The sequence below is a fragment of the Streptomyces sp. NPDC055103 genome, assembly GCF_053607625.1.
In genome coordinates this window covers 200,185-257,552 of sequence record NZ_JBSGTX010000001.1, presented here as the reverse complement: position 1 = coordinate 257,552, position 57,368 = coordinate 200,185, and the positions used below count along the sequence as shown (strand labels likewise).

General features: G+C 72.9%; 47 protein-coding genes and 1 pseudogene (1 of these 48 running past the window's edge). 24 read left to right on the top strand and 24 right to left on the bottom strand.

The genetic code is table 11. The annotated features are described in order from the left end of the window. The 4 genes from ACWFR1_RS01245 to ACWFR1_RS01230 all read right to left on the bottom strand — a co-directional run. Positions 1–454, bottom strand: the 5' portion of a protein-coding gene (locus ACWFR1_RS01245) for a prolyl oligopeptidase family serine peptidase (protein ID WP_453545160.1). It extends 1,568 nt beyond the left edge of the window; only the first 454 of its 2,022 coding nucleotides appear in the window; its start codon is at positions 452–454; its stop codon lies beyond the left edge, outside the window. Positions 455–476: 22 nt separating this feature from the next. Continuing rightward, positions 477–1,811 (bottom strand): M20/M25/M40 family metallo-hydrolase, encoded by a 1,335-nt coding sequence (locus tag ACWFR1_RS01240; RefSeq protein ID WP_453545158.1) that lies wholly within the window; start codon positions 1,809–1,811, stop codon positions 477–479. Then, a complete protein-coding gene (locus ACWFR1_RS01235) occupies positions 1,804–2,637 on the bottom strand; it encodes a M55 family metallopeptidase (RefSeq protein WP_453545156.1) in 834 nt (277 codons plus the stop codon). Before ACWFR1_RS01235 ends, ACWFR1_RS01240 begins: the two co-directional genes overlap by 8 nt. Before the next feature lie 166 nt (positions 2,638–2,803). Then, complete coding sequence (locus tag ACWFR1_RS01230; protein WP_453545155.1) at positions 2,804–4,330, bottom strand: hypothetical protein; 1,527 nt, start codon at positions 4,328–4,330, stop codon at positions 2,804–2,806. 186 nt (positions 4,331–4,516) lie between these two features. Here ACWFR1_RS01230 and ACWFR1_RS01225 point away from each other — a divergent pair, with 186 nt between their 5' ends. Next, a complete protein-coding gene (locus tag ACWFR1_RS01225) occupies positions 4,517–5,698 on the top strand; it encodes a hypothetical protein (RefSeq protein WP_453545153.1) in 1,182 nt (393 codons plus the stop codon). A 10-nt stretch (positions 5,699–5,708) separates the two neighbouring features. Here the strand turns inward: ACWFR1_RS01225 and ACWFR1_RS01220 are convergent, their stop codons facing one another. Beyond that, on the bottom strand, positions 5,709–8,255 hold the full coding sequence (locus ACWFR1_RS01220; protein WP_453545399.1) for an MFS transporter: 2,547 nt from the start codon (positions 8,253–8,255) through the stop codon (positions 5,709–5,711). A gap of 264 nt (positions 8,256–8,519) precedes the next feature. Beyond that, positions 8,520–8,963, bottom strand: a complete 444-nt coding sequence (locus tag ACWFR1_RS01215; RefSeq protein WP_453545151.1) for an SRPBCC family protein — start codon at positions 8,961–8,963, stop codon at positions 8,520–8,522. A 190-nt stretch (positions 8,964–9,153) separates the two neighbouring features. Between ACWFR1_RS01215 and ACWFR1_RS01210 the strand changes: the two genes are divergently transcribed. The 3 genes from ACWFR1_RS01210 (at position 9,154) to ACWFR1_RS01200 (ending at position 12,616) form a co-directional block, all read left to right on the top strand. Further along, positions 9,154–10,185: an Rv2578c family radical SAM protein gene (locus ACWFR1_RS01210; RefSeq protein WP_453545149.1), complete on the top strand. Its 1,032-nt coding sequence runs from the start codon at positions 9,154–9,156 to the stop codon at positions 10,183–10,185. 186 nt (positions 10,186–10,371) lie between these two features. Next, on the top strand, positions 10,372–12,012 hold the full coding sequence (locus ACWFR1_RS01205) for an alpha/beta fold hydrolase (protein WP_453545147.1): 1,641 nt from the start codon (positions 10,372–10,374) through the stop codon (positions 12,010–12,012). A gap of 145 nt (positions 12,013–12,157) precedes the next feature. Continuing rightward, positions 12,158–12,616, top strand: coding sequence for a RidA family protein (locus tag ACWFR1_RS01200; RefSeq protein ID WP_453545145.1), 459 nt, complete (start codon positions 12,158–12,160; stop codon positions 12,614–12,616). On the opposite strand, the gene ACWFR1_RS01195 is transcribed toward ACWFR1_RS01200, so the two are convergent. Beyond that, positions 12,613–13,215: a HEAT repeat domain-containing protein gene (locus tag ACWFR1_RS01195; RefSeq protein ID WP_453545143.1), complete on the bottom strand. Its 603-nt coding sequence runs from the start codon at positions 13,213–13,215 to the stop codon at positions 12,613–12,615. The two genes, ACWFR1_RS01200 and ACWFR1_RS01195, sit on opposite strands and share 4 nt — an antisense overlap. A gap of 344 nt (positions 13,216–13,559) precedes the next feature. On the opposite strand from ACWFR1_RS01195, the gene ACWFR1_RS01190 reads away from it, so the two are divergent. The 9 genes from ACWFR1_RS01190 to pssA all read left to right on the top strand — a co-directional run bounded on the left by ACWFR1_RS01190 (position 13,560) and on the right by pssA (position 24,523). Next, positions 13,560–15,341: a 3-hydroxyacyl-CoA dehydrogenase family protein gene (locus tag ACWFR1_RS01190; RefSeq protein WP_453545141.1), complete on the top strand. Its 1,782-nt coding sequence runs from the start codon at positions 13,560–13,562 to the stop codon at positions 15,339–15,341. Positions 15,342–15,456: 115 nt separating this feature from the next. Further along, positions 15,457–16,275, top strand: coding sequence for a TetR family transcriptional regulator (locus ACWFR1_RS01185; RefSeq protein ID WP_453545139.1), 819 nt, complete (start codon positions 15,457–15,459; stop codon positions 16,273–16,275). Positions 16,276–16,725: 450 nt separating this feature from the next. Continuing rightward, positions 16,726–18,087: a crotonyl-CoA carboxylase/reductase gene (ccrA, locus tag ACWFR1_RS01180; protein WP_453545137.1), complete on the top strand. Its 1,362-nt coding sequence runs from the start codon at positions 16,726–16,728 to the stop codon at positions 18,085–18,087. A 14-nt stretch (positions 18,088–18,101) separates the two neighbouring features. Further along, positions 18,102–20,138 carry a protein meaA gene (locus ACWFR1_RS01175; protein ID WP_453545135.1) on the top strand — a complete coding sequence of 679 codons (2,037 nt, stop codon included), beginning with the start codon at positions 18,102–18,104 and terminating at the stop codon, positions 20,136–20,138. After that, positions 20,135–21,100 carry an HpcH/HpaI aldolase/citrate lyase family protein gene (locus tag ACWFR1_RS01170; protein WP_453545133.1) on the top strand — a complete coding sequence of 322 codons (966 nt, stop codon included), beginning with the start codon at positions 20,135–20,137 and terminating at the stop codon, positions 21,098–21,100. Before ACWFR1_RS01175 ends, ACWFR1_RS01170 begins: the two co-directional genes overlap by 4 nt. Before the next feature lie 5 nt (positions 21,101–21,105). Beyond that, a complete protein-coding gene (locus tag ACWFR1_RS01165) occupies positions 21,106–21,630 on the top strand; it encodes a MaoC family dehydratase (protein WP_453545131.1) in 525 nt (174 codons plus the stop codon). Between the two features lie 2 nt (positions 21,631–21,632). Then, positions 21,633–22,838, top strand: a complete 1,206-nt coding sequence (locus ACWFR1_RS01160) for an acyl-CoA dehydrogenase family protein (RefSeq protein WP_453545129.1) — start codon at positions 21,633–21,635, stop codon at positions 22,836–22,838. 169 nt (positions 22,839–23,007) lie between these two features. Next, positions 23,008–23,664 carry a phosphatidylserine decarboxylase gene (locus ACWFR1_RS01155; RefSeq protein WP_317600640.1) on the top strand — a complete coding sequence of 219 codons (657 nt, stop codon included), beginning with the start codon at positions 23,008–23,010 and terminating at the stop codon, positions 23,662–23,664. Further along, positions 23,657–24,523 (top strand): CDP-diacylglycerol--serine O-phosphatidyltransferase, encoded by an 867-nt coding sequence (gene pssA / locus ACWFR1_RS01150; protein ID WP_453545397.1) that lies wholly within the window; start codon positions 23,657–23,659, stop codon positions 24,521–24,523. Before ACWFR1_RS01155 ends, pssA begins: the two co-directional genes overlap by 8 nt. A gap of 70 nt (positions 24,524–24,593) precedes the next feature. Here pssA and ACWFR1_RS01145 read toward each other — a convergent pair whose 3' ends face one another. Beyond that, positions 24,594–25,109, bottom strand: a complete 516-nt coding sequence (locus ACWFR1_RS01145) for a GNAT family N-acetyltransferase (protein WP_453545395.1) — start codon at positions 25,107–25,109, stop codon at positions 24,594–24,596. Positions 25,110–25,181: 72 nt separating this feature from the next. Then, positions 25,182–25,604 (bottom strand): annotated as a pseudogene (locus tag ACWFR1_RS01140) (GNAT family N-acetyltransferase); the annotation flags it as partial. Positions 25,605–25,663: 59 nt separating this feature from the next. On the opposite strand from ACWFR1_RS01140, the gene ACWFR1_RS01135 reads away from it, so the two are divergent. Next, on the top strand, positions 25,664–26,506 hold the full coding sequence (locus ACWFR1_RS01135) for an NAD-dependent epimerase/dehydratase family protein (protein WP_453545126.1): 843 nt from the start codon (positions 25,664–25,666) through the stop codon (positions 26,504–26,506). Here the strand turns inward: ACWFR1_RS01135 and ACWFR1_RS01130 are convergent. From ACWFR1_RS01130 to ACWFR1_RS01110, 5 genes are read right to left on the bottom strand one after another with little or no spacing between them, the layout of a single operon-like run. Then, a complete protein-coding gene (locus ACWFR1_RS01130) occupies positions 26,494–27,759 on the bottom strand; it encodes an ABC transporter substrate-binding protein (RefSeq protein WP_453545124.1) in 1,266 nt (421 codons plus the stop codon). The genes ACWFR1_RS01135 and ACWFR1_RS01130 overlap by 13 nt on opposite strands. Further along, on the bottom strand, positions 27,756–28,928 hold the full coding sequence (locus tag ACWFR1_RS01125; RefSeq protein ID WP_453545122.1) for a branched-chain amino acid ABC transporter permease: 1,173 nt from the start codon (positions 28,926–28,928) through the stop codon (positions 27,756–27,758). Before ACWFR1_RS01125 ends, ACWFR1_RS01130 begins: the two co-directional genes overlap by 4 nt. After that, complete coding sequence (locus ACWFR1_RS01120; protein ID WP_453545120.1) at positions 28,921–29,811, bottom strand: branched-chain amino acid ABC transporter permease; 891 nt, start codon at positions 29,809–29,811, stop codon at positions 28,921–28,923. Before ACWFR1_RS01120 ends, ACWFR1_RS01125 begins: the two co-directional genes overlap by 8 nt. Continuing rightward, positions 29,808–30,722, bottom strand: a complete 915-nt coding sequence (locus ACWFR1_RS01115) for an ABC transporter ATP-binding protein (RefSeq protein ID WP_453545118.1) — start codon at positions 30,720–30,722, stop codon at positions 29,808–29,810. Before ACWFR1_RS01115 ends, ACWFR1_RS01120 begins: the two co-directional genes overlap by 4 nt. After that, on the bottom strand, positions 30,719–31,537 hold the full coding sequence (locus ACWFR1_RS01110; protein ID WP_376407792.1) for an ABC transporter ATP-binding protein: 819 nt from the start codon (positions 31,535–31,537) through the stop codon (positions 30,719–30,721). The genes ACWFR1_RS01115 and ACWFR1_RS01110 overlap by 4 nt, the downstream gene beginning before the upstream one ends. 196 nt (positions 31,538–31,733) lie before the next feature. Between ACWFR1_RS01110 and ACWFR1_RS01105 the strand changes: the two genes are divergently transcribed. Next, a complete protein-coding gene (locus tag ACWFR1_RS01105; RefSeq protein ID WP_453545115.1) occupies positions 31,734–32,936 on the top strand; it encodes a PucR family transcriptional regulator in 1,203 nt (400 codons plus the stop codon). Between the two features lie 96 nt (positions 32,937–33,032). On the opposite strand, the gene ACWFR1_RS01100 is transcribed toward ACWFR1_RS01105, so the two are convergent. Next, the gene (locus tag ACWFR1_RS01100) at positions 33,033–34,184 is read right to left on the bottom strand and encodes a glycerate kinase (protein ID WP_453545113.1); all 1,152 of its coding nucleotides are present in this window, start codon (positions 34,182–34,184) and stop codon (positions 33,033–33,035) included. Positions 34,185–34,296: 112 nt separating this feature from the next. Between ACWFR1_RS01100 and ACWFR1_RS01095 the strand changes: the two genes are divergently transcribed. From ACWFR1_RS01095 to ACWFR1_RS01085, 3 genes are read left to right on the top strand one after another with little or no spacing between them, the layout of a single operon-like run. Further along, positions 34,297–35,988, top strand: coding sequence for a BCCT family transporter (locus ACWFR1_RS01095; protein ID WP_453545111.1), 1,692 nt, complete (start codon positions 34,297–34,299; stop codon positions 35,986–35,988). A 6-nt stretch (positions 35,989–35,994) separates the two neighbouring features. Further along, on the top strand, positions 35,995–37,077 hold the full coding sequence (locus tag ACWFR1_RS01090; protein WP_453545109.1) for an ADP-ribosylglycohydrolase family protein: 1,083 nt from the start codon (positions 35,995–35,997) through the stop codon (positions 37,075–37,077). Beyond that, entirely contained in the window at positions 37,074–37,568 is a 495-nt protein-coding gene (locus tag ACWFR1_RS01085) for an NUDIX domain-containing protein (RefSeq protein WP_453545107.1), read from the top strand. Before ACWFR1_RS01090 ends, ACWFR1_RS01085 begins: the two co-directional genes overlap by 4 nt. Before the next feature lie 118 nt (positions 37,569–37,686). On the opposite strand, the gene ACWFR1_RS01080 is transcribed toward ACWFR1_RS01085, so the two are convergent. The 6 genes from ACWFR1_RS01080 to ACWFR1_RS01055 all read right to left on the bottom strand — a co-directional run bounded on the left by ACWFR1_RS01080 (position 37,687) and on the right by ACWFR1_RS01055 (position 43,588). Next, positions 37,687–38,190, bottom strand: a complete 504-nt coding sequence (locus tag ACWFR1_RS01080; RefSeq protein WP_453545105.1) for a methylated-DNA--[protein]-cysteine S-methyltransferase — start codon at positions 38,188–38,190, stop codon at positions 37,687–37,689. A gap of 6 nt (positions 38,191–38,196) precedes the next feature. Further along, the gene (locus ACWFR1_RS01075; RefSeq protein WP_453545103.1) at positions 38,197–39,684 is read right to left on the bottom strand and encodes an AlkA N-terminal domain-containing protein; all 1,488 of its coding nucleotides are present in this window, start codon (positions 39,682–39,684) and stop codon (positions 38,197–38,199) included. Positions 39,685–39,760: 76 nt separating this feature from the next. Then, positions 39,761–40,525, bottom strand: a complete 765-nt coding sequence (locus tag ACWFR1_RS01070; RefSeq protein WP_453545101.1) for a metallophosphoesterase — start codon at positions 40,523–40,525, stop codon at positions 39,761–39,763. A 112-nt stretch (positions 40,526–40,637) separates the two neighbouring features. Then, on the bottom strand, positions 40,638–41,258 hold the full coding sequence (locus tag ACWFR1_RS01065; RefSeq protein WP_453545099.1) for an L-threonylcarbamoyladenylate synthase: 621 nt from the start codon (positions 41,256–41,258) through the stop codon (positions 40,638–40,640). A 9-nt stretch (positions 41,259–41,267) separates the two neighbouring features. Continuing rightward, complete coding sequence (locus tag ACWFR1_RS01060; protein ID WP_453545393.1) at positions 41,268–42,671, bottom strand: phytoene desaturase family protein; 1,404 nt, start codon at positions 42,669–42,671, stop codon at positions 41,268–41,270. 80 nt (positions 42,672–42,751) lie between these two features. After that, positions 42,752–43,588 carry an inositol monophosphatase family protein gene (locus ACWFR1_RS01055; protein ID WP_453545097.1) on the bottom strand — a complete coding sequence of 279 codons (837 nt, stop codon included), beginning with the start codon at positions 43,586–43,588 and terminating at the stop codon, positions 42,752–42,754. Between the two features lie 121 nt (positions 43,589–43,709). Between ACWFR1_RS01055 and ACWFR1_RS01050 the strand changes: the two genes are divergently transcribed. The 6 genes from ACWFR1_RS01050 (at position 43,710) to fxsT (ending at position 54,563) form a co-directional block, all read left to right on the top strand. After that, the gene (locus ACWFR1_RS01050; protein WP_453545095.1) at positions 43,710–44,783 is read left to right on the top strand and encodes a lipoate--protein ligase family protein; all 1,074 of its coding nucleotides are present in this window, start codon (positions 43,710–43,712) and stop codon (positions 44,781–44,783) included. A gap of 212 nt (positions 44,784–44,995) precedes the next feature. Continuing rightward, on the top strand, positions 44,996–45,808 hold the full coding sequence (locus ACWFR1_RS01045) for a serine protease (RefSeq protein WP_453545093.1): 813 nt from the start codon (positions 44,996–44,998) through the stop codon (positions 45,806–45,808). Between the two features lie 274 nt (positions 45,809–46,082). Further along, complete coding sequence (locus tag ACWFR1_RS01040; protein ID WP_453545091.1) at positions 46,083–47,105, top strand: effector-associated domain 2-containing protein; 1,023 nt, start codon at positions 46,083–46,085, stop codon at positions 47,103–47,105. Then, positions 47,102–48,634, top strand: a complete 1,533-nt coding sequence (locus ACWFR1_RS01035; protein ID WP_453545089.1) for a VMAP-C domain-containing protein — start codon at positions 47,102–47,104, stop codon at positions 48,632–48,634. The genes ACWFR1_RS01040 and ACWFR1_RS01035 overlap by 4 nt, the downstream gene beginning before the upstream one ends. Next, entirely contained in the window at positions 48,631–49,758 is a 1,128-nt protein-coding gene (locus tag ACWFR1_RS01030; RefSeq protein WP_453545087.1) for an AAA family ATPase, read from the top strand. Before ACWFR1_RS01035 ends, ACWFR1_RS01030 begins: the two co-directional genes overlap by 4 nt. Continuing rightward, positions 49,755–54,563 (top strand): FxSxx-COOH system tetratricopeptide repeat protein, encoded by a 4,809-nt coding sequence (gene fxsT, locus ACWFR1_RS01025; protein WP_453545085.1) that lies wholly within the window; start codon positions 49,755–49,757, stop codon positions 54,561–54,563. The genes ACWFR1_RS01030 and fxsT overlap by 4 nt, the downstream gene beginning before the upstream one ends. Positions 54,564–54,596: 33 nt before the next feature. Here fxsT and ACWFR1_RS01020 read toward each other — a convergent pair whose 3' ends face one another. The 3 genes from ACWFR1_RS01020 to fxsA form a co-directional block, all read right to left on the bottom strand. Beyond that, entirely contained in the window at positions 54,597–55,850 is a 1,254-nt protein-coding gene (locus ACWFR1_RS01020; RefSeq protein ID WP_453545083.1) for an aKG-HExxH-type peptide beta-hydroxylase, read from the bottom strand. Next, positions 55,847–57,109 (bottom strand): FxsB family cyclophane-forming radical SAM/SPASM peptide maturase, encoded by a 1,263-nt coding sequence (locus ACWFR1_RS01015; RefSeq protein WP_453545081.1) that lies wholly within the window; start codon positions 57,107–57,109, stop codon positions 55,847–55,849. Before ACWFR1_RS01015 ends, ACWFR1_RS01020 begins: the two co-directional genes overlap by 4 nt. Next, positions 57,106–57,368: FxSxx-COOH cyclophane-containing RiPP peptide (gene fxsA / locus ACWFR1_RS01010; RefSeq protein WP_453545079.1), on the bottom strand; the 263-nt coding region annotated here is incomplete at its 5' end. The genes fxsA and ACWFR1_RS01015, both read right to left, overlap by 4 nt.

Genomic DNA, 57,368 nt, shown 5'->3' with positions numbered 1-57,368 from the left:
ACACCTCGCCGCGCTCCGGGTGGATCACCGGGTCCACCCAGCGCGATCCGCCGCCGACGCCGGAGACGGGGGTGAGCGGCCGCGGCCCGGCACCCGTCCCGGACTCCGGTTCGTACGCGTACAGCCGCTGGTCGGGGAAGTGACAGAAGACCACGAGGGGTCCGCCGGCGGGACGTTCGATCGCGGCCCAGGGCTGCCCGCCGTACTCGATGACCCGGCTGCGGACGTTCCACGGCGCGGGGAGCACGCTCTCCTCGGTGCCGTCGGCGCGCCGCCGGACGAGGGCGCGCCTGCCGCTCTCGGCGGGCCGCGGGGCGGTCCACCACAGCTCGTCGCCGACGGTGCCCGCGTAGTCGGGCCGTCCGTCGTGGGCGGCGGCGAGCTCGGCGGCGACGGGCGACGACCAGGTGCCGTAGGCGGCCGTGGTCGTGTGCGTCGTCTCGGTGGTGGACATGTCGACTCCCCCTGTCACGGTCTTACGCGGACTTCAGATAGTGGTCGAGCACCCGGACTCCGAAGTGCAGGGCGCCGACCGGGACGCGTTCGTCGACGCCGTGGAAGAGCGCCCCGTAGTCGAGCTCGGGCGGCAGCCTGAGCGGGGAGAAGCCGTAGCCGGTGATGCCGAGCCGGGAGAACTGCTTGGCGTCGGTGCCGCCGGACATGGTGAACGGCACCACGTGCCCGGCGGGGTCGAAGCGCTCGACGGCGGCCCGGAGTTTCGCGAAGGTCGGCGAGTCGACCGGGGCCTCCAGGGACACCTCCCGGTGGTGGAACTCCCACTCCACGTCGGGTCCGGTGAGCGCGTCCATGGTCGTGGCGAACTCCTCCTCGCAGCCGGGCAGGGTCCGTCCGTCGATGTACGCGACGGCCTGACCCGGGATGACGTTGACCTTGTAACCGGCCTTCAGCATCGTCGGGTTGGCGCTGTTGCGGACGGTCGGCGCGACGAGCGCGGCGGCGGGTCCGAGCTTGTCGAGGAGGAGGTCGACGTCGAGGTCGGGGGCGCTGGTGTCGATGTCGATGCCCTGGAGCGCGGCGAGTTCGGTGAGGCAGGCGCGGACGGTCGTGGTGAGGCGGACCGGCCAGGTGTGCGCGCCGATCCGGGCGACGGCGGAGGCGAGGCGCGTGACGGCGTTGGCCGTGTTCACCTTGGAGCCGTGCCCCGCCCGGCCGTGGGCCGTCAGCTTGAGCCAGGCGGTGCCCCGCTCTCCCGCCGCGATCGGGTAGAGGGTCGTGCCGGGCTGCGGATGGAAGCTGAACGCCCCGGACTCGCTGATGCCTTCCGTGCAGCCCTCGAAGAGCGCGGCGTGGCGGTCGGCCAGGAAGCCGGAGCCGTCGTCGGCGCTGGCCTCCTCGTCGGCGGTGTACGCGAGGACGATGTCGCGGCGCGGCCGGATGCCCTGCCGGGCCCAGGAGCGGACGACGGCCAGGACCATCGCGTCCATGTTCTTCATGTCGACGGCGCCGCGCCCCCACACGACACCGTCGCGGACCTCCCCGGAGAAGGGGTGCACGCTCCATTCGGCGGGGTCCGCGGGGACCACGTCGAGATGGCCGTGGACGAGGAGCGCGTCCGCCGAGGGGTCGGTGCCGGGGATGCGTGCCACGACGTTGGTGCGGCCGGGAGTCCGCTCCAGGAGGGTGGGTTCGACGCCGGCGGCGGCGAGCCGCTCGGCGACGTACTCGGCGGCGGGACGCTCACGGCAGTCGCCGTCGCCCCTGTTGGTGGTGTCGATACGGATGAGCTCGGAGGTGAAGGTGACCACCTCGTCGAGCGCCGTCGTGTCCGGGCCCCGGACCTCCTCAGCCATACTGCTCCTCCACCGCGGCCGAGACGATGGTCGTGACCGCCTTGAACGTGCGAATTGCCTCGTACATCGTCCCCCCCGTGTAGGAGACGCGCCGCTCGCCGCTCCGCGCCACGCCGGGAACCACCGTGGCGGCGGCCCCCAGGTGGTCGGCGTCGAACTCCAGCTCCACCGTGAACGGTCCCCCGCGGACCGGTTCGTACCGGACGGCGAGCGCGGTCGCGTCCTTCGCCGCCGCTCTGATGTCGGCGGCGGTCCTGGCGGGGGTGCGGCAGACCGCCGCGTACCGCGAGACGTGGTCCTTGACGGCGACCTTGCGGGCCTCCGGGGCGTACCCGAGGGCGTCCTCGCAGGTCAGGTCGTCGCCGGTGACGAGGACGACGGGGACGCCGTACTCCGCCACCACATGGGCGTTGAGCAGGCCCTCGCTCGCCCGCTCGCCGTTCAGCCAGACGCCGGTGATCGAGTTGGCGAGGTAGGTGTGCGCGAGGACCCCCTCGGTGCCGGCGCCCGTGTGGTAGCCGACGAAGGCGATGCCGTCGACGTCGCCGTGCTGCACGCCCTCGACCATGGAGAGGGACTTGTGCTTGCCGGTGAGCATCTCGCACCGCTCGTCGAGCCGCTCCAGGAGCAGGTTCCGCATGCTCCAGTGCGCCTCGTTGATGAGGACCTCGTCGGCGCCGCCGTCGAAGAAGCCCAGCACGGCCGCGTTCACGTCGGACGTGAACATCGAGCGGCAGCGCTCCCACTGGGGTGTACCGGGCAGCACGTCGGCGGGCCAGGTCACACCGGTCGCGCCCTCCATGTCGGCGCTGATGAGGATCTTCATGTCTGGCACCGTACGCGCCGCCCGGCGGCCCTACCACCCCTGTGGATAACCGCCGTTGGAGTGGACCAATGGCGGTCACCGGGACGGCGGTACGGGGCATCCGCGTGGTTCCGGATGCCCCGGGGCACAGCCCTCGGCCGGCGGCGCGGGGCGGCGCGTCGGCCCGTCAGGTCCGGCCCCCGCTCCCGCTCCCGCTCCGGTCGTTCTCCGCGCGCGCGACCTCGGCGTCGTACGCGGCGGCGCCGAAGCGGTACGCGGGGAGTTCCGCCAGTCGGCCAGGCATCCCCGGCCGCCGCCAGCCGTCCCAGACGACCTGGGCGTCCTCGCGGCGCACGGTGACGTACAGCGCGCCGCAGCAGCCCTCGGTGCACCAGGCCTCGGCGAGCCGCACCTCGCGGGGCTCGCTCGCGGCCCGCAGCATCCCTCGGTCGAGCAACCGCTCGGGCGGATCCCCGGGGCCCGGATCGAAGGCCTCGGGGACGAGGGGGCGGCCGTCGACCAGGAACCGCGTCTCGAAGACCTCCGGTTCGGCGGGGTCGCCCACGGCGACCTCGATCCTCAGCCGGGGTGTCCGGGAGGGCTCGCCCCCGGGAGCGGTACGGAGCTGCCGCGTCGTCCGCCGGATCCAGTCGGCGCGCCGCCGCCCCACCGGGTCGGCGGGCTTCTCCGCCGTTTCCCCCACCACCGCCAGAAGGGTGTCGAGGACGGCCTCGCGCCGCCCCGGCGGCCAGGCGAGGAGGTGGCCCGCGCCGCTGTGCAGATCGAGGGCGAGAGTGACCAGAGCGGCCCGGTGGTCGAGATCCCGGGGCAGCCGGTGGGCGTGGGCGGCCACCGTCTCGTACACGTCGACGGCCTCTTCGTATCGAAGGATCTCGGCCACGTAGTTCCGGCGACCGCTCATGCGGACCAGCAGGCGGAACGCCTGCGCGACCAGCCCGGGACAGTCGGGGTCCCGCCGGAGGAGCGCCGCGAGGCCGACGGCCTCGGCGACGCTCCGGGCGAGCTCGGGGCCGAGGCCCCCCGGCCCGGCCGGGACGTCCAGGAGCCGGTCGCGTACGGCCTCGCCGTCTCCTGAGGCGAGGGCCTCGACCAGTGCGCGCATCTCGGCCCACCGCGCGCGGTGGATCAACCGCGCGAACGCGGCGGCCCCCGGGTCCAGGGGCGTGAGCGTCGCGACGACCTGTCGGTCGAGCCCCTGGAGGAAGCAGAGGGCGCGGAGATACGGCAGGTCCTCGGCCTCGCCGAGCCGGGCGAGCAGCCCGAGGCCGGCGGACACGGCGACCGCGGTGGTCCCCTCGCGGGTCAGGAGGCGGCCGAGCGTCCTGACCCTGGCTCGATCCTGGGGCTCGTCGGGTGGGGGAAGGGCGGCGGCCACGGCGAAGACGGTCCGGGCGCGGATCCCGGCCGCGGCGAAGCCCCGGTGGGCCTCGGCGGCCACCCGCCCCGCGTCCGGGTCGGCGAACAGCGCGTCGAGGACGTCGGTGACCGCGGTCCGGACCTCACGATGGGTGCGGCCCGCCCGTCGTGTCCGCGCTGGATACGCGGTGCGGGGCAGGGGATGCCCGCCCTCGGGCGGGGGCGCACCGGGTTCGGCGCGCCGCAGGTCCCGTGCGTAGGCGAAGAGGGAGGGGGCGGAGGAGGAAGGGACGGAGAGGGAAGGGGCAAGCGTCGAACAATCGTGCGGGGCGCTCACCGCGCGGGGTGGAGCTCGATTCCGTAGGTCATGGGAGCATGCTGCCCTCCGGGCCGCCCGACCGCCATCGAAATGATCGAAACAACAGGCGCCTCAACGATGGCTCGAATAGGGCGAAATATCGTCAACGTGTGCGTATAGGCTGTCGGCCGCAGTTGTCGTACCCGACCTTCCGGAGAGCTCTCGGTGACCATCGCCATCACCCCGTCCGACACATCCGCCGAAGAGCACGAGGCCGCCCCCGTGGCGATCTCGGAGCCCGAGTTCTGGGTTCCGTCGGCCCCGGAGCCGGAGGCCCCGGAGGAGTACGCCTCCGAGGGCTCCGAAGGCTCCGAGCCCGAGCAGGAGGCCGAGGAGGCCGAGTCGGCCGACGCGCACGACCCCGTCGTCGTCCGTGACGCCCAGGACTTCGGGATCTACGCGCGGACCGGCGGCTGGGCGTTCGCGCTCAAGGTCGCGCGGAGCGTGCGCCCCGGCGGCCAGCCCGCCGAGGGCACGGCCGCCGCGAAGGTCTCGGCGAAGGCCTTCGCCGCGCTCGCGGGATGCTCGCCCGACCGTGTCATGCGCTACTACAAGGCCTGGGACATGGCGGCCGACGACGGCCTGGTCCCGCAGTTCGAGGTCCTGGTGCCCGGCGAGGACGTCGAGCTGCCCGACGCGGACGTCTGGCTCTCGTACTACACCTCCCGCAACAGCGCGTCCTCCGTGCGCGGCCAGGCGATCAGCGCCGCGGCCGAGGCGGAGGGCATCCGGCCGACGAAGGCCCTGGAGGTCGCCGAGAACCCCACGGCGCTGCGCGCGGCGATCCTCGCCGACCCCGGGACGGCGGAGGCCGCGCGCGGCGCGCTGCTCGACCGGATGAAGGAGGACCCGGCCCTCCAGACGGAGATGGCCCGTGCCATCGCCCGCACCGACGACCTGAAGAAGGCGGTGGCGAGCGAGGCGAAGGCCGCCGACCGCATCGGGTACGTGCGCCAGATCGTCGAGAACGGCCAGATCAAGACCCCGGCCGGGCAGACGGTGGAGGCGCCGGCCGAGCTGCGCGCCGAGGCCGAGCGGCACCTGTCGCTCATCGACGAGCTCGACGACTCCGAGGAGGCGGGCGAGTGGGCCGGTGAGGCGTACGACGCGGTGAAGGGTCTGGTCGCCAGGGCGGTCGAGGAGGATCCGGCGCTGCGCGTCCAGGAGCGGCGGACGAAGTTCTACAACAGCCTGCAGAAGGCGACGAAGGTCTTCGAGGAGCTGACGCTGGACGAGGTGATGGAGGAGGACATCTACGAGGCCGACATGCTCCAGCGCCTCGAAGCCCTCCAGGAGGCGATCGGCACCTGCATCAGCGCGCTGCGCAAGGCGTCGACCACCCCCTGAGGGCGGCCGGTCAGTCCTGGTGGCCGAGCTGGAGGTCGCGCTCGGTGCGGCCCCCGCCGGCCATCTGGAGGACGGTCGCGACGGGCGGGTAGCCGGCGGCGATGACCGTGTACTCGCCGGAGGACAGGTCCACGAAGCGGAAGGTGCCGTCGGCCCCGGTGGTGAGGGTGTCCATGACGTTGCCGGCGGCGTCGAGGAGGGTGACGCGGGCGTCCTCGACGGGGCGCCCGCCCCCGGCCCGAACCGTGCCGCGCAGCACCGCGCCGCCGGCCAGCTCGATGTCCTGGCGCGTCTCGCGGGAGGACTGGACGCTCACCGGGAGCGCGGCGGGCCGGAAGGCGGGGGCGCTGGCGGCGAGCGTGTACTCGCCGGCGACCAGTTCGGTGATGACGTACCCGCCCTCGCGTCCGCTGCGGGTCGAGGCGACGACCTCGCCGCGTACGTCGGTGAGGGTGACGGCGGCGTCCCGTACGGGCGTGCCGTCGGCGGTGAGGACGCTGCCCGCGAGCCGCCCGGCGCCGCCGAGGACGACGTCGAGCTCCACGGGCCGGTCGCCGACGGTGACGGAGACGGCCTGGGGCTGGTGTCCGCCGGCCGCCGCGATGAGGACGTAGGCACCCCGGTCGGGCACGCTCAGCGCGTACCGCCCGTCCTCGCCGCTCGCGCCGCGCCCGACCTGGCGGCCCTGGACGTCGATGAGGGTGAGGGCGGCCCGGGGGACGCGGCTGCCGTCGTGGTGCTGGACGGTGCCGCAGACGGGGACGCCGGAGTGGGCAGGCCCCCCAGGAGCAGGAGAAGGGGCGGGGGCGGCGTGCCGGGCGTGCGGGATCGCCTGGGTGCCGCCGAAGTCGGGGGCCTCGGTGGCCTCGGTGAGCGGGCTGTGGTGGGACACCAGCGGTTTCTCCTTGAGGAAGAAGGCGAGGACGAGGCCGAGCACGAGGACCGGCACCAGGTAGAGGAAGATGCGCGGCATCGCGTCCGCGTACGCCTGGATGTAGGCGTCGCGCAGGGCGGGCGGCAGCATGTGCACCGACTGCGGGGTGATCGACTCGGCCGGCGGCAGGGCCGCGCCGGGGCCCGCCTGGGACGTCACTCCGGCAAGCCGGTCGCCGAGGGCGTCGTCGAGCCGTGAGGCGAAGAGGGTGCCGAAGATCGCCGCGCCGACGCTGCCGCCGATCTGGCGGAAGTAGTTGTGGGCACTGGTGGCGGTGCCGAGGTCGGAGGGGCGTACGGAGTTCTGCACGGCGAGCACGAGCACCGGCATGACGAGGCCGATCCCGGTGCCGAGGACGGCCTGCCAGAGGCTGTGCTGGAGGCGCGGGGTCTCGGTGTCCATGCGGGAGAGCAGCCACATGCCGAGGACGGAGACGGCGCCGCCGAGCACCGGGTAGATCTTGTAGTGGCCGGTGCGGCTGATGAGCTGGCCGGAGACGATGGACGCGGCGACGATCCCGCCCATGAGCGGCAGCATCAGGAGGCCGGACTCGGTGGCGGTGGCGCCCTCGACCATCTGCAGGAAGCTGGGGAGGTAGCTGGCGGCGCCGAAGAGCGCGATGCCGACGACGGCTCCGACGAGGGCGGTGACGGTGAAGACGGAGTCGCGGAAGAGCCTGAGCGGGATGAGGGGTTCGGGCGCGACGTGCTCGACGACGAGGAAGAGCAGGGTCGTTCCGGCGGCTCCGCAGGCGAGGGCGAGGACGACCCGGGAGTCCCAGGCGTACTCGGTCCCGCCCCAACTGGTCAGCAGGACCAGGCAGGTGGAGGCCGCGGCGAGGAGCAGCGCGCCGAGGACGTCGAAGCGCCCGCGCGCCGTGGGCTTGGGCAGCTTGAGGACGACGGCGACGACGGCGAGGGTGACGAGCCCGAAGGGCACGTTGAAGTAGAAGCACCAGCGCCAGGAGACGTGGTCGGTGAAGAAGCCGCCGAGGAGGGGTCCGGCGACGGAGGCGAGGCCGAAGGCGGCGCCGATCAGGCCCATGTACCTACCGCGTTCCCGGGCGGGGACGATGTCGGCGATGATCGCCTGGACGCCGATCATCAGGCCTCCGGCGCCGGCGCCCTGGAGCGCGCGGAAGGCGATGAGTTCGTCCATGGAACGGGACCAGCCGGCGAGACCGGAGCCGATGACGAAGACGACGATGGCGAAGAGGAAGACGCTCTTGCGGCCGAGGAGGTCGCCGAGCTTCCCGTAGATCGGCAGGCCGATGGTGGAGGTCAGCAGATAGGCGGTGATGGCCCAGGACATCCGGTCCAGGCCCTGGAGTTCGCCGACGATCTTCGGCAGGGCGGTGGCCACGATCATCTGCTCGAGCGCGGCGAGGAGCAGCGCGAGCATGAGGCCGCAGAAGACGAGCCGGACACGGCGGGGGTCGAGGGAGGCGGCTCCGGGGTCGGGCGGGGGCGCGAGGCCCGGTGGCGGTCCGCCCGCGTCGGGCCGCTCCGCGCCGGCGCCGCCCGCGCGAGCCTCGGCATCCGTGTCGCCCGAGGCACCCGTGGTGCCGTTCGCGCCCCCCGTGTCCGCCGCCGCGCCCTCCGCGTCCTCCGCGGACTTCACCATCGCGATCGCACCCACGTACCTGCTCCCCTCGACACGGCGTCTGCGCCGCGCCATTCTTCGCATTGGGTGCGAAGCGGGAGCAAGTCGGGCGGTATGCACGGCCGGTGGCGGTCAGGGGCGTCCAGGGTGGTGAACGGCCCGGCGGTACGGCGCACTTGGGGCGCTCATCTGCGCGTTTACGAGGAAGCCCGCACCCCCTCGGTGCGCGGGGGCTCCGGTACGGGGGCGCGGGCGAACCACTCGAATCGGTGAACGCCCAGGGCGTTACTTCTCGACCTCGTCGGCCAGCTTGGCGAGGAGGGCGTCGTAGATCCGGCCGAGGCCCTTGGGCGCGAAGGTCCTCTCGAAGAAGCCTCCGATGCCACTGGCGCCGTCCCAGACGGAGGTGACTACGGCGCGCGACTTGCCCTCGCCGGCCGGGGTCACGACCCAGGTGGTGACCATCGAGGAGTTGCGGTCCTTCTCGACGAGCTGGCCGTCGACGGGCTCGGTGACCTCCAGAAGGCAGTCACGGACGCGCTTGCTGGTCGCCTGGAGCTTCCAGTGCACGAGGGTGCCCTCGCCGTCGCCGCCCTCGCGGACCTCGTACTCGCTGAAGTGCTCGGGGAGCACCTTCGCGCGCGTGCCGCTGTAGTCCGCCAGCGCGTCGAACACCGTCTCCGCGTCCGCGGCGATGATCCGTTCCGTCGTGGCCTCGACCTGCGCCATTGACTGCCTCCAGCTTGTGGTTCCTCGGGGGTGTGGGCCAAGCGAACCACGCGGGCTCCGGGGCGCGAAATCCGGGTTGCGGTGATCAAGGGAACAGGTGTTCTATTCTTGGCGCAGGGCCGAGTCAGAGCCACGTCGACGCGGGGGCCTCGCGGAACCTCGTCGACGCCGAGATACCGAGGAGCCGTCCGTGCGCTGGGACAATCTGAGCGACAGACCGACCGCTCCCGCCGACCTCGGCCTGTTCGGCACGGACGCGGTGACGACGCGGACGTTCGACACCCCGGAGTTCCGCGGCATCACCTTCCACGAGGTGCGCGCCCGCTCGATCCTCAACCGGGTGCCCGGGGCCTCGCGGATGCCGTTCGAGTGGACGGTCAACCCCTACCGGGGCTGCACGCACGCGTGCGTGTACTGCTTCGCCCGCAAGACCCACAGCTATCTGGACCTCGACACCGGGCTCGGCTTCGACTCCCAGATCGTCGTCAAGATCAACGCCCCGGAACTGCTGGCGCGCCAGCTCGCCTCCGCCCGCTGGCAGGGCGCCCACATCGCGATGGGCACCAACGTCGACTGCTACCAGCGCGCGGAGGGCCGCTACCGCCTGATGCCGGGCATCCTCACCGCCCTGCGCGACCGGGCGAACCCCTTCTCGATCCTCACCAAGGGCACCCTGATCCTGCGTGACCTGGAGCTCCTCACCCAGGCCGCCCGGGTCACCGAGGTCGGCATCTCCGTCTCCGTCGGATTCACCGACCAGGAGCTGTGGCGGACGATCGAACCCGGCACCCCGTCCCCCGAGCGCCGCCTCGACGTGGTCCGCACCCTCGGCGAGCACGGCATCGACTGCGGGGTCCTGATGGCCCCTGTCGTCCCCTTCCTCGGCGACCGTCCCGAACAGCTGCGCGCGACGGTCCGCGCGATCGCGGAGGCCGGGGCGAGTTCGGTCACCCCGCTCGTCCTGCACCTGCGGCCGGGCGCGCGCGAGTGGTTCATGCAGTGGCTGCGACAGCACCATCCCGGCCTGGTACGGCGGTACGAGCGGATGTACGCGGACGGGGCCTACGCGCCGACCTGGTACCAGCGCCGGATCACCCGTCAGGTCCACGAACTGGCCGCCGAGTTCGGCATCGGCCCCACCGACCGGGGCACGGCGCGCCGGACACCCGTACCGGAGGAGCCCGCACTCGCGGCCGCCCCCGAGCAGCTCACGCTCCTCTGATCAGGCCCCCTCATCACGCGCCTCTGACCACGCTCCCCTGGCCACGCCACCCTGATCGCGCTCCCCTGATCATCTTTCTCCGATCATCGGACCGGTTCACCTGACACGCCGTCGGATCGTCCTCTGTTCGGGTCAACTCTCGGCGAAACAGGTCCTTCCACGGCCCGTTCGGGGCACGGACGCCCCATGACCCCACGCGCAGGAATGCTGATCGCCGCAGGAGCGCTGGTCGCCGGGACGGTCACCGTCCTGCCCGCCACTCCCGCAGGCGCCGGAGAACCGACCCCCCGGCCGTTCCCCCGGCTCGCCTGGACCGGCTGCGCCACCCAGGCGTACCCGAAGCTCCAGTGCGCCACCCTGAAGGTGCCGCTCAACCACGACGACCCGGCCGGTCGGAGCATCACGCTCGCCCTCACCCGGGTCCCGCACACCGCGAAGACCTTCCAGGGGCCACTGCTCGTGAACCCGGGCGGGCCCGGCGGCAGCGGGCGCACCATGGCCGGGTACGTGGCCGCCTCGCTGCCCCCGAAGGTCGCCGCCGAGTACGACGTGATCGGCTTCGACCCGCGCGGGGTCGGCAGGAGCGAACCCGCGCTCGACTGCCGGCCGGGTCACTTCGCGCCGGTCCGCCCCGACTCCGTACCGCGCGGCGCCGACGCGGAGAAGGAGGCGGTCGAGCGCGCCCAGGCCTTCGCCGAGGCCTGCGGCGACAAGTACGCCGACGTGCTGCCGTACATCGACACCGTCAGCACCGCCCGGGACCTCGACGAGATCCGCGACGCGCTCGACGCGCCCAAGATCAACTACCTCGGCTACTCGTACGGCACCTACCTGGGCGCCGTCTACGCGCGCCTGTACCCGGACCGGGTGCGGCGCATGGCGTTCGACTCCGTCGTCAATCCGCACGGGGTCTGGTACGAGGACAACATCGCGCAGGACTACGCCTTCGACACCCGCCACAAGGACTTCATGGCCTGGGTGGCCCGGCAGAACGCGGTGTACGAGCTGGGCACGGACCCGGCGGCGGTCGAGGCCGCCTGGTACCGGATGCGTGACGCGCTGCGCGACGCCCCGGCCGGCGGGAAGGTCGGTCCGGGCGAGCTGGAGGACACCTTCCTGCCCGGCGGGTACTACAACGGCTACTGGCCGCGTCTCGCGAGCGCCTTCTCCTCGTACGTCAACGACGGCGACGCGGCGCCGCTGACGGAGGCGTACGAGAAGTACGGAGAGGCCGACTCCTCCGCCGACAACGGCTACTCGGTCTACACGAGCGTGCAGTGCCGGGACGCGGCCTGGCCCCGGGACTGGAACGTCTGGCGCAAGGACAGCTGGGACGTCCACGCCAAGGCGCCCTTCTCGACCTGGAACAACGCCTGGTACAACGCGCCCTGCGCCTTCTGGCCCGTGCCGGGCCTGACCCCGCCGGACGTCACCAACGACCAGCTGCCGCCGACCCTCATCCTCCAGGCGACGGAGGACGCGGCGACCCCGTACGAGGGCGGCACGGCCCTGCACCGGCTGGTGCGCGGCTCCAGCCTGGTCGTCGAGGAGGGCGGCGGGAACCACGGGGTGACGCTCGGCGGCAACGACTGCCTGGACGACCACCTGGCCGCCTATCTCGCCACCGGCGAGGTGCCGCGCGGCGAGGACGGGTCCGAGGTCGACGCGGTCTGCGAGGCGCTCCCGGAGCCGGAGCCCGAGCCGATGGCCCCGGCCGGGAAGAAGAAGACGCAGAAGAAGGCGGAGAAGTCGGGCAAGCGGGTCGGCGCGCTGCGGCCGGAGGCGACCGGCGTCACCCTGCACGGGCTCCTCGGCCACGTCCGCTGACGACGGCCCCCGCACGCTCCCCCACCCACCCGCCGGCCCACCGGCACCCCACCGGCGACCCGCCGGCCCTCCGGAATCCCGCCCGACAGTGCCCGCGCCCCCAGGGGCGCGGGCACTGTCAGTGGCGTGCGCGAGGATGTGGGGCATGACGAACCACCTGACCCACGTCCCCGCGCCCGACGGCCTCGCGCCCAGCCCCCAGTGCAGCCACGTCGTCTGGGGGACGGGACGGTTCGTCGCGATATCCGGGCAGTGCGCGCTGGACGCCTCCGGCGCGGTGGTCGGGGAGGGTGACGCGGTGGCCCAGGCCCACCAGGTCTTCGCCAACCTGGAGCGCTGTCTCGCCGCCGCCGGCGCGGGTTTCACGGACGTGGTGAAGCTGACCTACTTCGTCACGGACGTGGCCCACCTCCCGGCGGTGCGGGACGCCCGGGACGCGCACTTCGCGGGGGTTCCGCTCCCGGCCAGCTCCGCGGTGCAGGTGTCGGCACTGGTCCGGCCGGAACTCCTCGTGGAGATCGAGGCCTTCGCCCTCGTCCCCGAGAACGAGAACGAGAACGAGAACGAGAACGGCGGGTCCAGGGCGGAGCTCCGCCTGCTCTAACCCTGCGAACGGAGCCGCGTCAGTGAGTCCTCGGCCGCACGGCCGAGCCGGGGGTGCGGGAGCGCGGCCTCCAGGGCCGGGCGGGCCCGGGGGTCGCCGAGGGCACCGAGCCCCTCGACGCAGGCGAGCCCGACCCGCCAGTGGGGGTCGTCGGCCGGAAGGCGTCGGCCGAGGACGGTGATCAGGGCCGGTACGGACTCGGGGGCGCGGAGTTCGGCGAGCAGTCGGACCGGCAGGAGGGCGTAGGCGACGCGGAGTTCGTTGGTGGCGAGGGCGGCGGCCGCGCGGGCGGTCCGCGGGTCGCCGAGCCGGACCAGGGCGTGGGCGGCGGTGACGCAGCGCTCGGGGTCGCGGTGGTTGAGGAGGAGGACCAGCGCCTCGAAGGAGCGCGGGTCGCCCGTGAGTCCGAGCTTGAAGGCGGCGATCTCGCGGGCCCAGAGCGGCTGTCCGGGTGCGGTGAGGACCTGGTGGAGTTCCTCCGGGTCGTCGGTTCCGGCGAGTTCTCCGAATGCCGCAGGGACTTCTCCGGTGTCATTCTCGATCTCGTCCCGCAATCGATCGATCATCGAGCAGAATTCCGGATCCTCGGCGCTTTCCATGAAAGCGAGCCTATCCGCGATCCAGATCACACTTTCTCAACTTGCCGGGACTGGCGCGCTCGTTACCGGCCGGTTAGTCTCAGGTGAGCGGGTCACCCCCCGCACTCCTCACAACAACCTGGTGACGCAGTTGTTGTGAGTGTTTCGTCGGTTCGGCAGTTTCGACGCGGCTCCGGGACAGAGTCCGTCGGCATCTTTTCCAGGGCATCGCCCTGCCAGGGCATCGCCTCCCTTCCAAAGCATCGCCTTCTTTCCAGGGCCTCGCCCTTCGTGCTTTCCCGCGCCCTTTCGCTCTCGCGCGCGCACTGCCCTCAGTCGTCACTCTTCCTCCCTGGAGTCCCCTGATGGACACCCCTCTCTCCACCATCGCCGTCGTCGGTCTCGGCACCATGGGCACCGGCATCGCCGACGTCCTCGCCCGGGCCGGCCGTGAGGTCATCGGCATCGACATCGACGACATCGCCGCCGCCCGGGCCGTCGCCGCCCTGGAGGCCTCCACCGCCCGCGCCGTGGCCCGCGAGCGGATCACGGAGGAGGAGCGGCAGGACGTCCTGGCCCGCTTCCGCACCTTCTCCGACCTCCAGGCGGCCGCCGAGGCCGACCTCGTGATCGAGGTCGTGCCCGAGTCGTACGAGGCGAAGCAGGAGGTCTTCCGGGCGCTCGACGGGATCGTCCGGCCCGACGCGATCCTCGCGACCGGCACCAACGCGCTCTCCGTCACCCGGCTCGCCGCCGACTCGGCCCACCCCGAGCGGGTGCTGGGCCTGCACTTCTTCGCCCCCGTGCAGGCGATGAAGCTGGTCGAGGTGGTCTCCTCGGTGCTGACCGACCCGCGGGCCGTCGACGCCGTCACCCGGCTCGCGCAGGACCTCGGCAAGGAGCCGGTGGCCGTCGGCGACCGGGCCGGTTTCATCGCGGACGGGCTGCTCTTCGGCTATCTGAACCAGGCCGCCGCCATGTACGAGGCCAAGTACGCCTCCCGCGAGGACATCGACGCGGCGATGCAGCTGGGCTGCGGACTGCCGATGGGCCCGCTGGCGCTGCTCGACCTGATCGGCGTCGACACGGCCCGTACGGTCCTCGAGGCGATGTACGCGTCCTCGCACGACCGGCTGCACGCCCCCGCCCCCATCCTCAAGCAGCTGAGCGAGGCGGGTCTGACCGGCCGCAAGTCGGGCCGCGGCTTCTACACCTACGAGGCGCCGGGCTCCGCCGAGGTCGTGCGGGACGCGCTCACCCCGCTGACCTCCGCCGAGGCCGGTACCGGTCGCGAGGTCCGTTCGGTCGGCGTCGCCGGCTCGGGCACCATGGCCTCCGGCATCGCCGAGGTCTTCGCCAAGGCCGGGTACGAGGTCGTCCTGGCGGCCCGCTCCCAGGAGAAGGCGGACACGGCCAAGGCCCGGATCGCCAAGTCCCTGGCCCGCTCCGTCGACAAGGGCCGGATGACCGGCGAGGCGCGGGACACGACGCTCGCCCTGATCACCGCGGCAGGGACGCTCGACGCGTTCGCCGAGGTCGACCTGGCCGTCGAGGCGGTCGCCGAGGACCTGGAGATCAAGCAGGAGCTGTTCGCGCGGCTCGACAAGATCTGCAAGCCGGGCGCGGTGCTCGCGACCACGACCTCCTCGCTTCCCGTCGTGGCCTGCGCCCGGGCCACCTCGCGCCCGCAGGACGTCATCGGGATGCACTTCTTCAACCCGGCGCCGGCGATGAAGCTGGTCGAGATCGTCCGTACGGTCCTGACGGCCGACGACGTCCACGCCACGGTCCGCGAGGTCACCACGAAGATCCGCAAGCACCCGGTGGACTGCGGCGACCGCGCCGGCTTCATCGTGAACGCGCTGCTCTTCCCTTACCTGAACAACGCGATCAAGATGGTCCAGGAGCACTACGCGACCCTCGACGACATCGACGCCGCGATGAAGCTGGGCGGCGGCTACCCGATGGGCCCGTTCGAGCTGCTCGACGTGGTCGGTCTGGACGTCTCGCTCGCGATCGAGCAGGTGCTGCACCGCGAGTTCCGCGACCCGGGCCTCGCCCCGGCCCCGCTCCTGGAGCACCTGGTGGCGGCCGGCTGCCTCGGCCGCAAGACGGGACGCGGCTTCCGCGAATATGCCCGCCGCTGAGCCGCCCACGGCGGGCTGGGGCGGCCTGCTGAGCTCCCCGGGCACCTCCGGTGCCCCGGGGGGCTCCCCGCCCCCACCTGGGCACACTCCCACTCCGATGCAGTACGTTCGGACCATGCCCAAGGCCGCGAAGACACCCCGTGCCACGTCCACGTCCGACGCTCCGGAGAGCGCGGCGGGCACCCGTGCCGCCGCCCAGCGGCTCAAGATGCGCCGGGAGCTGGCGACGGCGGCGATGGAGCTCTTCGCCACCAAGGGGTACGAGGCGACGACCGTCGACGAGATCGCGGCCACGGCCGGGGTCGCACGGCGGACCTTCTTCCGCCACTTCCGCTCCAAGGAAGAGGCGATCTTCCCGGACCACGACGACACGCTGGTGCGGGCGGAGGCGGTGCTGAACGCCGCTCCGCCGCACGAGCACCCGCTCGACACCGTGTGCCGGGGCATCAAGGAAGTCATGAAGATGTACGCGGGCTCGCCCGCGGTCTCCGTGGAGCGCTATCGGCTGACCCGTGAGGTGCCGACCCTGCGGGAGCGCGAGATCGCCTCGGTGGCCCGCTACGAGCGGCTGTTCACCCGCTATCTCCTCGGCCACTTCGACGAGCGCGACCACCACGACGGCAACGACGACCCGCTGCTCGCGGAGGTGGCCGCCTCCGCGGTCGTCACCGCGCACAACCACGTCCTGCGCCGCTGGCTGCGGGCGGGCGGCCAGGGCGACGTGGAGACCCAGCTCGACCACGCCTTCGCGATCGTCCGGGAGACCTTCGGCACGGGCATAGGCGCGGGCCGCCCGGCCCCCTCTCAGCAGGCCGAGCAGGCGCCGGCCGTCAGGGCCTCCACCACCGGCGACGTGGTGGTCGCCGTGGCCCGTACGGACGCTCCGCTCGACGAGGTCATGCGCACGATCCAGCAGGCGCTCAAGAAGCCCTGAGGGAAACCCCGAGCACACCCCTAGGAGCCCCTAGGAGCCCTTGAGGACCCCTCCAGACCTCTTCACGACGATGGCCGCCCCCGGTTTCCGGGGGCGGCCGTCTTCGTATCGTCCCAGTTCAGGACGCATTTCGATCGATCATCGCTCATCCGTGACGGGCAGATTGCATCTGAGTGAAATTGTTGGCACGCAGTGCCTTGTGTAGTGGCACGGCGTGTCATACGTTGATGTTGTCCGGGCGGCCGGCGAGCAGAGAACACCTCGTTCGCCGGCTGTCCCCACAAGCCGACGGCTCGTGCGCCCGGACGCCTGCGTCACAGGCACCCTCGCGCCACCAGCGCCGCGCCACCGCACACCGAGCCGAACCGACGGCACACCTCCACAGCACCAGCACTCCCCGCCGCAACCCTCAGGCGTCCTCCCTCGGACGCTCACCGCCGGAGGCAACCCGTGAAGGAAATCCTGGACGCGATCCAGTCGCAGGCTGTGACATCAAGCGGCTCCGCCGCGGTCACGTCCGCCGACTTCGCGAACATCTCGCTCCCCGAGTCGTACCGGGCCGTCACCGTCCACAAGGACGAGACGGAGATGTTCGCCGGCCTCGCCAGCCGCGACAAGGACCCGCGCAAGTCGCTGCACCTCGACGACGTGCCCCTGCCCGAGCTCGGGCCGGGCGAGGCACTCGTCGCCGTCATGGCCAGCTCGGTCAACTACAACTCGGTCTGGACCTCGATCTTCGAGCCCGTGTCGACCTTCGGCTTCCTGGAGCGCTACGGCCGCCTCAGCGACCTCAGCAAGCGCCACGACCTGCCGTACCACGTCATCGGCTCCGACCTCGCGGGCGTCGTGCTGCGCACCGGCCCCGGCGTGAACTCGTGGAAGCCCGGCGACGAGGTCGTCGCCCACTGCCTCTCGGTCGAGCTGGAGTCCTCCGACGGCCACAACGACACGATGCTCGACCCCGAGCAGCGCATCTGGGGCTTCGAGACCAACTTCGGCGGCCTGGCCGAGATCGCCCTCGTCAAGTCGAACCAGCTGATGCCGAAGCCCGGCCACCTGAGCTGGGAGGAGGCCGCCTCCCCCGGTCTCGTGAACTCCACCGCGTACCGCCAGCTGGTCTCCCGCAACGGCGCCGGCATGAAGCAGGGCGACAACGTCCTCATCTGGGGCGCGAGCGGCGGCCTCGGCTCGTACGCCACGCAGTTCGCCCTGGCCGGCGGCGCCAACCCGATCTGTGTCGTCTCCTCCCCCGAGAAGGCCGACATCTGCCGGGCGATGGGCGCCGACGCGGTCATCGACCGCAACGCCGAGGGCTACAAGTTCTGGAAGGACGAGCACACCCAGGACCCGAAGGAGTGGAAGCGCTTCGGATCCAAGATCCGTGAGCTGACCGGCGGCGAGGACATCGACATCGTCTTCGAGCACCCGGGCCGCGAGACCTTCGGCGCCTCCGTGTACGTCACCCGCAAGGGCGGCACGATCACCACCTGCGCCTCGACCTCGGGCTACATGCACGAGTACGACAACCGCTACCTGTGGATGTCGCTGAAGCGGATCATCGGCTCGCACTTCGCGAACTACCGCGAGGCGTGGGAGGCAAACCGCCTGATCGCCAAGGGCAAGATCCACCCGACGCTCTCCAAGGTCTACTCCCTGGAGGACACCGGCCAGGCCGCCTACGACGTCCACCGCAACCTCCACCAGGGCAAGGTCGGCGTCCTCGCGCTCGCGCCGCAGGAGGGCCTGGGCGTCAGCAACCCGGAACTGCGCGAGAAGCACATCGACGCCATCAACCGTTTCCGTAACATCTGAGCCCGGGACCATAGATGACTGAGCGCCAGAAGGACCGGCCGTGGCTCATGCGGACCTACGCCGGTCACTCGACCGCCGAGGCGTCCAACGAGCTGTACCGACGCAACCTCGCCAAGGGTCAGACCGGCCTCTCGGTCGCGTTCGACCTGCCGACGCAGACGGGCTACGACCCCGACCACATCCTCGCCCGCGGCGAGGTCGGCCGGGTCGGCGTCCCCGTCTCGCACCTCGGTGACATGCGGCGGCTGTTCCAGGACATCCCCCTGGAGCAGATGAACACCTCGATGACCATCAACGCCACGGCGATGTGGCTCCTGGCGCTCTACCAGGTGGCCGCCGAGGAGCAGGGTGCGGACATCACCCAGCTCCAGGGCACCACCCAGAACGACATCGTGAAGGAGTACCTGTCGCGCGGGACGCACGTCTTCCCGCCCGGCCCCTCCCTCCGCCTCACGACGGACATGATCGCGTACACGGTCAACAACATCCCCAAGTGGAACCCGATCAACATCTGCAGCTACCACCTGCAGGAGGCGGGGGCCACTCCGGTCCAGGAGATCTCGTACGCGATGGCCACCGCGATCGCGGTGCTCGACTCGGTCCGCGACTCCGGGCAGGTCCCGGAGGACCGCTTCGGCGAGGTCGTCGCCCGTATCTCCTTCTTCGTGAACGCGGGCGTCCGCTTCATCGAGGAGATGTGCAAGATGCGCGCCTTCGGCCGCATCTGGGACAAGATCACCCGCGAGCGGTACGGCATCGAGAACGAGAAGCAGCGCCGGTTCCGCTACGGCGTGCAGGTCAACTCGCTCGGCCTGACCGAGGCCCAGCCGGAGAACAACGTCCAGCGGATCGTCCTGGAGATGCTGGCCGTCACGCTCTCCAAGGACGCCCGCGCCCGGGCCGTGCAGCTGCCCGCCTGGAACGAGGCGCTGGGCCTGCCCCGGCCCTGGGACCAGCAGTGGTCGCTCCGTATCCAGCAGGTCCTCGCCCACGAGTCCGACCTGCTCGAGTACGAGGACATCTTCGCCGGCTCGCACGTCATCGAGGCCAAGGTCGAGTCGCTCGTCGGCGAGTGCCTGGCCGAGATCGAGCGGATCCAGGAGATGGGCGGCGCGATGGCCGCCGTCGAGTCCGGCTACCTCAAGTCGCAGCTCGTCTCCTCGCACGCCGAGCGGCGCGCCCGGATCGAGTCCGGCGACGAGAAGATCATCGGCGTGAACATCTTCCAGTCGACGGAGGAGAACCCCCTCACCGCCGACCTCGACACCGCGATCATGACGGTCGACCCCGCGGTCGAGGCGCGGGTCGTCGGCTCGCTGAAGACCTGGCGGGACAACCGCTACCAGCCGCCGTTCAACCACCCGCGCCCCTGCAAGGCCCTCGAACGCCTCAAGGAGGCCGCCAAGGGCACCGGCAACCTCATGGAGGCCACCCTCGAGTGCGCCCGCGCCGGCGTCACGACCGGCGAGTGGACCGAGGCCCTGCGCGAGGTCTTCGGCGAGTTCCGGGCGCCCACCGGCGTCTCCTCCGCCCCGGTCGCGGTGACGGCAGAGGCGGGCACGCCGCTGGCCGCCGTACGGGAGAAGGTGGCGCGGACCGCCGAGGAGCTCGGCTCCGGGCGGCTGCGGCTGCTCGTCGGCAAGCCGGGTCTGGACGGGCACTCCAACGGGGCCGAGCAGATCGCCGTCCGGGCGCGTGACGCCGGCTTCGAGGTGGTCTACCAGGGCATCCGGCTGACCCCCGAGCAGATCGTCAACGCGGCCCTCGCCGAGGACGTGCACTGCGTGGGCCTGTCGATCCTCTCCGGCTCGCACGCCGAGCTGGTCCCGGACGTCCTCGACCGCCTCCGTGAGGCGGGCGCGACCGACGTCCCGGTCATCGTCGGCGGGATCATCCCGAACGCCGACGCCGCAGATCTGAAGCGCGCGGGTGTCGCCGCCGTCTTCACACCGAAGGACTTCGGTATCACGGAGATCATCGGCCGTATCGTCGACGAGATCCGGAAAGCTCAGAAGCTCAGCCCCCTTGAAAGTACGGAGGTCCTCGCATGACCAGCCCCGTGAACCGTCTGCGTCCGCGCCGCTCCTGCCTCGCGGTCCCCGGCTCCAACCCGCGCTTCCTGGAGAAGGCCCAGGGCCTCGCCGCGGACCAGGTCTTCCTCGACCTGGAGGACGCCTGCGCGCCGCTGGCCAAGCCCGAGGCACGCCACACCATCGTGAAGTTCCTCAACGAGGGCGACTGGACCGGCAAGACCCGGGTCGTGCGCGTCAACGACTGGACGACCCACTGGACGTACCGGGACGTCGTCACGGTCGTCGAGGGCGCCGGCCAGAACCTCGACTGCATCATGCTGCCGAAGGTGCAGGACGCCCAGCAGATCGTCGCCCTCGACCTGCTGCTCACGCAGATCGAGAAGACCATGGGCTTCGAGGTCGGCAAGATCGGCATCGAGGCGCAGATCGAGAACGCCCAGGGCCTCACCAACGTCAACGCGATCGCGCAGGCCTCCCAGCGTGTCGAGACGATCATCTTCGGCCCGGCCGACTTCATGGCCTCCATCAACATGAAGTCGCTGGTCGTGGGCGAGCAGCCGCCGGGCTACCCGGCGGACGCGTACCACCACATCCTGATGAGCATCCTGATGGCCGCCCGCGCCAACAACCTCCAGGCGATCGACGGCCCCTACCTCCAGATCCGCAACCCGGAGGGCTACAAGGCCGTCGCGCGGCGCGCCGCCGCCCTCGGCTTCGACGGCAAGTGGGTGCTGCACCCGGACCAGGTCGCCGCCGCGAACGAGATCTTCTCGCCCGCGCAGGAGGACTTCGACCACGCCGAGCTGATCCTCGACGCGTACGACTACTACACGTCCGAGGCCGGCGGGAAGAAGGGCTCCGCGATGCTCGGCGACGAGATGATCGACGAGGCCTCCCGCAAGATGGCCCTGGTCATCTCCGGCAAGGGCCGCGCCGCCGGCATGCAGCGCACCACCAAGTTCGAGATCCCGGAGGCCTGAGTCCGATGCAGTTCGGCCGTACCTACGAAGAGTTCGAGATCGGTGCCGTCTACAAGCACTGGCCCGGAAAGACGGTCACCGAGTACGACGACCATCTCTTCTGTCTGCTGACGATGAACCACCATCCGCTGCACATGGATGTGAATTACGCCGAGAACACGACGGATTTCGGTAAGAACGTCGTCGTCGGCAACTACATCTACTCGCTGCTGCTCGGCATGTCCGTGCCGGACGTCTCCGGCAAGGCGATCGCCAACCTGGAGATCGAGTCGCTGCGGCACGTGGCGCCGACCTTCCACGGCGACACGATCTACGGCGAGACGACGGTCCTCGACAAGACCCCGTCGAGGTCGAAGAACGACCGCGGCATCGTCTACGTCGAGACCAAGGGCTACAAGCAGGACGGCACCCTCGTGTGCGTCTTCCGCCGCAAGGTCATGGTCCCCACCGAGACGTACATCAAGGAGCGCGGCGGCGAGCAGCCCGGCCGCCCCGAGCTGATCGAGCCCGCCAAGAAGACGGAGAAGTAGCCATGGCCCGACTCGCCCAGACCGCCGGGCTCACGGACGTCCAGCAGGAGATCCTGAAGACCGTCCGGGAGTTCGTCGACAAGGAGATCATCCCGGTCGCGACCGAGCTGGAGCACCGCGACGAGTACCCGCAGGAGATCGTCGACGGGCTCAAGGAGCTCGGCCTCTTCGGCCTCATGATCCCCGAGGAGTACGGCGGTCTCGGTGAGTCGCTCCTCACCTACGCGCTGTGCGTGGAGGAGATCGCGCGCGGCTGGATGTCGGTCTCCGGCATCATCAACACGCACTTCATCGTCGCGTACATGCTGAAGCAGCACGGCACCCAGGAGCAGAAGGACTACTTCCTTCCGCGGATGGCGGCCGGCGAGACGCGCGGCGCCTTCTCGATGTCGGAGCCGGGCCTCGGCTCGGACGTGTCGGCCATCACCTCGAAGGCGGTGAAGGACGGCGACGAGTACGTCCTCAACGGCCAGAAGATGTGGCTGACGAACGGCGGTACGTCAACGCTGGTCGCCGTTCTCGTCCGAAGTGACGAAGGACACCCGGAGGGCACCGCCCCCCACAAGTCGATGACGACCTTCCTCGTCGAGAAGGAGCCCGGCTTCGGAGAGGTCCGACCCGGCCTCACCATTCCCGGGAAGATCGACAAGATGGGTTACAAGGGCGTCGACACGACCGAACTCATCATGGACGGACTGCGCATTCCGGCCAATCGGGTCCTCGGCGGCACGACGGGCCGAGGGTTTTACCAAATGATGGACGGCGTGGAAGTCGGCCGCGTGAACGTGGCGGCCCGTGGTTGCGGCGTCGCGCAGCGTGCTTTCGAACTGGGTGTCTCATATGCCCAGCAACGTCACACTTTCGGCAAGGCGATCGCGGAACACCAGGCGATTCAGTTCAAGCTCGCCGAGATGGCTACCAAGGTCGAGGCCGCTCATGCCATGATGGTGAACGCAGCACGCAAAAAGGACTCCGGGGAACGAAACGACCTCGAAGCAGGGATGGCGAAGTACCTCGCCTCCGAATACTGCAAGGAGGTCGTGGAGGATGCCTTCCGCATTCACGGCGGCTACGGGTTCTCGAAGGAGTACGAGATCGAGCGTCTCTACCGCGAGGCGCCGATGCTGCTCATCGGTGAAGGTACCGCCGAGATCCAGAAAATGATCATTGGTCGTCGGCTGCTCGAGGAGTACCGATTCCAGGGTTGATTGTCGCGTTTGAGTCGATTCGGCCGCGAAGAAGATCACACCCTGTGTTCGTCTTCCGGCCGTCGACTCGGTTCCTGGCTTGCCCAGTTGCGCCCCGCAACCGATAGCATCGCCGGAAAGCCGCCGTCCCCCGTTGCCAGTGCGGCATCATCCGCTACGAAGGTCATCCATGCCCCACAGCCAAACCTCTGCACACCGCGACAGCCTCTCGGGCGTACGCCTCGCGCGCGGAGCATCGCCGTGGCTTCTGCCGACCGTCGCCACCGCGGCGCTCTCCCTCTTGCGCGCGCGCAAGTCGAGGCGTGCCGCGGCCATCGCCGTGCCCACCACCGCTCTCGCGGCGGGCATGCTGTGGTTCTTCCGCGACCCCGAGCGCGAGATCGCGCAGGGCCGGGTCATCTCCCCCGCCGACGGTGTGGTGCAGAGCATCATGCCGTGGAAGGACGGACGGACCCGGGTCGCCATCTTCATGAGCCCGCTGAACGTCCACGTCAACCGCGCGCCGCTGGCCGGCACGGTGACGTCCGTGGAACACATCCCCGGCGGGTTCGTCCCGGCGTTCAACAAGGAGAGCGAGAACAACGAGCGCGTTGTCTGGCACTTCGACACCGAGCTCGGCGACATCGAGATGGTGCAGATCGCGGGTGCCGTGGCACGACGCATCGTGCCGTACATCCCGCAGGGGACGAAGGTCGAGCAGGGTGACCGGATCGGCCTGATCCGCTTCGGCTCGCGTGTCGACATCTACCTCCCGGAGGGTGTCGAGGTCGCCGTCGAGGTCGGCCAGGCCACGACCGCGGGGGTGACTCGCATTGACCGTGATTGATCCCGACACACGGGCTGCCGGCTGGGCTGCCGAAGCCGAGGCGGAGGCGGCCGAAGCGGCCGAGGAGATGCCGCTGTCGTTGAGGCTGTCCATAGCGGACGCCCTCACGCTCGGTAACGCCACGTGTGGCTTCATGGCGGTCTACTTCACGACGACCGGCATCCTGATCCCTCACCTCACCGGCAGCACGGAGACCGGCATGGCGCGCAACAGCGCCGCCACGGCCGTGATCCTCATGCTGGCAGCGGCGATCTTCGACCTCTTCGACGGCATCGTGGCGCGCAAGCTCCGCAGCTCGCCGATGGGCGCCGAGCTCGACAACCTCTCGGACCTGATCAGCTTCGGTCTGGCCCCGGCCTACTTCGTCCTCGTGTACGGGATGGTCGCGGACGACGCGCAGCAGAAGGTCTCGGCGGTGGCCGCGATCGTGGTGCTGCTCGCCGTGGTGCTGAGGCTCGCGAGATTCTCGTGCGTGACGATGAAGGACGGCATGTTCCAGGGCATGCCGAGCCCCTTCGGCGCGCTGACGGTCGTCTCGATCGTTCTCCTTGAGCTGCCGTTCATCCCGACGCTCCTCGCGATCATCGGGGTGGCCTGGCTGATGGTGAGCCGGGTCGAGTACCCCAAGCCGCGGGGTGTCCTCGCGGTGGCGATGCTCGGCTGGATCGTCGGTGCGATGGGCATGCTGGCGGCCTGGGCGTTCGACGCCCCGGGCGGGGCGTTCCTGCTCCAGACCGGCTGCGCGCTCCAGGTGGTGATGGGCGCCGTGATCCCCCTCTTCGCGACGGCCCGCCGGGTGAACACCTTCCGCGGCAACCGCCGTGAGAGCCGCGAGGCGCGTGCCGCGCAGCTGCGGTAGCGGATCGAGTGGTACGTGAAGGGCCCCGGGAGGCGACCAGCCTCCCGGGGCCCTTTCGTGTGCCCGGGGGTCAGCCGAGGCGCTTGTAGTACAGCGTGGTGGCGCACAGGGCGCCGGCCGGGTCCGCGGCGAAGTCCGGGATCGTTCCCGCGGCGGTCCAGCCCGCTCCCCGGTAGAGGCGCTCGGCCGGGCTGTCGGTCTGGGTGTCCAGGACGAGCAGGCTCAGGCCGGTGGCAGCGGCGTGGGCCTCGGCCGTGGCGAGCAGCCGGCGGCCGAGGCCGCGGCCCCTGGCGGAGCCGTGCACGAGGAGCCGGGCGATCTCGCCGCGGTGACGGCCGTTGTCCGTGCCGGTACGGACGAGGGTGACGACACCGGTCAGGCTCCCGTCCGGGGCGTGGGCGGCCCACACGTCTCGTACGCCCGCCTCGGTCTCCTCGGCGACGCCCGACCACCAGGCGGCCGCTCTGGCCGTCTCCAGGGGCGCCAGGAAGCCGACGGAGGCCCCGCCGTCGACGGCGTCCACGAGGAGCGCGGCGAGACCGGCGGGGGCGTGGATCCGTACGGCGTCGGGGGTGAGGCGCTCGATGACGTCAGGGGCGGCGAGCGGCTTCTCCAGGCAGACCAGGTCCGGCCGCTCGTCCCAGGAGGCGACGGGCGCGAAACCGAGGCTCCGGTAGAGGGCGAGCGGCTCCGCCCGCCAGGCCCAGACCGTGAGGCGTACGGCGGGTGCCCCGGAGGCGGCGGCCCGGCGCAGGGCCTCCGCCATGAGCGCCTTCGCGAGGCCCTTCCGCCGGGCCTCGGGCGCGACCCAGAGCCGCTTGATCTCGGGCGCGCGGCCCTCGCGGGGCGCCTTGAGGACGACACACCCCGACGGGGCGTCGGCCCCGGGCGCGGTGACGAGCAGGACGGTGTCGGCGGCGAAGGCGGCGGCCGGGTCCTCGGCCTCTCCCCGGTATACGGCCGGGAGCTCGGCGACCGTCTCCACGGCCGTCCCCTTCTCGGCCTGGTTGACCAGATGGTAGGCGGCCAGCAGGTCGCGGAGGCGCGGGTGGGAACGGTTCTCCTCGATACGTGCAGTCATGGGCCAGAGCTTCACACCGCGATGTTTCGGGGATGTGAAGATCCACTAGGGTCGGGTCCATGCGTGTACTGGTCGCGGGCGCCACGGGCGCCGTGGGTCGTCAGCTCGTCCCCCGCCTCGAAGCGGCGGGCCACGAGGTCGTGGGCATCTCCCGGCGCGGTCCGCGCCCCGTGGACGTCCTGGACGCCGCGGCGGTGCGGCGGGCGGTGGCCGAGGCCGCGCCGGACGCCGTGGTGCACCAGCTGACGGACCTGGGCGGGGCGGACGGGGCCGCGAACAACCGGGTGCGGATCGAGGGCACACGCCATCTCGTGGACGCGGCGCGGGCGGCCGGGGTCGGCCGGATCGTCGCGCAGTCGATCGCCTGGGCGTACGGCCCCGGGGACGCGCCCGCCGACGAGTCCGTACCGCTCGACGCGACGGAGGAGCTGCCCCGGGCCCGGATCGTCGCGGGCGTCCGCGCCCTGGAGTCCGCGGTGGCGGAGCTTCCGGAGGCCGTCGTCCTGCGGTACGGGATCCTCTACGGGCCCGGCACCTGGTACGCGCCCGGGGGCGCGGTGGCCGCCGCACTGGCCGGGGATCCGGAGGCCCGGTTCCTGGGCAGCACGGCGGCCGACGGTTCGGTGAGCTCCTTCGTGCACGTCGCCGATGCCGCCGAGGCGGCCGTACGGGCCCTGGCCTGGCCCTCGGGCGCGTACAACGTGGTGGACGACGAGCCCGCGCCCGGCCACGACTGGCTGCCGGTCCTGGCCGGAGCGCTCGGCGTCCCGGCCCCGGAGCGGAGCGGGGGCCGGGCGCCCTGGGCCCGGGGCGCGGTGAACGCCCGGGCCCGCGCGCTGGGCTGGGCCCCGGCCCGCCCGTCCTGGCGGACGGGCTTCGCGGACACGGCCTACGGCGTGTAGGCCTTCGCCGCGTCCGAGACGAACGGCTGCCGGACCGCGCGCATGCCGCCGGGGACGGCCTTGTCCGGCTGGATGATCACGGACTCGCGGGAGGACGGCGCCTTCGGGTCGCCCAGGTCGTGGGTCATGCCGAAGCCGGCGTCGTGGGCCTTCAGGCTCAGGAGCGCCTTGTCGACGCCCTCGCGGGTGAGGTCCTTGTCGGCGCAGGCCTTCTTCAGGGCCTCACCGAAGACGCCGGCCGCGGTCCAGCCGGCGACGATGCCGTTGTCGAGGCCGTCGCCGGGGTAGGCGGCCTGGTAGTCGGCGACGAGCTTCTTGGCGGTCGGGGTGTCCGCGCCGATGGGCAGGCTCGGCGAGGCGAACCAGTACATCTTCTCCAGGGCGGGCCCGGCCTGGGTGCCGAGGAGCTGCGGGGCGAAGGCGGAGTTGTTGCCGACGACGGGGACCTTGAGGCCGGTGGCGGCCGCGACGCCGACGAGGGAGGCGGCCTGGCGGGGGCCGGCGCTGATGACGACGGCCTTGACCCCGGCCTGCTTGAGCGCCGAGACCTGCGCCGACATGTCGTTGTCGGTGGGCTTGATCTTCTGCTCGACGACGGTCAGGCCGGCCTTCTCCGCGGCGTACTTCGAGCCCTTCAGCGCGTTCTCGCCGTAGTCGCCCTCGAAGTAGACGTGGCCGAGCTTGTCGCCGGACTTCAGGCCCTTCTCCTTGAGCAGGAAGTCGACGGCGTTGATCGTCTCGACGTCGTACGTGGCGCCGAGGACGCGGATGTACGGGGAGCCGAGGAGGGAGGCCGACCAGGCCTGGGGCAGGACGAGCCCCTTGTCCTTGCCGTCGACCTTGGGCTTGACCGCGGCGACGAACGGGGAGCCGATGAACTGGGGGAAGCCGACGACCTTCGGCTCCAGCTCGGTGTAGGCGGCGAGCGCCTTCTGCGGGTCGTAGCCGTGGTCGCGGACCGTGAGCTCCAGCTGCCGGCCGCAGATCCCGCCGGCGGCGTTGACCTGCTTCACGTACAGCTGCTGGGCCTGGGTGACGCTCTTGCCGAGGGTCGCGTACACGCCGGTCATGTCGGTGAGGGCGCCCAGCGCGATCGTCTTGTCGGTGACGCCCACGCCGGTCTTCACCCCGCCCGCGTCGGTCTGCTTGCCGTCGCCGGTCTTGGCCTTGGAGCTGCATCCGGCGGCGGTGAGGGCGACCAGTGCGGCGAGCGCGGCGGTCAGGCCCCGCACGGCCTGTCTGCGGTGGTTCATCGTGTCTCCCCAGAGGGTTCGGTGGACGGGGTGTCGGTGGACGGGGTGTCGGTGGGGGTGGGGGTGGGGGTGGGGGTGGGGGTGGGGGTGGGGCTCTTGGGTGGGGGGCTCTTGGGTTTCCTGGCGGCGAGGCGGACCAGGCCGCCCGGCAGGAACAGCACCACCGCGACGACGGCGGCGCCGTAGAGGTAGCGCGAGGCCTCCCCCGGTGCGATCCCGCCCGTCCCCGGGGCGGAGACCAGGGGCAGCGCCTCGCTGTACCGGGTGAGGACCTGCGGCAGGAGGGAGACGAAGACGCCTCCGACGACCGCGCCGGCGACGGAGCCGAGACCGCCGATGACGATCATGGCCAGGTATTCGAGGGAGAGCGCCATGCCGAAGTACTCCGGCACGGTCCGCTGGAAGACGAGGGCGAGCAGGACGCCGGCCAGGCCCGCGTACATGGAGGAGAGGACGAAGACGGCGGCGCGGTAGCGGGCCACCGGGATGCCCATGACCCCGGCGGCGATCCGGTGGTCCCGGATCGCGTTCATGGCGCGGCCGGGACGGCCCCTGAGGACTCCCCTGGCGAAGAGCACCGCACCGAGGAGCAGGATCAGGCCGAGGTACCAGAGCTTCTCCACGGCACCGAACGGCACCTGGGCGACGAGGAGTTCGGTGTCGTCGAAGGTGAGTCCGAAGAGGGAGAGCGGCGGGACGGCACGGCCGTTGTAACCACCGGTCAGGTCATGGGCGTTGAAGAGGACGTGCTGCCCGATGAAGATCAGCGCGAGGGTGGCGATGCCGAGGTACGCGCCGCGCAGCCGGCCCGCGATGGGGCTGAACAGCCCGCCGGCCAGGCCCGCGAGGGCCACCGCGAGGACGGCGGCGAGCCAGCCGGGCAGGCCGAGACCGGCGAGTCCGTCCGCACCGTCGCCGGCGAAGAGGCAGTAGCCGTAGGCGCCGACGGCGAGGAAGAAGGCGTGCCCCATGGAGAGTTGGCCGGTGGCGCCGGTCAACAGGTTGATGCCGAGGGCACCGAGGGCGGCGACCATGGCGAACAGCCCGGCCTGGAGCCAGAAGCGGTCCAGGTAGAACGGGAGCGCGACGAGGAGGAGTCCGGCGGCGGTCCACGCGTACACCGCGGGCGTACGGACGCGCAGGGCGCTCCGGGCGAGCGTCTCAGACACGGGCGAGCTCCTTCGTACCGAAGAGTCCGGCCGGGCGGATCAGCAGGACCGCGACCATGACGAGGTAGGGGGCGAGGTCGCCGATGCCCCGGCCGAGGAAGGCCAGGTCGCTCTGGTAGCCGGTGGCGAGGGACTCGGTGATGCCGACGAGGAGTCCGCCGACGAGGGCGCCCGTGGTGGAGTCGAGGCCGCCGAGGATGGCGGCGGGGAAGGCCTTGAGGGCGGCGAGCGAGGTGGCGCGTTCCAGGCCGGGCGTCGGGAAGACGGTGAGGAAGAGCGCGGCGACGGCGGCGAGGGCGCCGGCGACCGCCCAGGCCCCGAGGGAGACCCGGCCGAGCCGGATGCCCATGAGGGCGGCGGTCTCCTGGTTCTCGGCGGCGGCCCGCATGGCGACGCCCCAGGAGGTGTAGCGGAAGGCGAGCAGGAAGGCGGTGATGAGGAGCGCCGCGACGAGGAGGGCGGCGATCCGGGTCTGCGCGATGGTGACCGGGCCGACGGTGAGGACCGCGTCGCCCCACGGGTCGCCGAGGGCGAGGATGTCGGTGCCGATCCGGCGGGTCAGCTCGGTGGCGAGCAGGATGTCGACGCCGATGGTGACGATCGCGAGGACGCTGTGGTCGGCGCCCCGGTGGCGGCGCATGACGAAGAACTCGACGGCGGCGCCGACCACGGCGGCGCCCGCGATCCCGGCGAGCAGCGCGGGCCAGAAGCCGATGTCGTCGTGGAGGACGGCGGTGACGTAGCCGCCGGCCAGGAGGAGGGAGGCATGGGCGAAGTTGACGACCTCGGTGGCGCGGAAGATGACCACGAAGCCGAGGGCGATGAGGGCGTAGATCGAGCCCAGTGAGACGCCGTTGATCAGGATTTCAGCGAAGGTGCTCACGCGGCGGTCTCCTCTCCGAGGTAGGCGCGGACGACCGCCGGGTCGTTCTGGACGTCGCCGGGGGCTCCGTCGGCGATGCGGCGGCCGAAGTCGAGGACGGTGACGGAGTCGGCGAGCCGCATCACCAGGCCCATGTCGTGCTCGACGAGGAGGACCGAGATGCCGAGGCTGTCGCGGACGCCCGCGATGACGGCGGCGGTACGGACCCGCTCGTCGGCGGTCATGCCGGCGACGGGCTCGTCGAGCAGCAGCAGCTTCGGCTCCATGCAGAGGGCGCGGGCGAGTTCGGCGAGCTTCTGCTGTCCGTACGGAAGGGAGCCGGCGGGCTGCGCGAGCTGCTTCTCCAAGCCGACGAAGGCGGCGATCTCCCGGACCCTGGCCCGGTGGCGGGCCTCCTCGCGGGCGGCGGAGGGGAGCCGGAGTCCGGCGGCGAGGAAGCCGGTGCGGGTGAGCCGGTGGCGGCCGAGCATCAGGCTGTCCTCGACGCTGGCGCGGGGCGGCAGGGCCAGGTTCTGGAAGATCCGGCCGACGCCGAGGTCCGCGATCCGGTGCGGGGGCAGGGTGGTCAGCTCGTGTGCGCCGAGGCGGACGGAGCCCGCGGTGGCCCGGTAGACGCCGGAGAGCACGTTGAAGCAGGTGGACTTGCCGGCGCCGTTGGGGCCGATGAGGGCGTGCACGGTGCCGGGCCGGACGGTGAAGCCGATGCCGTCGAGGGCGGTGAGCCCGGCGAACCGGACAGTCAGGTCCTCGACGACGAGGGCGGGGACGTCGGGGATGGCCGGGGCGGGCGCGGGGGCGCCGGTCCTCGGGGCGGGCACGGACGCCTCGCTCGTCGGTGCGCGCAGGGACGCCTCGCTCGTCGGTGCGGGCACGGACGCCTCGCTCGTCGGGTCGCTTGCCTGGTCGCTCATCGGGTCTCCTCCCAGCGGGACAGGACCGGGTGCGCGGCCCGGGCGCGGGCCGCGTCGGCGGCGGCGTCCTCGTCGACGACGCCGAGGTAGCGGCGGCGCACCTCGTCGGAGGCGGCGAGCTCGGCCGCCGGTCCCGAGAGGGTGACCTCGCCGACCTCCAGGACGTACGCGCGGGAGGCGAGCCGCAGCGCGAGCGCCGCGTTCTGCTCGACGAGGAGCACGGCCGTGCCCTGGGCGTTGATCTCGCGGACGGCGTCCGCGATCCGGGCGGCCATCAGCGGGGCGAGCCCCAGGGACGGCTCGTCGAGGAGGAGCAGGCCCGGCGCGGCCATGAGGGCTCGGCCGACGGCGAGCATCTGCTGCTCGCCGCCGGAGAGCAGCCCGGCCTGCTGGCGGGCCCGGTCGGCCAGGACCGGGAAGAGCTCGTGGACCCGGCGCAGCGCGGCGGCCTTCGCGGCGCGGTCGCCGCGGCGGCCGAGCGCGCCGGCGCGGAGGTTGTCCTCGACCGTCATCCGGGCGAAGACCTGGCGGCCCTCCGGCACCTGGGAGACGCCGGCGGCGACGACCCGGTCGGGCGGGAGCCCGTCGAGCGGCCGGCCGTCGCGGCTCACCGTGCCGGAGACCACGGACCCGCCGTGGAACCGCAGGGTGCGCGAGACGGCCCGCAGCAGGGTCGACTTGCCGGCGCCGTTGCCGCCCAGGACGGTGACGACGGCGCCCGCCGGTACGGTCAGCGACACCTGGCGCAGCGCGCGCACCGGTCCGTATCCCGCCGTGAGGTCCTTGACCTCGAGGGCGGGTGCGGTTCCTCCCATGGATCCCCTTCCCCGGCCGTCTTTGTTACTCGGCCGTTCAGTGGCGCTCACCCCAGCACCGCGCCGGACGGTCCGTCCACGTCCCGCGGCCGAATCGCTGCCGGTGACCAGCGGGGACGGCGATGGGCTGTGCATGCGCACAACGCTGCGCGTCAGGGGTGTGCCGAGGGGCCCGGTGCGGTGGATCCTCCGGGGCATGGGACGGCGCAGACGGCGGACCGGTGACGACTGGAAGGTGCTCGCTCAGGCGTGCACGGCGCTTCTGGAGCGGGTGCCGGAGCTGGTGGACGAGCATCTGAGAGAGCTGCACGCGTACGAGCCCGCCTACGGGCGGATCCTGCCGTACGACCAGCACTGGCAGGAGGCCCAGGAGGCGATGCGGATCGGGATCGAGATGATCTCGGCGCCGCGGAACTCGCCCCGGCGGGATCTTCAGCAGGCGGAGGAGATGGGCCGGCGCAGGGCCGCGCAGGGGATGCCGCTCGAGCTGGTCGTGCACGCGTACCGCCACGCGGGGCATCTGGTCTGGGACGCGCTGATCGAGGGCGCCCGGGACGACACGGCGCAGCTGGCGGCGCTGATGCAGTCGGCGACGACGGTGTGGTCGGCGGTGGACGCGCAGGCGGACACGGCGTCGGAGGCGTACCGGTCGGCGGAGGCGGAGCTGCGGCGCCGGACCGACGAGCAGCTCCAGGCGCTCCTGGACGCGCTGCTCCAGGGTCAGTGGTCGGCCGAGCTGGTGTCGCGGGCGGCGGCGGGCCTGGACCTGCCGGAGCAGGGGCGGTACGCGGTGGTGGTGCTGCGCTACGACCGGCGGGAGGAGCGGGAGTCGTTCCACCGGCAGGTGCAGGGCGAGGGCGTGCGGTTCCTGTGGCGGATGGGCGCGGACTGCGAGATCGGGGTGGTGGCGCTGGCCGGGGAGACCGGTCTGGACGCCCTGTCGGAGCTCCTCGACGGGCGGTGCCCGGGGCCGGGCGGGATCAGTCCGGTCGTGGTCGGCCTGACCGAGCTGGGCCGGGCGCGGCGTCTCGCGGAGCTGGCCCTGCGCACGTGCCCGCCGGGCAGCCGGCAGATCGTGCGGCTGGACCGCCGGATGGCGGGGGCGCTGGTGGTGGGCCAGCCGGAGGTGGCGAGCCTGCTGGTCTCGGACGTCCTGGGCGGTCTCCTCGAACTGGATCCGGCGGACCGGGCGGTCCTCCTGGAGACGCTGGACGTGTGGCTCGACTGCGAGGGCTCGGCGGGTCGGGCGGCGGGCCGCCTGTACTGCCACCGGAACACGGTGTTCAACCGCCTGCGGCGCCTGGAACAGCTGACGTCACGGTCGCTGTCCCGGCCGCGGGACCTGACGGAGATGACACTGGCCCTGGACGCGTTCCGGCTGACGGCGTCGCAGGGGTGAGGAACACTCGTACGGGCCGGGGAACGGCGCCCAGGACCCGTACGAGCGTCTTCGCGTGCGGCGACAGGGGTGTCTCCCGCGTGCGGCGGCGTGCGACTACGACAGGAAGTCGCGGGCGATCGACGCCGCCACGTCCTCCAGGAGCGGGCCCGCGTTCGCCATGGACGTGGACGGGTCCGGTTCCAGGGCGGTGAGGGGGTACGCGCGGCGGATGCCCGCCTTGCCGAGGGCCTCCGGCGGGAGGGCCAGGCGGCCGCAGACCGCGACGACCTCCTTGCCGGCCGCGCGGGCCGCCGCGGCGACGCCCGCCGGGGCCTTGCCGTGGAGGGTCTGCTCGTCGAGGGAGCCCTCGCCGGTGATGACGAGGGTGGCCCGCTCCAGGGCGGGGGCGAAGCCGAGGACCTCCAGCATCAGCTCGATGCCGGGGCGGAAGCTCGCGCCCAGGATGAGGGCGCCGTAGCCGATGCCGCCCGCGCCGCCCGCGCCGGGCGCCACGGCCGCTTCGGCCGCCTTGGGGCCGATGGCCTTCTCCAGGACGGTGGCGAAGTGGGCGAGGGCCGCGTCCAGGGTGCGGACGTCGTCCGGGGTGGCACCCTTCTGCGGGCCGTAGACGGCGGGCGCGCCCTTGGGGCCGGTGAGCGGGTTGTCGACGTCGCTGGCCAGGATCAGGTCGACCGAGGTGAAGCGCGGGTCGAGGCCGGTGAGGTCGGCCGTGGCCAGCTCCGCGAGGGCCGCGCCGCCGGGTCCGACGGGCTCGCCGGCCGCGTCGAGGAAGCGGGCGCCGAGCGCGGCGAGCATGCCGGCGCCGCCGTCGGTGGTGGCGCTGCCGCCGACGCCGAAGACGACGGTGGTCGCCCCCGCGTCCAGCGCGGCGCGGAGCAGTTCCCCGGAGCCGTAGGTGGTCGCGGTCAGCGGGGCGAAGACCCCGGCGGGGAGGAGCTGGAGACCCGAGGCCTCCGCCATCTCGACGACCGCGGTGGTGTCGCGCAGCGCGTAGGCCGCCGTGACCGGCTCGCCGAGCGGGCCCGTCACCTGGACCTCGCGGCGTTCGAATCCGGCCGCGACCGCGGCCGCGACGGTGCCGTCGCCGCCGTCCGCGACGGGCAGCGTCTCCACCGTGAGCTCCGGGACGACCCGTCGCAGTCCTGCCGTGACCCGCTCCGCGACCTGTACGGCCGTGAGCGAACCCTTGAACTTGTCGGCCGCCACGAGTACGTGAGCGACCTGAGTTGCTGCCCCGTCCGTCACCTTGCATCCCTTGCTTTCGAACGTGCAGTCGCGCCAGGGCCGACCCTATCCGTACCGCCAGACGGCGTGCCACCCCCTGATAAAGCGATATTCCGCACCATAGTGGGGTCGCATGAGTACGGAACGGATCGAACGGACCCCGCGTGAGCGGCCCGCACCCGATGGCGTACCCGATGGCAAGGTCATCGGGATCGGGATCGCGGCCGTCGTGGCGGTCGTCGCCTGGGCGGCCCTGGGCGAGGACTCCTTCGACAGCGCCTCGTCCACGGCCCTGCAGTGGGTGCTGTCCAATTTCGCCTGGCTGTTCGTGGTCGCCGCGGACACCTTCCTGGTGCTGTGCGTGGTGATCGCGCTGAGCCGCTTCGGCCGGATCAGGCTGGGCGCGGACGACTCGGAGCCCGAGTTCACGAACCTCGCGTGGATCGCGATGATGTTCAGCGCCGGCATGGGTATCGGTCTGATGTTCTACGGGGTCGGGGAGCCGCTCCAGCACTTCCTGAGCCCTCCCCCGGCGAGCGGGGTCCCGGCCGGGACCGGCGCCGCGGCCCGTACCGCCATGGAGTACTCGTTCTTCCACTGGACGCTCACCCCGTGGGCGATCTACGGCATCGCCGGTCTCGCCCTCGCGTACGCGGGCTTCCGCAAGGGCCGCGGCAACCGGCTCAGCTCGGCCTTCGTGCCGCTGATGGGCGCGCGCCGGGCGAACTCCTGGCCCGGCAAGGCGATCGACCTGCTCGCGGTCTTCGCGACGGTCTTCGGCACGGCGACGAGCCTGGGGCTCGGCGCCCTCCAGGTGGCCGAGGGGCTGAACCTCACGATGGGCGTGGAGAACACCACCTCCACGCAGCTGATCATCATCGTGTCGCTGTCGGCGGCCTTCGTCGTGTCGGCCTTCTCGGGGCTCCACAAGGGCGTGAAGTGGCTTTCCACGCTGAACATCGTCCTCGCCGGCTGTCTGATGCTCTTCGTCTTCCTGCTCGGCCCGACCGTCTACATCCTGGACACCATCCCGGCCTCGGTCGGCGGCTATCTGCACCAGCTGCTGCCGATGGCGAGCCGGACCGGCGCCTTCTCCGATCCCGACTGGCTGGGCGCGTGGACGATCTTCTACTGGGCGTGGTGGCTGTCCTGGGCGCCCTTCGTCGGCACCTTCATCGCCCGGATCTCGCACGGCCGGACGATCCGAGAGTTCCTGACGGGCGTGCTGCTCGTGCCCTCTGGCGCGACCGTGGTGTGGTTCTGCGTGATGGGCGGTACGGCGATCCGGCTGGAGTCGACGGGCGCGGCGGACCTGGCGGAGGCGGTCGAGGACGGCGCGGAGGCCTCGCTGTTCGCGATGCTGGAGGCGCTGCCGATCGGCACGGTCACCTCGGTCATCGCGATGATCCTCGTGATGACGTACTTCGTCACGAGCGCGGACTCGGCCTCGCTGGTCATGGGCTCGCTGACGAGCCGGGGCTCGCTCCACCCGCCGACCTGGCTCGTGGTCACCTGGGGCGTCCTGATGGCGTCCGTGGCGGCGGCGCTGCTCGTCGTCGGCGGTCTGAACTCGCTCCAGACGGCGACGATCCTGGTGGCGCTGCCCTTCGTGATGGTCATGCTCGCGCTGTGCTTCGCGCTCCTGAAGGAGCTGCGGGACGACCCGGGGGCCGGCCCGGTCCGGCACCACGCCCTGCACGGGATGCGGGACGCGGTGCGGACGCTGGTCGGCGAGGCGATGACCGAACAGGGCGGCGGCGCCCGCCACCACCGGCTGCGCCGGGCGGCGAAGGCCCGCACCGACACGGAGGAAGAGGAGGGCTGAGGCGCCATGGAGCTCGCGCACAGGCGGCTCACCCGCGCGGAACTCGCCGACCGGATCCTGGGCGGCTGGACCGGCCGCATCGCGGGGAACATGCTCGGCAAGCCCGTCGAGCGCGGGGACCACTGGACCCGGGAGCACATCGACGCGTACCTCCGGCTCACGGACGCGCTCCCGCTGACCGACTACCTGCCGCCCCCGCCGCCCGGGGCGACCGGCTTCGAGCTGCGCCCCGAGTGGCCCCGGTGCGTGCGCGGCGGGATCGACGGGAGCTGCCGGGACGACGACGTCGACTGGTCGGTCCTCGGGCTGCACCTCCTGGAGACCCGCGGCTTCGCCTTCACGACCGAGCAGGTCGGCGAGGAGTGGCTGCTGCGGCTGCCGTACCTCCAGACCTTCACGGCCGAGCGGGTCGCCTACCGGAACCTCGCGAACGGACTGCGGCCGCCGCTGACGGCCACGTACGACAACCCGTACCAGGAGTGGATCGGGGCGCTGATCAGGGCCGACGTGTACGGCTGGACCTGCCCGGGGGATCCGCGCCGGGCCGCCTCGCTCGCCCGCCGCGACGCGGTCCTCTCGCACACGGGGAACGGCGTGTACGGCGCGATGTGGGCGGCGGCGCTGATCGCCGCCGCCTTCACCGCGCCCGACGTCCGGTCCGTCCTGGAGGCGGGCCTGGAGCGGGTCCCGGCGGGCAGCCGGCTCGCCAGGACCGTCCGGGCGACGATCGCCCTGCACGAGTCGGGGCTCGACTGGTCCGACACGCTCGCCGCGATGGAGGAGCGGACGGCGGGGCTCGGCTGGATCCACACCGTCCCGAACGCGGCCGTGCTCACCGCCGGACTCCTGTACGGCGAGGGGGACTTCACCCGCACGATCGCGCTGACCGTGCGCGGCGGTCTCGACACGGACTCGAACGGCGCGACGGCGGGCTCGGTGGCGGGGGTGATGTGCGGGGCCGCCGCGATCCCGCCGCGGTGGTCGGAGCCGCTGCGGGACCGGGTGAGCAGCGCCGTGTTCGGCTTCGACGGGGTACGGATCGGCGAACTCGCCGAGCGGACACTGCGGCTGGCTACGCTGACGCCATGACCACCACCGACTACGCCACGTACATCGCCGGCCTCCCCCGCGTCCTGGCCGGCGCCGCCGCGCTCTTCCGGGACGCCGGGGGCCGCGTCCTGGTCGTCGAGCCCAACTACCGCGAGGGCTGGACGCTGCCGGGCGGAACGATCGAGTCCGACGCGGGCGAGACGCCCCGGCAGGCGGCCCGCAGGGAGACGGCGGAGGAGATCGGTCTGGACCTCGCTCTCGGCGCGCTGCTTGCGGTCGACTGGTCGCACGGGACGGCGCGGCCGCCGGTCGTGGCGTACGTGTACGACGGCGGGGTGCTGACCGAGGAGCGGTTCGGGCAGATCCGGCTCCAGGAGGAGGAGTTGCTCTCCTGGAAGCTGATCGGACGCGAGGAGGTCCTCGCCCATCTCCCGGGGAGCCTGGGCCGGCGCGTCCTCGCCGCGCTGGACGTCCTGGCGACGGGCGGAGGGCCGGCGGAGCTGGAGAACGGTCACCCGGCGCGGGGCTGACCCGCGTCCGGGCCTTCCGCCGGGCGTGCGGGTGGACCGGCGTCTCCCGCAGCGCCGACGTCGCGGACCTTCGGGGTCCGCCTACCCGCCGGCGCGGTGGCCGGAACCGGTCACCGCGCTAGAAGAGGCCCGCGGGCTCCCCCGTACCGGATTCCAGGGCGAGCAGGCGCTGCTTGCGGTCGAGGCCGCCGCCGTAGCCGGTGAGGCCGCCGCTCGCGCCGACCACGCGGTGGCAGGGCACGACGATGCTGACCGGGTTCTTGCCGTTGGCCAGGCCGACGGCCCGGGAGGCGGTGGGGTTGCCGAGGGCCTCGGCCAGTTCGCCGTACGTCCGGGTCTCCCCGTACGGGATGCGGCACAGTTCCTCCCACACCCGCAGCTGGAACGGGGTGCCGACCAGGTGGAGGGGGAGGTCGAACACGGTGAGCTCGCCCGCGAAGTAGGCGTCGAGCTGGCGGACCGTCTCGCCGAAGGGGCGGGGGTCGGGCTCGCCGAAGGTCTCCTCGGGCGGGCGGTGGCGCTGGCCTGTCATGTGGATGCGGCTGAGGACGCCGTCGACGGCGACGAGGGTCAGCGGCTCGTACGGGCTGTCCACGACGGTGTGGCGGACGGTGGCGGGCATGGCGGATCAGCTCTCTTCGCCGGGCAGGTGGTTGATCGGGTGGGCGTCGGTGGCCCAGAGGTACTGGACGGCGTAGGCACGCCAGGGCCGCCAGTCGGCGGCGCGGGCGGTGAGCGCGGCCGGGGTGCCGGGCAGGCCGAGGCCCTCGGCGGCGCGGCGGACGCCGAGGTCGCCGGGGAGGAAGGCGTCGGGGTCGCCGAGCGCCCGCATCGCGATGATCTCGGTCGTCCAGGGGCCGAAGCCCGGCAGGGCGAGGAGCCGGGCGCGCGTCTCCTCGCGGTCGCCGGCGGGGCCGAGGGTGAGCGAGCCGTCCGCGAGGGCCTGGACGAGGGTGAGGAGGGTGGTGCGGCGGCTGCGGGGCAGGGCGAGGCTCTCCGGGTCGAGGCCGGCGAGGGCCTCGGGGCCGGGGAAGAGGTGGGTGAGGCCGCCCTCGGGGTCGTCGACGGGGGTGCCGTACGCGGTGACGAGGCGGGCCGCGTGGGTGCGGGCCGCGGCGGTGGAGACCTGCTGGCCGAGCACGGCCCGTACGGCGAACTCGGCGGGGTCGACGGTGCCGGGCACCCGGCGGCCGGGCGCCGTGTCGACGAGCGGGGCGAGCAGCGGGTCCGCGCGCAGCCGGTCGTCGACGGCGACGGGGTCGGCGTCCAGGTCGAGGAGCCTGCGGCAGCGGCTGATCGCGTGGGTGAGGTCGCGCGGGTCGGTGAGGGAGAGCCGGCAGGCGATGTGGTCGGCGCGGGGTGCGAGGGCGACGATGCCGTGTCCGTACGGGAGGCTCAGCGTCCGCCGGTAGGCGCCGTCGCGCCACTCCTCCACGCCGGGGACGGCGGTCGCGGCGAGGTGGCCGAAGAGGTTGGAGGGTTCCAGGGGCGCGCGGAACGGCAGCCGGAGGCTGATCGACCCGGGGGTGCCGGCGGCCGTCTCGGGGCGGCGGCGGGCCGCGCGGGTGCGCAGCTCCCCGGGGGTGAGGGCGAAGACCTCGCGGACGGTGTCGTTGAAGGTCCGGATCGAGGAGAAGCCGGCCGCGAAGGCGATCTCGCCCATCGGCAGCGGGGTGGTCTCGATGAGGACGCGGGCGGTCTGGGCGCGCTGGGCGCGGGCCAGGGCCAGCGGTCCTGCGCCGAGTTCGGCGAGGAGCTGGCGCTCGATCTGGCGGGTGGACCAGCCGAGCCGCCGGGCGAGACCGGGGACGCCCTCCCGGTCGACGACGCCGTCCTGGATGAGGCGCATGGCGCGGGCGACGGCGTCGGCCCTGACGTGCCACTCGGGCGAGCCGGGGCTGGTGTCGGGCCGGCACCGCTTGCAGGCCCGGAATCCGGCGCGCTGACAGGACGCTGAGCTGGGGTGGAACTCCATGTTCTCGGGCTTGGGCGGGACGACCGGGCAGCTGGGCCGGCAGTAGATCCGGGTGGTCCGGACGGCGGTGAAGAAGACGCCGTCGAAGCGGGCGTCCTTCGACTGGACGGCCCGCACGCAGCGCTCGGTTTCGGTGTGCATGGTTCAAGGATCGGGGACGGACGGCCCGTGGGCTGGCGAGAAAACGACATGGACGTCCGGCCCCGGTGCCTGTCGGTCAGAGGGTGACGGTCCGGTAGTGGGTGGTGAGCCTGCCGTTCTCGTCGAGGACGTGGAAGGCGAGCGCGGGCGGCAGGTCGAGGTGGACGTACGGGGAGTCCGGCCCCGGCTTCTCCCAGGGGAGGCGAGTGGCGGACACGACCCCTGGTGCCACGAGGAGCGGGCGCCCGGCGAAGGTCGTGGCGGCCGCCGTGTGGGCGTGGCCCGCCAGGAAGGCCGTGAGGTGGGGGTGACGGTCGGCGAGGGCGGCGAGCCGCCTTTCGGCGAACTGCCGGATCCCGTCCACGTACGGGATGTGCAGCGGGACCGGCGGGTGGTGGAAGGCGACGAGGGCGGGCACCTCGCGCGGGGTGGCGGCGAGGACGCCGTCCAGCCACTCCAGCGTCTCGTCCTCCAGGAGGCCCTCGTCCTTGCCCGGCACGGAGGAGTCGCAGAGGGCCACGACGAAGCCCTCGCCGCGGAGCACCTGGTTCACGGGCGCGCACGGGAGGGTCGACGTCTCGTCCGGAAGCAGCGCCTCCCGGAAGGCGGCGCGGTCGTCGTGGTTGCCGGGGCAGACGAGCAGCGGGTGACGGGAGTTCAGCAGCTCCCGGACGACAGCGTACTCGTCCGCCGTCCCGTGGTCGGCGATGTCCCCCGTGACGAGGACGGCCGCCAGGTCGTACGGCAGCTCCTCCAGGTACCGCATGACCGCGCGGGTGCGGTCGGCGCTGCGGGGTTCCCCGTCGATGTGGATGTCGCTGACCTGGGCGATGACGATCATCTACACGGTCCTCCGTCGGTTGCGGCGAGCGGGTGCTCGCACGACCGTACGGCGGTCACGCTCCTTGCCGTAAGGGCCGGTTCGCGGGAGGTGTCCTGCTTCCGGCGGCGTCCTACTCGAACCGCGTGGTGTCCCCCGCCCCGCGCCGGACGATCTCGGGCTCGCCGCCGGAGAAGTCGACGACGGTGGTCGGTTCGGTGCCGCACTCGCCGGAGTCGAGGACGACGTCCACCTGGTGGTCGAGGCGCTCCTTGATCTCCCAGCCCTGGGTGAGCGGTTCGGCCTCGTCGGGCAGGAGCAGCGTGCTGGAGAGCAGCGGTTCGCCGAGCTCGGCGAGGAGGGCCTGGGTGACGATGTGGTCGGGGATGCGGACGCCCACGGTCTTCTTCTTGGGGTGCAGCAGCTGGCGCGGCACTTCCTTGGTGGCGGGCAGGATGAAGGTGTACGCCCCGGGGGTCGCGGCCTTGACCGCGCGGAAGACGTCGTTGTCGATCTGGACGAGCTGGCCCAGCTGGGCGAAGTTCTGGCACATGAGCGTGAAGTGGTGCCGGTCGTCGAGGTCGCGGATCGCGCGGATGCGGCTGATGCCGTCCCGGCTGCCGAGGCGGCTGCCGAGGGCGTAGCAGGAGTCGGTCGGGTACGCGACGAGCGCGCCGTTCCGAATGCTGTCGGCGATGGTGCCGATGGTGCGCGGCTGGGGGTTCTCGGGGTGCACGTCGAAGTACTTGGCCATGGGGACAGTCTATTTTCGCAGCCGGCGCCAGACCGCCTTCGCCGCGTTGTGCCCGGACATGCCGTGGACGCCGGGGCCGGGCGGGGTGGCGGAGGAGCAGAGGAAGACCGCCGGGTGCGGGGTCGCGTAGGGACGGAGGGAGAGCGTGGGGCGCAGGATGAGCTGGAGGCCTCGCGCCGCTCCGCAGGCGATGTCGCCGCCGACGTAGTTGGCGTTGCGCTCGGCGAGTTCGGGGGGTCCCGCGGTGGCGCGGGCCAGGACGCGGTCGCGGAAGCCGGGGGCGAACCGCTCGATCTGCCGCTCGATCGCGTCGGTGAGGTCGCCGCGCCAGCCGTTCGGCACGTGTCCGTAGGCCCAGAAGACGTGCTTGCCCTCGGGGGCGCGGGAGGGGTCGACGAGGCTGGGCTGGGCGGTGATGAGGAAGGGAGCCCCGGGGGCGGTGCCGGAGGAGGCCTGGCACAGGGCACGGTCGATCTCGCCGGCGGTGGGGCCGACCTGGACGGTGCCGGCGCGCCGGGCTTCCTCAGCGGTCCAGGGCACGGGGCCGTCGAGCGCGTAGTCGATCTTGAAGACGCTGGCGCCGTACTTGTAGTGGTCGTAGTGCCCGCCGAAGCCGGCGATCCGGGCGAGGGCGGTGGGCGAGGTGTCGAAGACGTAGGCGCGGGCGGGCGGCAGGTCGTCGAGCCGCTTGACCTCGAAGTCGGTGTGGACGGCGCCGCCGAGGTCCTTGAGGTACGCGGCGAGGGCGTCGGAGATCGACTGCGAGCCGCCCCGGGGCATCGGCCAGCCGCCCGCGTGCGCGGCGAGTGCGAAGACGAGGCCGACGGCTCCGGTGGCGAGGCCGCCGAGCGGGGCGATGACATGGCCGACCATGCCGGCGAAGAGCGCGCGGGCCTTCTCGTCCTGGAACCTTCGCATCAGCCAGGTGGCGGGCTGCAGTCCGTCGATTCCGAAGCGGGCGAGGGTGACGGGGTCGCGGGGCAGTCCGGTGAGCGGCAGCTGCATGAAGTCCCGGGCGAGGGTGTCCCACTTGCCGAGGTAGGGGGCGACGAGCCGACGGTACGCCCCGGCGTCACGGGGGCCGAAGGAGGAGGCGGTCTCGGCGACGGAGCGGGCGAGGACGGCGGCGGTGCCGTCGTCCCAGGGGTGGGCCATGGGCAGTTCGGGGTGGAGCCACTCCAGGCCGTACCGGTCCAGCGGCATCGTCTTGAAGACGGGTGAGCCGGCGCCGAGCGGGTGCACGGCGGAGCAGGGGTCGTGGCGGAAGCCGGGGAGGGTGAGCTCCTCGGTCCTGGCGCCGCCGCCGACCGTCGGCTTCGCCTCGAAGACGGCGACGGAGAAGCCGCGCCGGGCCAACTCCACGGCCGCTGTCAGCCCGTTGGGGCCCGCCCCCACGACGACGGCATCGAGCATCGACGTCTCGTTCGTCACCTTCGAACTCCTTCGTCAGCCGAGGCCAAGACCTTCAGGATAGGCCGGTCGCCGCCGGTGCCTCACGCACCCCTGAGGAGCGTCCTGATCCGTTCCGCGGTGGCCGCGTCCCGGGCCGCCGTGAACGGCAGCGCGTTCCCGCCGGTGATGCGGAACGGCTCCCCGGCGATCGTCGTCTGCGCGCCGCCCGCCTCGGCGACGAGGAGCAGTCCGGCCGCGTGGTCCCAGGCGTACTCCCACGAGAAGGCGGTTCCGGCGAGGTCGCCGCGGGCCACGGAGAGGTACTCGAGACCGGCCGATCCGCACGGGCGCGGGGCGATCCCCTCCACCCGCAGGCCGTCCAGGGCGCGCTTCTGGTCCGGGGTGGTGTAGTCGGGGTGGGAGGTGGCGACCTCCAGGACCGCGCCGGGCGCCGGCGAACCGGAGCGTATCGGCTGTCCGTTGAGCGTGGCGCCGCGGCCGCGCACCGCGACGGCCATCTCCTCGAGGGCCGGGGCGAAGGTCCAGGAGGCGAGGAGCTCGCCGCGGACGGCGAGGGCGACGAGGGTGCAGAAGGCGGGGTCGCCGTGGACGAACTGGCGGGTGCCGTCGACGGGGTCGACGATCCAGACGGGGGCGTCGCCGCGGAGCGCGTCGTACACGGCGGGGTCGGCGTGGACGGCCTCCTCGCCGACGACGACCGAGCCGGGCAGCAGCGCGGTCAGCGAGGCGGTGAGGTGGGCCTCGGCGGCGCGGTCGGCGACGGTGACCAGGTCGTGCGGGCCGTTCTTCTCCACGATCTCGTGCGCGGCGAGCTGCCGGAAGCGCGGCATGATCTCGGCGGCGGCCGCCTTGCGGACCGCCTCCTCCACCTCGGTCGTACGGCCGCCGAGGACGTGCTCAAGGAACTCTTCGATCATGCCTCCAGCTAAGCACGGGGCGCTGACAACCGGAATGCCGCACTTGTCACCCGCCGTTTCCCCCAGGAGTACCCTTTGGTCCCCTTGGTCGATTTCACCCCATACCTACAGGGAGGGTTCCGTGCACGGCGCGTTCCACGGCGAGTACAAGGTTCCCGGCGGCAAGCTGGTGGTCGTCGACCTCGACACCGAGGACGGCGTCCTGCGCCGCGTCCGGGTCGCGGGCGACTTCTTCCTGGAGCCCGACGAGGCGATCCTGGCGATCGACCGGGCCCTGGAGGGCGCGCCGGTCGACACGGACGCGGCGGGGCTCGCGGCGCGGATCGACGCGGCCCTCCCGCCGGGCACGCAGATGTTCGGGCTGACCGCCGAGGGCGTCGGAGTGGCGGTCCGCCGGGCCCTCGCGCACGCCACGGACTGGACCGACTACGACTGGCAGCTCATCCACGAGCCGCCGCAGTCCCCCGCCCTGCACATGGCCCTCGACGAGGTCCTGACGGCCGAGGTGGCGGCCAGGCGCCGCCCGCCGACGCTGCGCGTCTGGGAGTGGGGCGCGCCCGCGGTGGTGATCGGCAGCTTCCAGTCCCTGCGCAACGAGGTCGATCCGGCGGCCGCGGACCGGCACGGCATCCAGGTGGTGCGCCGGATCAGCGGCGGCGGGGCGATGTTCATCGAGCCGGGCAACACGATCACGTACTCGCTCTCCGTGCCCGACGCGCTCGTGCAGGGGCTGTCCTTCGCCGACAGTTACGCCTATCTCGACGACTGGGTGCTCGGCGCGCTCGGCGACATGGGGATCAAGGCCTGGTACCAGCCGCTGAACGACATCGCGACGGACGCCGGGAAGATCGCGGGCGCGGCGCAGAAGCGGTTGGTCGGGGGTTCGGGCGGCGGCGCGGTCCTGCACCACGTGACGATGGCGTACGACATCGACGCGGACCGGATGACGGAGGTGCTGCGGATCGGCCGCGAGAAGCTCTCCGACAAGGGCACGAAGAGCGCGAAGAAGCGGGTGGACCCGCTGCGGCGGCAGACGGGGCTGCCGCGCGAGGCGGTGATCGGGCGGATGATCGACTCCTTCCGCGGCCGGTACGGCCTGGCGGAGGGCAGCCTCACGGAGGACGAGCTGACCCGGGCGAAGGAGCTGGCGGAGACGAAGTTCGGCACGGCGGAGTGGACGGCCCGGGTGCCGTAGGGCCCGCCCCCGTCACCCCGGACCGGGCTGTCCGGGCTGTGCTGTTCGTGCTCACCGACGTGGGCCGGTGACCGCGTCCCGTCTTGATCGTTGAAGTCCGGACGGGCCGGAACAGGCCGTGGTGACGAGCAGAGGAAACGTCTCCGCATGCCACCGCCGGCTCCGGGAAACGCCGCCGACAGTTCGGAGATCTCGTGGGACGGACGCAACGGATGCGCAGGCTCAGGCCGCTCGTGGCCGCGGTCACGGGGGCGGTGCTGGCCGTGGGCCCGTTCGGGCCCGCCCCGGCGGCGCACGCCATCGTCGGTGGGCAGGAGGCGACGCCGCATCAGTACCCGTTCATGGCGGGGCTCGTGGACCTCGCCGAGCAGCGGGTGATGTGCGGCGGGGCGCTCGTCACCGACCGGTACGTGCTCACCGCCGCCCACTGTCTGACCGGCACCTACAGCAGCCCCGCCCGGGTGGGCGTCCTCCTCGGCGACCACGACCTGACGACCGGGGACGACAGCCCGTACACCGTCCTGGCGACGCCGGAGCGGTTCGTCGTGCATCCCGACTACGACCCGGAGACCCAGCGGAACGACATCGCGCTCGTCCGGCTGGCCGAACCGGTCGTGTACAACCGCGGCGTGGGTCCGGTCCGGCTGCCCGCCCCGTACTCCTACGGCACCTTCGACCACACGCAGGTCGAGGTCCCCGGCTGGGGCGCCACGTCGTTCGGCGGCCGGACCTCCGACGTCCTGCGGACCGTGGTCCTCGGCACGATGAGCAACCCGACGTGCGTCGACCGGGGCATGTCCCTCGTCGCCTCGCCCCAGATCTGCACCTACTCCCCCGGGCGGGACACCTGTCTGTACGACTCCGGCGGCCCCCTGGTCCGCAGGGTCGGCCGGAAGCCGTACCTGGTCGGCCTGGTCTCCTACGGGAAGGGGTGCGCCACCGACACCCCTGCCGTGAACACCCGTGTCTGGTCCTATCTCAGCTGGATCGGGCGGATGACGGGGAAGCGCCCCGCCGCCTCATGAGGGCGGCGCGCAAGGCCCGGACGGCGACATTCGGCCACACCCCTCGGCCGTCGCTCGTAATCGACGACTTGTCATGACGCCGTCCGGGTATTGCTGCTTAGCATGGCGGTAACACGCGCTCCTCCAGCACCTGGATCACCGCCGTGCCCGGGCCCTGCGGACCGGGCGGACCGGGCGGACCCGTCGGACCGGGCGTGTGGCGGAGGCTCGCGGAGTGGGGAACGGGGGCACAGGGGTGGGACATTCGCTCGCGGATTCATGGCGCGTCCGGGTCTTGGACGCGCGGGGCACACCGGTCGGCGCCGGAGTGCTCGTGGCCGGTGGCCGGGTCGTCACCTGCGCGCACGTCGTGGAAGGGGCGCTCGGCCCCGACGACGGGGATCCGCGGGAGGCGGAGCTCAGGGTGGACTTCCCCGGCACCCTCGTGCCCGGCGCGGCGCCGGTGCGCGCCGGGGTCGCGCCCCGGGGATGGGCACCGCCGGACGAGGAGCGGGCCGACATCGCGGTGCTCGACCTGCGCGAGGACGCCCCCGCCGACTGCGGGCCCGCCCGGCTGCGGCCGTGCGGCCCCGCCCGCGACCGGATCGTCCGCGCCTTCGGGCAGGGGATCGGCACTCCCGCCGGGTTGTGGGTGCGCACACGGCTGATGGGATCCGGCGGACTGAGCCCCGAGTGGATGCAGTTGGAGGCCGTCGGCGAGGCCGGGGACCGGCTGCGGCAGGGTTACAGCGGGGCCGGGGTCGTCGACGGCTCCGGGGACGTGCTCGGCCTGGTGGTCGCGGAGGACGACCGCGCGGAGCGCCGTACCGGCTGGATGGTCCCGGTCGAGATCGCCGTACGGTACTGCCCCGATCTGGCGGACGCGGTGACCGCCTCCCCCGCCGGGGACCGCGCCCCCGACCCGTACGACACGGACCGCCGCCCCGCCGCGTACGACGCCTTCCGCTCCCCCGGCTCCGACGCGTCGGACGACGTCCTTCCGCCGCCGTGGCCGACGGGCGCCGAGCGGGATCTCGCCCGGGTCCTCGTGAAGGTACGCAGCTTCGCCGATCCGCACCGCCGTGAGCGGGTGCTCCGGGACACCGGGGACGACATCGCCTTCCACGTCGAGCGGACCGGCGTTCTGATCAGCGACGCGCGCGCGGTGCTCGGGCTCTGCCTGGAGTACGAGGACGGCATCGAGCGGTTCGCGGCGGCGCTGCGCTGGTACGAGTCGGGCTCGCTGCCGATGCGGGCGTTCGACCGCGAGGTCGCCCGGCTGCGCGCGCGGGGGCCCGGCGGTGGGGCCGCCCGATGAGCGGCTCCCACGATCCGTACTGGCGGCTGGCCCATGAGATGGTCCGGCTCCAGCGTTCGCTCGCGGACACCTCGTCGGCCCGCTCGGCGGCGCTCCGCCGGGTCGCGGCGGAGTGCGGGGCGGAACCCCGCGCGCCCGAGGGCGTCACCGTCGAGGCGCTCGCCCAGGAGCTGGCCTACTGCGCGGACCATCCGGGCGGTCTCGCCGTCTATCTGGAGGAGTTCTCCCGCGGCCACCGGAAGACGGCCAGCTGGCGGGAGGTGGAGCGGCTGCACCGGCGGCTCTTCCCCTCGGACCTCCTGGAGCCTTACCACCGCCGGGCGTTGTGCGAGCTCCTGGAGTCCTGCGAGCAGGCGCCCCGGCTGCGTTCCCTCGCCCTGCGCGTCCTGCACGAGTCCGGCGCCGGTCCGACCTCGCCCGAGGACTGGGGGCCCGACCGGGGCCACGACGACCGGCGCGGCGAGGTCGCGGCCCTGCTGGCGGTCTTCGAGGACCTGCCGTACGGCTGGACGGACGAGCCGCACCCCCTCCTCGTCCTCGTCGAGACCGTCGCCGTCCTGGAGGACTCCCCCCTCCGGGCCCGGCTGCACGCCTGGAGCGGGCTGGTCGCCGCCCACCTGGGCTGTGGCAGCCCGCGGCAGCTGACCGCGCTGCGCGCCCAGGTGGCCGCCCGGGCGGGCCGGCCGCTCTCGCCGTACCGGCTCCTCGTGGAGATCACCGCGCGCACGCCCGTGCCCGACGTCTACACCGTGCGGAGCTGGGTGGTGTCGCCGGGGCCTGACGGGGCACGGCCGTACGGCGAGCCGGTGCGCCGGTCCTCGCGGGCCGCCATGGAGGAGGAGGTCGCGGGCCGCTACCTGTCCTGCGTGCAGGGGCTCGGGGAGCTGAGCGCGGGGATGGTGGTCGAGTTCCTGCTGCCGAGGCCGCTGCTGTGGCTGCCGGTGGACCAGATCATGGCCTGGCCGCCGGACTCGGTGGCCCGTCCGATCGGCGCCGACCACACGGTCCTGGTCCGCAGCCGGGACCGGTGGGCGAAGCCGCACTGGCGCCCGCGGCTCCACGCGCGGTCCGACGCCCTCGCCACCGCCCCGGAGACCGCCTTCGACTCGGCCGCCGTGCGCGTGGTGCCGTACGGAGAGCGGCTGCTGCCGGTCGAGCTGCTCCGGCAGCTGCGTCACGACCGCGAGCGGATGGGCTGGCTGTTCCTCGAACCTCCGCCGTACACCGGGGGTTTGGAGGGGGACGCGGTCAACGTGCTTCTGGAGATGGGGATTCCCGTGATCGTGGCGGTCCGCGAGGTGGGCGCCCACCCGGAAGCGGAACGGAAGACACGAAAGATCCTGGCCGGCAGGCTCATGGAACTGCCTGAGCGGGTAAGGATGGTGAGGGGGGAAGCGGGGCCGGACGCGGAGGCGTTCTCCGTTCTGGACCTGCATCGCCACATCAGCCTAGTGTGGGACGGTCGTGACGGACTGGAGGGGGCGGACGCCGCGCTGGGGCATCCGTCGACCGGGGGTGGCTTGCCATGAGCGGGACCGTGGACCGCGCGACGGACGGGACGATCGGGACGAGCGGCGATGCCGCGGGCGCCGGCGGGAGCGGAGGGTCCACCGGCCCCGACTGGTGGGTCTTCCGGGACACCGGTGAGCACCGCTCGCCGCGGGACGAGGCACTGCCGAAGCTGCCCCCGCCGCCGACCTGGCGCCGATTCCGGCCGGAGTCCGAGCGTGGTCCGCTGGCCGTCCCCGTGCCCGCCGACGGCCACGACACCCGGCGTCGGCTCGGCAGGCGGCGCAGCGGCACGCTGGACCCGAAGGTGCTGCACGTCGTCAACGCCGCGATCCATCTGCGCCGGCCGCTGCTCGTCACCGGCGCGCCCGGCACCGGGAAGTCCACCCTCGCCCACCAGATCGCCTCCGAGCTGGGTCTCGGCGGGGTCCTGTGGTGGCCGGTGGTCAGCCGCACCACGCTCCGCGACGGCCTGTACGACTACGACGCCATCGGCCGCGTCCAGGACGCCCCGCAGCCGGGGCGCCGCGCTCCCGCCGGGGACGCACCGCTGCCGGGCATCGGCCGCTACCTCACGCTCGGCCCGGTGGGGACCGCGCTGCTGCCGTGGCGGCGGCCACGGGTGCTCCTCGTCGACGAGCTGGACAAGAGCGACGTGGACCTGCCCAACGACCTGCTGCACATCTTCGAGGAGGGCGAGTACCGCGTCCCTGAGCTGGAGCGGCTCGCCCAGTCCCAGCGGCAGGTGGAGGTGGCCACCGCCGACCACGACCACCGCGTCACCGTGACGGCGGGCCGGGTGCGCTGCGCGGAGTTCCCCGTCGTGGTGATCACCAGCAACGGGGAGCGTGACTTTCCGCCCGCCTTCCGCCGCAGGTGCCTGGAGGTGCGGATGCCCGCGCCGGACGGGCAGCGGCTCGCCGCGATGGTCGCCTCCCACTTCGGCGGGGCCCTCGACGAGCGGACGCGGGAGCTGGTGCGGGAGTTCGTGGAGCGGCGGGGCGACACCGCCGACCTCGCCGTCGACCAGCTGCTCAACACGGTGCACATGCTCACCAACGGTGCCGCCGAAGCGGACAGCACCTCATGGCGACACCTGCGCGACGCCCTCTGGCGGAACCTCTCCTCGGACCTCTCACCATGACCGGACCCGCGGGCTCCGCGGGGCCGACGGCCCGCGAATGGGCGGAGGCGATCTGGCTCGCGGAGGTGATCGGCGAGGAGGAGGGGCCGCCGGGCCCCCACGGTGACACCGGGTACCCGGATACGGCCGCCGCCGCTCCCTCCGGCCCTTCCGGGCCCTCTGGCACGACGGATGACCCGGCCGGAACGGCGGGCGTCGGGACGGACATCGACCCGCGCATCGGTACGGACGCGGGAACGGGCACCGGCACCGGCACCGGCACCGGCACCGGAGCGGACTCGTCGAGCGATGCCGGCGGTACGGGCCGGCCCACGGAATCGGGGACGGGGACGGGGTCGGGCTCGGGCTCGGGCTCGGATCCTGCCACGGGCTCTGGCTCGGACACCGCCACGGACCCTGACACCGCCACGGTGAACGGCTCCGCCGGTCTCGGTGCGGGGGCCACCGGCCCGGTCGCCCCCGACGGCGGGACGCCCGCCCTTCCCCGGGTCTCCCACACGCTCTCCTCCGGTCGTGGTGCCGTCGCCGGGGAGGAGTTACCCGGTGCGCTCCGGAACCCCCGACTGCTGTCCCGGGCCCTGCGGCCGCTCAACCGCCGCCTGCCGGGCGGCGCCCGGCGCCGGGTGCTCGACGAGGAGGCGACGGCGGTACGGGCCGCCGAGACGGGCCACTGGGACCCGGTGCTCACCCGTCCGCCCGACCGCTGGTTCGAGGTGGCCCTCGTCGTGGAGCGCAGTGTGTCCATGGCGGTGTGGCAACCGGTGGCATACGCCTTCGCCGAACTACTGCGCACACAGGGCGCGTTCGCGGACGTAAGACTCTGGTCGCTGGACACGCGGGACGGCCGGCACGCGGTGCTGCGCTCGGCCGACCGGGGGCTGCGGCACAGCCCCGCGGAGCTGTTCCATCCTGACGGGCGCCGGATCGTCCTGCTGATGAGCGACTGCGTGGGCGACGCCTGGGCGTGCGGGGCCGTACCGCGGCTGCTGCACACCTGGGGCAGACGCGCGCCGCTCGCCGTGCTGCAGCCGCTTCCGACGCATCTGTGGGACCTCTGCGAGGGTGTGCCGAGGGAACTGCGGGTGCGCGCCGCCACGCCAGGACTGCCCAACTCCCGTCTGGAACTCCTGCGTCACGGCCGGTGGGAGCGGCCACGCGACAGCGACCCGGCGGATCCGCTGCCCGTCCCCGTGCCCGTACTGGAGCTGGAGCCCGACTGGTTCGCGGGCTGGGCGCGGATGGTGACCGGCGGCGCTCTGCCGTGGGCCGAGACGACCTCCCTGCTGGTGGACGAGAAGGGGCTCACGGCGCACTGTCTGCCGCCGTCCTCCTGGGAGGAGCGGCGCCGGCCGGTGCCTCCGGACCTGACGGTACGGCGGTTCCTGCAGCAGGCCTCGCCGGCGGCGCGGCGGCTCGCGGCCCGGCTCGCGATGGTGCCGCTGCGGCCCGAGGTGGTGGAGGCGGTGCGCCAGGGACCGACGGCGGTCGGCGGACCGCTGCCGTTCGCCGAGATCCTGCTGGGCGGACTGCTCGCGTCGCGCACCGGGGCCGGGCGGGGACGGACCGGCGAGGAGTACGCGTTCGAGTTCCTGGACGGGGTGCGCTCCAGGCTTCTGCGCGGGCTCGGCCGCACCGAACTGCTGCGCACGCTCCAGGAGACCTCCGCACTGGCCGGACGCGCGGTCGGGGCCCGGGCCGACCTGTTGAGCACCGTGATCGGCAGCCGGGAGGAGCCCGACGCGGACACCCTCACCGATCTGGACCGCGAGCTCCTCGACGCCGCGGGGCCCGCGCTCAGGGCACTCGGTCCGTCCTACCGTGCGGTGTGGAACCCGGTTCGGGGGACGACGCCGTTCGGTCCGGTCACCACCGGGGAAGGGGGGACGCGGGAGGAGGGCACGGCTGGGGTTCCGACTGGCGGCGATCCGGCGTTCGACGCGTCACGCGCCGGCCGGCCGGCGGACGCCCCCCAGGCCGGAAACCCCGGAAACAAGGCCGGAGCCGGGGTGAAAGCCGTAGCCGAAGCCGGGGCCGGGGTGGAAGCCATGGCCGGAGCCGGGGTAGAAGCCATGGCCGGAGCCGGAGCGGAAGCCGAAGCCGAAGCCGAAGCCGAAGCCGAAGCCGACCAGGACAACGACGACACAGCGCCCCCGAACGAAAAGGACACCACCAGCATGGAACCCCCATCGGCGGGCGGCACCGCACCGGATTCCACGCCCCTCGTCAGCGGCCCCGGCACCGAGCCCGGCGGTACCGCCACCACCATCGGCTCCGGTGGAGGACCGGCCTCCCCGGGCCAGTCGCCCTCCGGCCAGTCCCGCTCACCCCGATCCGTCCCCCTGCCCAACCCGCACTTCGCCGGACGCGAAGCCGAACTGAACGAGCTGCACCGGCAGTTGTGGTCGAGCACCAGGGCTGCCGTCCTGCCGCACGCGCTGCACGGCCTCGGGGGCGTCGGCAAGACACAGCTCGCACTGAAGTACGTCCAGCTGCACCGGCACGAGTACGACCGGGTGTGGTGGATCGACGCCGAGCAGCCCGCCGTGATCCGGGCCCAACTGACCATGCTGGCACCGGAGCTGGGCCTGGTGCCGGACCCGCAGAGCGACACGGTGGCACGCGTGCTGGCCGCGCTGGCCTCGGGCGCGCCGCACAGCCGCTGGCTGCTGGTGTTCGACAACGCGGGACAGCCCAACGAGGTCATCCCGTACCTGCCGTCGCTGATCGGCGACTCCGAGGGGACCGGGCGCATCCTCGTCACCTCGCGCCACGCCGGCTGGTCGGACCGGGTCCTCGCGACCAGGGTGGACGTGTTCACCCGCGCCGAGAGCCGGGACTTCCTGCGGGCGCGCGCGCCCTGGGCGAGTCCGGAGCAGGCGGACCAACTGGCCGATCTCCTCGGCGATCTGCCGCTCGCCCTGGAGCAGTGCGCGGCGCTCCAGCGCCAGACCGGCATCGCGGTTCCCGACTTCCTGGCGATGATCGAGCAGCGCCGGGCCGAGGTGCTGGCCGAGGGCGTCGACTCGATCACCCTGCCGGTGGCGGTGGTGTGGCGGGCTTCCATGGACTCCCTGTCCGCCAGGACGCCGGGCGCGCTCGAACTCCTGCGCCTGCTGGCCTTTTTCGGGCCCGAGCCGGTCGCGCAGGCCTTCCTGCACGACGCCAGGATGCTGCCGTTGCCCCCGGCGCTCATGCGGCTGGCCCGCGACCCGCTGGCCCGGGGGCGTACCATCCGGGCGATCAACCAGTTCTCGCTGCTCACCGTCGACAACGTGGCGGGGACGGTGCAGATGCACCGACTGGTACGGGCGGTGCTGCAGGACGAGTTGTCGGAGCAGGAACAGAGCGACATGCGGCACCTGGTGCACCAGGTCATCGCCGCGCACGACCCGGGCGACACCCAGCGGCCCGAGCACTGGCGGAACTACGCCGACATCCTGCCGCACCTGGAGCCGACCGGGCTGCCGCACTGCGAGGACCGGCACATCCGGGACACCGCGATCCATCTGATCTCCTATCTGCTGGCGCGGGGCGTGCTGCGCGGGGCGGCGCAGCTGGGCGAGCGGATCAGCACGGACTGGCGGTCGTTCCTGGGTGCGGACGACCTCCAGACGCTGTGGGCGACGCGCTACCGGGCCAGCGCGCACTGGCAGTTGGCGGAGTTCGCCACCTCGCGGCCGCTGAGCGAGGAGGTGCTGCGGCGGCTGCGGGAGACGGTGGGCGACGACCACGAGTACACGCTCACCGCCGCCGGCGCGCTCGCCGCCGACCTGCGGACGGCGGGCCGGTTCGCGGACGCCCTGGGGCTCGACGAGGACGCGTACCGGCGCAGTGTGAACGTGTACGGGGCGGAGGATCCGTTCACACTGCGGGCCGGCCACAACTACGGGGTGAGCCTCCGCGTCAACGGGCGCTACGGCGAGGCGCTCGACCTCGACCGGCGCGTCCACCGCGACCGCCGCACGGTCCTCGGCTCCACCGCGCACTCCACGCTCTTCTCCGTCAACAACGTGGCCCGTGACCTGCGCGAGTGCGGCGAGTACGCGGCCGCCCTCGAACTCCAGGAGCAGACGCTCGCCCAGTACCGCGCGCAGTACGGCGACCGGCATCCGCACACCATGCGGGCGATCAAGAACATGTCGGTGACCTGCCGCAAGGCCGGCCGGTTCGAGCGGGCGCGGAGGCTCGCCGAGGAGGCGCTCGACCTGTATCTGACCCTCTTCGGGCCGCAGCACATCGACTCGCTCGCCGCGTTCGCCAACCTCGCCAACGACCTGCGCCTGACGGGCGACCCGGAGGCCGCCGAACGGCAGGGCGCGCAGGCTCTTGAGCGGTACCGGGCGGCGCTCGGCGCCGAGCATCCGCTGACGTACGTGGCGGCCGTCAACCACGGGGCGGCACTGCGCGCGGTCGGCAAGTACCCGCAGGGGCTCCGGCTCGACCAGGCGACCGCCCCCGGGCTCGAACGGGCGCTGTACGAGACGCATCCGTGGCCGCTGCTCGCGCACGTCAACCTGGCGACGGGGCTGGCCAGGACGGGCGACCACGAGGCGGCGCGCGACCTGGGCGAGCGGTGCGCCCGGACCCTGGAGGAGCGGTACGGGGACCGGCATCCGGCGACGCTGGCCGCGCTGTGCAACCTGTCGTTCGACCTCGTGTCCTGCGGGGAGGCGGAGCGGGGCACGGAGCTGCTGGCCTCGGTGGTGCGCCGCTACCACGACACGCTGGGACCGGATCACTGGGAGACGCTGTCGGCGGAGGCGGGGCGGCGGGCGGAGTGCGACATCGAGCCGCCCCCGCTGTGAAGCCCGGTCGCCCGTGCCCGTGAAGCGGCCGCCTCACGGGAGCGGGCACCGGTCCCCCTCCGTCCAGGAGGCGAGCACGCCTCGCAGGGCCCCGAGCAGCCGCCGGCCGTCCTCCGTCGTCCAGTCGTCATGGGCGGTGAGGGCGGCGAGGGCGGCTGCGGCGGTGCGCCGCCAGTGCTCGTACGGCCGCTGTGCGGCGGGGTTGCCGAGCCGCAGTTCGGTGCGCCAGAAGCCCGCTGTGACGAGGAAGGCGGAGCCGCCGTGGAGCAGTGCGGCGGGAGGCCGCGGCCGGTCGCTCCAGGGGGCGTCGGCCCGGGCTCCGGGCGGGGAGTCGAGGAGTTCGACGAGGTCCGTCGCGGCGTAGAGCAGGGAGTGCTGGGTCTCGTGGACGAGGTCGGCGGCGAGTTCGACCGGGTCGTCGACCGGGGAGAGCGCGGCCAGTCCGGCCGCGTCGGCGAACGAGGCGCTGCGCCAGCCGGTTCCGTCCTCCTTCGTGAGCGGCACGACCACACGCAGCACCTCGGCGACCGTCTCGGCCCGCCCGAGGTGGCGCTGCGTCAACACCCGCCAGGCTCCGTTGAGTCGGCGGGACCAGCCCGCGTGCTCGGCGGGCGACAGGAGACGGGGAGGCAGGGCGAGCGGGCCGCCGAGCCGCAACGGGTCGAGGCTGTCGAGCCGTACGGCGACCCGCTCACCGAGCCGTATCCGCGGTACGGGGAACCAGCCCTCTCCGCCGCCGGCGCCGTGGATCGCCACGGGCCGCTCCCCGTCGGCCCGTACGGCCGCGGCGCCGCTCCCGTCGTACAGGACGGTGGCGGTACGGGGGCCGGGCTCCGGGAAGAGGACGGCGCCGAGTCCGGGCAGGACCAGCGCCGTGCCGTCCGCGATCGGCACCCGGATCCGGAAGGGGAGTCCGGCGCGGAGGGCCGCCGCGGCGGCGAACCGGGCGAGCCCGGCGGCGGGTTCGCCGTCGGCGTCGTGCGCGGCTCCGCCCTCGGGGGTCTGGGGGCGGGCGTGGCGCCCGAGCCAGGTGCCGGCCTCCGGGCCGCCGAGCACGTCGGCGAAGACCTCCGGCCGGGCGAGGCGGACCTCGGCGAGCAGGGCCACGGCCGCCGCCCAGCGCGGATCGGCCCGGTGACGCCGGTGGGCGACGCGGAGCAGCAGGAGGTTGCGGTTGCGGCGGGCGGTGCGCAGGGCGGCGAGGACGGCCGGACCTGGGACACCGGCCGCCAGTGGCCCCCAGAGGTCCTGCCGGGCGGCGTGCGCGGTCGCGGGGCGGACGCTCACCGGTCGCACCCCGCACCGCGGTCGCACCCCGCACCCCGGTCGCGCCCCGCACCCCGGTCGCCGGGAGTGCGGGCGGCCCCCGCTCCCTGGCCCCCGGCGGCCGGCAGGCCGGCGGCGACGGCCTTCGCCACGTGCCCGATGAAGCGGACGAGGTCGGGGCAGTACACGGACGGGTTGTCGTGGCCCGCACCGCCGGATCCCTCGCGGTAGCGGTGCGGATAGTGCCCGCCGCCGCACACGGCGACCAGCGGGCAGGCCCGGCAGCGGGCGCAGAGGCTCGCCCGGCCGGCCTGGCGGGCCGTGACGCCCGGGTGGCGGAGCAGCGCGTCGAACGGGTCGCGGTGCACGCTGAGCCCCGTCCGGTCGGCCCCGTCGTACGTCGTCTTGAGGTGGTCGGAAAGGGTCAGCGAGCCGTCGGTGTCGATCACGGCGAGCCGGCTCGGGGCCCCGCCGATCGCCTCGCTGCCGGAGTCGCCGCCGAGGAGCAGGTCGAGCACCGACTCGAAGAGGGTGACGCGTGGCGCCTGGCCCGCGCTCGCGTACCAGCGGTCGAAGACGGGGACGAGCCAGTCGGCGTACGGGGTGCGGGTGGGATCGGGGACGCGGCCGGGCGGGGGGACGGTCCAGTTGCCGAGCGGCAGGATGAGGGTGACGGCGGGCGGATCGTACGAGAGCAGGTGGTCGTACGTGGCGAGCGGGTCGGTCGACGGATCGACCGTGGTGAGCAGTCCGGCCCAGAGCGGCCGGTGTTCGGGGCGGCCGAGGAGGCGCAGCGCGCCGGCCACCCGGGCGTGGCTGCCCCGGCCGGCCGGGTCGCGACGGTGCCGGTCGTGGACGGCGGGCGGGCCGTCGAGACTGACCCCGATCCGGATGTCCTCGGCGTGGCAGAGCCTCAGGAGCGTCTCGTCGAGGAGGGTCCCGTTGGTCTGGAGGGCCACCTCGGCACGGGTGGCGGCGGGCAGCGCTGCCCGGAGTCCGCGGACGAACCGGGCGAGGAACTCCGCGCCGGCGAGCAGGGGTTCGCCGCCGTGCAGAATGACCCGAACGGAGGGGAGGGCATGCGCGCGGGCATGCTCGGCGATCCGCCGGACGATGCGCCCGGCCGTCGCCGGGGCCATGCCGACCGGCTGGACGCGCCAGCCCCGGTCCGCGCTCTCGTACACGTAGCAGTAGCGGCAGGCGAGGTTGCAGCGGCTGTGCACCTTGACCAGGAACTCCCGGAACGGGAGCGGCGGTCGGGGGCGGTCGGGCACGCTCACGCCGGCGGGGCGTCGGTGGGTACGGCGGACGAGTCGTACGCGGCGAGCGGCGCTTCCTCGGCCGTCAGCCGGTCGAGGACGCGCCGGGCGGCGCGCGCGAGCACGGGATTCGGCGCGTCGAGAAGCTCCTCCAGCGAAAGCCCGGCGAGGTCGGGGAGCACCGCGAGGTCGGGGAGCACCGCGAGGTCGGGGAGCACCGCGAGGTCGGGGAGCACCGCGAGGTCGGGGAGCACCGCGAGGTCGGGGAGCACCGCGAGGT

Coding starts and splice junctions, on each gene's coding strand:
- ACWFR1_RS01065 (WP_453545099.1), bottom strand. CDS start 41,258: ATGGCCAAGTACTTCGACGTGCACCCCGAGAACCCCCAGCCGCGCACC.
- ACWFR1_RS01135 (WP_453545126.1), top strand. CDS start 25,664: ATGCGTGTACTGGTCGCGGGCGCCACGGGCGCCGTGGGTCGTCAGCTC.
- ACWFR1_RS01155 (WP_317600640.1), top strand. CDS start 23,008: ATGCCCCACAGCCAAACCTCTGCACACCGCGACAGCCTCTCGGGCGTA.
- ACWFR1_RS01240 (WP_453545158.1), bottom strand. CDS start 1,811: ATGGCTGAGGAGGTCCGGGGCCCGGACACGACGGCGCTCGACGAGGTG.
- ACWFR1_RS01045 (WP_453545093.1), top strand. CDS start 44,996: ATGCGCAGGCTCAGGCCGCTCGTGGCCGCGGTCACGGGGGCGGTGCTG.
- ACWFR1_RS01075 (WP_453545103.1), bottom strand. CDS start 39,684: ATGCACACCGAAACCGAGCGCTGCGTGCGGGCCGTCCAGTCGAAGGAC.
- ACWFR1_RS01090 (WP_453545109.1), top strand. CDS start 35,995: ATGGAGCTCGCGCACAGGCGGCTCACCCGCGCGGAACTCGCCGACCGG.
- ACWFR1_RS01195 (WP_453545143.1), bottom strand. CDS start 13,215: ATGGAAAGCGCCGAGGATCCGGAATTCTGCTCGATGATCGATCGATTG.
- ACWFR1_RS01165 (WP_453545131.1), top strand. CDS start 21,106: ATGCAGTTCGGCCGTACCTACGAAGAGTTCGAGATCGGTGCCGTCTAC.
- ACWFR1_RS01035 (WP_453545089.1), top strand. CDS start 47,102: ATGAGCGGCTCCCACGATCCGTACTGGCGGCTGGCCCATGAGATGGTC.
- ACWFR1_RS01105 (WP_453545115.1), top strand. CDS start 31,734: ATGGGACGGCGCAGACGGCGGACCGGTGACGACTGGAAGGTGCTCGCT.
- ACWFR1_RS01235 (WP_453545156.1), bottom strand. CDS start 2,637: ATGAAGATCCTCATCAGCGCCGACATGGAGGGCGCGACCGGTGTGACC.
- ACWFR1_RS01085 (WP_453545107.1), top strand. CDS start 37,074: ATGACCACCACCGACTACGCCACGTACATCGCCGGCCTCCCCCGCGTC.
- ACWFR1_RS01115 (WP_453545118.1), bottom strand. CDS start 30,722: ATGAGCGACCAGGCAAGCGACCCGACGAGCGAGGCGTCCGTGCCCGCA.
- ACWFR1_RS01055 (WP_453545097.1), bottom strand. CDS start 43,588: ATGATCGAAGAGTTCCTTGAGCACGTCCTCGGCGGCCGTACGACCGAG.
- ACWFR1_RS01170 (WP_453545133.1), top strand. CDS start 20,135: ATGACCAGCCCCGTGAACCGTCTGCGTCCGCGCCGCTCCTGCCTCGCG.
- ACWFR1_RS01130 (WP_453545124.1), bottom strand. CDS start 27,759: ATGAACCACCGCAGACAGGCCGTGCGGGGCCTGACCGCCGCGCTCGCC.
- ACWFR1_RS01095 (WP_453545111.1), top strand. CDS start 34,297: ATGAGTACGGAACGGATCGAACGGACCCCGCGTGAGCGGCCCGCACCC.
- ACWFR1_RS01190 (WP_453545141.1), top strand. CDS start 13,560: ATGGACACCCCTCTCTCCACCATCGCCGTCGTCGGTCTCGGCACCATG.
- ACWFR1_RS01175 (WP_453545135.1), top strand. CDS start 18,102: ATGACTGAGCGCCAGAAGGACCGGCCGTGGCTCATGCGGACCTACGCC.
- ACWFR1_RS01160 (WP_453545129.1), top strand. CDS start 21,633: ATGGCCCGACTCGCCCAGACCGCCGGGCTCACGGACGTCCAGCAGGAG.
- ACWFR1_RS01220 (WP_453545399.1), bottom strand. CDS start 8,255: ATGGTGAAGTCCGCGGAGGACGCGGAGGGCGCGGCGGCGGACACGGGG.
- ACWFR1_RS01185 (WP_453545139.1), top strand. CDS start 15,457: ATGCCCAAGGCCGCGAAGACACCCCGTGCCACGTCCACGTCCGACGCT.
- ACWFR1_RS01030 (WP_453545087.1), top strand. CDS start 48,631: ATGAGCGGGACCGTGGACCGCGCGACGGACGGGACGATCGGGACGAGC.
- ACWFR1_RS01110 (WP_376407792.1), bottom strand. CDS start 31,537: ATGGGAGGAACCGCACCCGCCCTCGAGGTCAAGGACCTCACGGCGGGA.
- ACWFR1_RS01070 (WP_453545101.1), bottom strand. CDS start 40,525: ATGATCGTCATCGCCCAGGTCAGCGACATCCACATCGACGGGGAACCC.
- ACWFR1_RS01205 (WP_453545147.1), top strand. CDS start 10,372: ATGACCCCACGCGCAGGAATGCTGATCGCCGCAGGAGCGCTGGTCGCC.
- ACWFR1_RS01080 (WP_453545105.1), bottom strand. CDS start 38,190: ATGCCCGCCACCGTCCGCCACACCGTCGTGGACAGCCCGTACGAGCCG.
- fxsT (WP_453545085.1), top strand. CDS start 49,755: ATGACCGGACCCGCGGGCTCCGCGGGGCCGACGGCCCGCGAATGGGCG.
- ACWFR1_RS01060 (WP_453545393.1), bottom strand. CDS start 42,671: ATGCTCGATGCCGTCGTCGTGGGGGCGGGCCCCAACGGGCTGACAGCG.
- ACWFR1_RS01200 (WP_453545145.1), top strand. CDS start 12,158: ATGACGAACCACCTGACCCACGTCCCCGCGCCCGACGGCCTCGCGCCC.
- ACWFR1_RS01215 (WP_453545151.1), bottom strand. CDS start 8,963: ATGGCGCAGGTCGAGGCCACGACGGAACGGATCATCGCCGCGGACGCG.